49 protein-coding genes and 1 pseudogene (2 of these 50 cut by a window edge) are annotated in these 57,671 nt (G+C 64.4%); 24 read left to right on the top strand and 26 right to left on the bottom strand.

Annotated elements, in window-relative coordinates:
• From CDQ91_RS13650 to CDQ91_RS13610, 9 genes are all read right to left on the bottom strand, one after another.
• Positions 1-560, bottom strand: the start of a protein-coding gene (locus CDQ91_RS13650; RefSeq protein WP_088473279.1) for an aldose epimerase family protein. 589 nt of this gene lie to the left of the window's left edge; only the first 560 of its 1,149 coding nucleotides appear in the window; it begins with the start codon at positions 558-560; its stop codon lies off the left edge, out of view.
• On the bottom strand, positions 551-1,720 hold the full coding sequence (locus tag CDQ91_RS13645) for an alginate lyase family protein (protein ID WP_088473278.1): 1,170 nt from the start codon (positions 1,718-1,720) through the stop codon (positions 551-553). Before CDQ91_RS13645 ends, CDQ91_RS13650 begins: the two co-directional genes overlap by 10 nt.
• A gap of 27 nt (positions 1,721-1,747) precedes the next feature.
• Positions 1,748-3,598, bottom strand: coding sequence for a hypothetical protein (locus CDQ91_RS13640; protein ID WP_201791901.1), 1,851 nt, complete (start codon positions 3,596-3,598; stop codon positions 1,748-1,750).
• Positions 3,599-3,749: 151 nt separating this feature from the next.
• Positions 3,750-4,601, bottom strand: coding sequence for an HTD2 family dehydratase (locus CDQ91_RS13635; RefSeq protein ID WP_088473276.1), 852 nt, complete (start codon positions 4,599-4,601; stop codon positions 3,750-3,752).
• On the bottom strand, positions 4,601-6,196 hold the full coding sequence (locus CDQ91_RS13630) for an acyl-CoA dehydrogenase family protein (RefSeq protein ID WP_088473275.1): 1,596 nt from the start codon (positions 6,194-6,196) through the stop codon (positions 4,601-4,603). Before CDQ91_RS13630 ends, CDQ91_RS13635 begins: the two co-directional genes overlap by 1 nt.
• A 2-nt stretch (positions 6,197-6,198) precedes the next feature.
• A complete protein-coding gene (locus CDQ91_RS13625) occupies positions 6,199-7,413 on the bottom strand; it encodes an acetyl-CoA C-acetyltransferase (protein WP_088473274.1) in 1,215 nt (404 codons plus the stop codon).
• The gene (locus CDQ91_RS13620) at positions 7,414-8,625 is read right to left on the bottom strand and encodes a CoA transferase (RefSeq protein WP_088473273.1); all 1,212 of its coding nucleotides are present in this window, start codon (positions 8,623-8,625) and stop codon (positions 7,414-7,416) included. It lies immediately after the preceding gene.
• Entirely contained in the window at positions 8,626-9,801 is a 1,176-nt protein-coding gene (locus CDQ91_RS13615) for an acyl-CoA dehydrogenase family protein (protein WP_088473272.1), read from the bottom strand. It abuts the gene before it with no gap.
• Between the two features lie 10 nt (positions 9,802-9,811).
• Positions 9,812-10,729, bottom strand: coding sequence for an SDR family NAD(P)-dependent oxidoreductase (locus tag CDQ91_RS13610; protein ID WP_088473271.1), 918 nt, complete (start codon positions 10,727-10,729; stop codon positions 9,812-9,814).
• A gap of 106 nt (positions 10,730-10,835) precedes the next feature.
• On the opposite strand from CDQ91_RS13610, the gene CDQ91_RS13605 reads away from it, so the two are divergent.
• Entirely contained in the window at positions 10,836-11,573 is a 738-nt protein-coding gene (locus CDQ91_RS13605; RefSeq protein ID WP_158213677.1) for an IclR family transcriptional regulator, read from the top strand.
• 195 nt (positions 11,574-11,768) lie between these two features.
• Entirely contained in the window at positions 11,769-12,992 is a 1,224-nt protein-coding gene (locus CDQ91_RS13600) for an NAD(P)/FAD-dependent oxidoreductase (protein WP_088473376.1), read from the top strand.
• Positions 12,993-13,028: 36 nt separating this feature from the next.
• On the opposite strand, the gene CDQ91_RS13595 is transcribed toward CDQ91_RS13600, so the two are convergent.
• The 3 genes and pseudogenes from CDQ91_RS13595 to CDQ91_RS13585 all read right to left on the bottom strand — a co-directional run bounded on the left by CDQ91_RS13595 (position 13,029) and on the right by CDQ91_RS13585 (position 17,475).
• Positions 13,029-15,839, bottom strand: coding sequence for an autotransporter family protein (locus CDQ91_RS13595; RefSeq protein WP_088473269.1), 2,811 nt, complete (start codon positions 15,837-15,839; stop codon positions 13,029-13,031).
• Between the two features lie 149 nt (positions 15,840-15,988).
• Positions 15,989-16,770: pseudogene (locus tag CDQ91_RS13590) on the bottom strand (IS5 family transposase).
• A 69-nt stretch (positions 16,771-16,839) separates the two neighbouring features.
• Positions 16,840-17,475, bottom strand: coding sequence for a DUF4126 domain-containing protein (locus CDQ91_RS13585; protein ID WP_088473268.1), 636 nt, complete (start codon positions 17,473-17,475; stop codon positions 16,840-16,842).
• A gap of 103 nt (positions 17,476-17,578) precedes the next feature.
• On the opposite strand from CDQ91_RS13585, the gene CDQ91_RS13580 reads away from it, so the two are divergent.
• Together CDQ91_RS13580 and CDQ91_RS13575 are read left to right on the top strand one after the other, a co-directional pair.
• Positions 17,579-18,364: an NUDIX hydrolase gene (locus CDQ91_RS13580; RefSeq protein WP_088473267.1), complete on the top strand. Its 786-nt coding sequence runs from the start codon at positions 17,579-17,581 to the stop codon at positions 18,362-18,364.
• Between the two features lie 173 nt (positions 18,365-18,537).
• A complete protein-coding gene (locus CDQ91_RS13575; protein WP_237245983.1) occupies positions 18,538-18,765 on the top strand; it encodes a hypothetical protein in 228 nt (75 codons plus the stop codon).
• Positions 18,766-18,876: 111 nt separating this feature from the next.
• Here the strand turns inward: CDQ91_RS13575 and CDQ91_RS13570 are convergent, their stop codons facing one another.
• Positions 18,877-19,725 carry a carbon-nitrogen hydrolase family protein gene (locus tag CDQ91_RS13570; protein WP_088473265.1) on the bottom strand — a complete coding sequence of 283 codons (849 nt, stop codon included), beginning with the start codon at positions 19,723-19,725 and terminating at the stop codon, positions 18,877-18,879.
• Between the two features lie 87 nt (positions 19,726-19,812).
• Here CDQ91_RS13570 and CDQ91_RS13565 point away from each other — a divergent pair, with 87 nt between their 5' ends.
• The gene (locus CDQ91_RS13565) at positions 19,813-22,743 is read left to right on the top strand and encodes a M16 family metallopeptidase (RefSeq protein WP_088473264.1); all 2,931 of its coding nucleotides are present in this window, start codon (positions 19,813-19,815) and stop codon (positions 22,741-22,743) included.
• Here the strand turns inward: CDQ91_RS13565 and CDQ91_RS13560 are convergent.
• Positions 22,740-24,527, bottom strand: coding sequence for a cation:proton antiporter domain-containing protein (locus CDQ91_RS13560; RefSeq protein WP_088473263.1), 1,788 nt, complete (start codon positions 24,525-24,527; stop codon positions 22,740-22,742). The two genes, CDQ91_RS13565 and CDQ91_RS13560, sit on opposite strands and share 4 nt — an antisense overlap.
• Positions 24,528-24,592: 65 nt before the next feature.
• Positions 24,593-25,807, bottom strand: coding sequence for an NADP-dependent isocitrate dehydrogenase (locus CDQ91_RS13555; protein WP_088473262.1), 1,215 nt, complete (start codon positions 25,805-25,807; stop codon positions 24,593-24,595).
• Between the two features lie 135 nt (positions 25,808-25,942).
• On the opposite strand from CDQ91_RS13555, the gene CDQ91_RS13550 reads away from it, so the two are divergent.
• Positions 25,943-26,677 (top strand): phosphatidylserine decarboxylase, encoded by a 735-nt coding sequence (locus CDQ91_RS13550; RefSeq protein ID WP_088473261.1) that lies wholly within the window; start codon positions 25,943-25,945, stop codon positions 26,675-26,677.
• Positions 26,664-27,467: a CDP-alcohol phosphatidyltransferase family protein gene (locus CDQ91_RS13545; protein ID WP_419722566.1), complete on the top strand. Its 804-nt coding sequence runs from the start codon at positions 26,664-26,666 to the stop codon at positions 27,465-27,467. Before CDQ91_RS13550 ends, CDQ91_RS13545 begins: the two co-directional genes overlap by 14 nt.
• Here the strand turns inward: CDQ91_RS13545 and CDQ91_RS13540 are convergent.
• Positions 27,451-27,696 carry a hypothetical protein gene (locus tag CDQ91_RS13540; RefSeq protein WP_088473375.1) on the bottom strand — a complete coding sequence of 82 codons (246 nt, stop codon included), beginning with the start codon at positions 27,694-27,696 and terminating at the stop codon, positions 27,451-27,453. The two genes, CDQ91_RS13545 and CDQ91_RS13540, sit on opposite strands and share 17 nt — an antisense overlap.
• Before the next feature lie 324 nt (positions 27,697-28,020).
• On the opposite strand from CDQ91_RS13540, the gene rpsB reads away from it, so the two are divergent.
• From rpsB to fabZ, 11 genes are all read left to right on the top strand, one after another.
• Positions 28,021-28,860, top strand: a complete 840-nt coding sequence (gene rpsB / locus CDQ91_RS13535; protein WP_088473260.1) for a 30S ribosomal protein S2 — start codon at positions 28,021-28,023, stop codon at positions 28,858-28,860.
• 142 nt (positions 28,861-29,002) lie between these two features.
• Positions 29,003-29,929, top strand: a complete 927-nt coding sequence (tsf, locus tag CDQ91_RS13530) for a translation elongation factor Ts (RefSeq protein ID WP_088473259.1) — start codon at positions 29,003-29,005, stop codon at positions 29,927-29,929.
• A 116-nt stretch (positions 29,930-30,045) separates the two neighbouring features.
• Entirely contained in the window at positions 30,046-30,768 is a 723-nt protein-coding gene (pyrH, locus tag CDQ91_RS13525; protein WP_088473258.1) for a UMP kinase, read from the top strand.
• Between the two features lie 79 nt (positions 30,769-30,847).
• Positions 30,848-31,402, top strand: a complete 555-nt coding sequence (frr, locus tag CDQ91_RS13520; RefSeq protein ID WP_088473373.1) for a ribosome recycling factor — start codon at positions 30,848-30,850, stop codon at positions 31,400-31,402.
• Between the two features lie 161 nt (positions 31,403-31,563).
• Positions 31,564-32,250: a polyprenyl diphosphate synthase gene (uppS, locus tag CDQ91_RS13515; RefSeq protein ID WP_088473257.1), complete on the top strand. Its 687-nt coding sequence runs from the start codon at positions 31,564-31,566 to the stop codon at positions 32,248-32,250.
• Positions 32,251-32,252: 2 nt separating this feature from the next.
• On the top strand, positions 32,253-32,930 hold the full coding sequence (locus CDQ91_RS13510) for a phosphatidate cytidylyltransferase (protein ID WP_088473256.1): 678 nt from the start codon (positions 32,253-32,255) through the stop codon (positions 32,928-32,930).
• 1 nt (position 32,931) lies between these two features.
• The gene (locus CDQ91_RS13505) at positions 32,932-34,095 is read left to right on the top strand and encodes a 1-deoxy-D-xylulose-5-phosphate reductoisomerase (RefSeq protein ID WP_088473255.1); all 1,164 of its coding nucleotides are present in this window, start codon (positions 32,932-32,934) and stop codon (positions 34,093-34,095) included.
• Complete coding sequence (gene rseP / locus CDQ91_RS13500; RefSeq protein ID WP_088473372.1) at positions 34,088-35,218, top strand: RIP metalloprotease RseP; 1,131 nt, start codon at positions 34,088-34,090, stop codon at positions 35,216-35,218. The genes CDQ91_RS13505 and rseP overlap by 8 nt, the downstream gene beginning before the upstream one ends.
• 70 nt (positions 35,219-35,288) lie before the next feature.
• Entirely contained in the window at positions 35,289-37,958 is a 2,670-nt protein-coding gene (bamA, locus tag CDQ91_RS13495; RefSeq protein ID WP_088473254.1) for an outer membrane protein assembly factor BamA, read from the top strand.
• A complete protein-coding gene (locus CDQ91_RS13490; protein ID WP_088473253.1) occupies positions 37,958-38,641 on the top strand; it encodes an OmpH/Skp family outer membrane protein in 684 nt (227 codons plus the stop codon). The genes bamA and CDQ91_RS13490 overlap by 1 nt, the downstream gene beginning before the upstream one ends.
• A 5-nt stretch (positions 38,642-38,646) precedes the next feature.
• Positions 38,647-39,126, top strand: a complete 480-nt coding sequence (fabZ, locus tag CDQ91_RS13485) for a 3-hydroxyacyl-ACP dehydratase FabZ (RefSeq protein ID WP_088473252.1) — start codon at positions 38,647-38,649, stop codon at positions 39,124-39,126.
• A 20-nt stretch (positions 39,127-39,146) separates the two neighbouring features.
• Here fabZ and CDQ91_RS13480 read toward each other — a convergent pair whose 3' ends face one another.
• Entirely contained in the window at positions 39,147-40,142 is a 996-nt protein-coding gene (locus CDQ91_RS13480; protein WP_088472435.1) for an IS30 family transposase, read from the bottom strand.
• 171 nt (positions 40,143-40,313) lie between these two features.
• On the opposite strand from CDQ91_RS13480, the gene rpmE reads away from it, so the two are divergent.
• Complete coding sequence (gene rpmE / locus CDQ91_RS13475) at positions 40,314-40,541, top strand: 50S ribosomal protein L31 (protein ID WP_088439403.1); 228 nt, start codon at positions 40,314-40,316, stop codon at positions 40,539-40,541.
• Positions 40,542-40,565: 24 nt separating this feature from the next.
• Here rpmE and CDQ91_RS13470 read toward each other — a convergent pair whose 3' ends face one another.
• Positions 40,566-42,038, bottom strand: coding sequence for a glycerol kinase (locus tag CDQ91_RS13470; RefSeq protein ID WP_088473251.1), 1,473 nt, complete (start codon positions 42,036-42,038; stop codon positions 40,566-40,568).
• A 352-nt stretch (positions 42,039-42,390) separates the two neighbouring features.
• Here CDQ91_RS13470 and CDQ91_RS13465 point away from each other — a divergent pair, with 352 nt between their 5' ends.
• From CDQ91_RS13465 to CDQ91_RS13455, 3 genes are all read left to right on the top strand, one after another.
• Positions 42,391-43,785 carry a DEAD/DEAH box helicase gene (locus CDQ91_RS13465; protein WP_088473250.1) on the top strand — a complete coding sequence of 465 codons (1,395 nt, stop codon included), beginning with the start codon at positions 42,391-42,393 and terminating at the stop codon, positions 43,783-43,785.
• Positions 43,786-43,899: 114 nt separating this feature from the next.
• Complete coding sequence (locus tag CDQ91_RS13460) at positions 43,900-45,567, top strand: MFS transporter (protein WP_088473249.1); 1,668 nt, start codon at positions 43,900-43,902, stop codon at positions 45,565-45,567.
• A gap of 68 nt (positions 45,568-45,635) precedes the next feature.
• Complete coding sequence (locus CDQ91_RS13455; RefSeq protein ID WP_088473248.1) at positions 45,636-46,682, top strand: alpha/beta fold hydrolase; 1,047 nt, start codon at positions 45,636-45,638, stop codon at positions 46,680-46,682.
• Here CDQ91_RS13455 and CDQ91_RS13450 read toward each other — a convergent pair.
• From CDQ91_RS13450 to CDQ91_RS13430, 5 genes are all read right to left on the bottom strand, one after another.
• Positions 46,624-47,388 (bottom strand): alpha/beta fold hydrolase, encoded by a 765-nt coding sequence (locus CDQ91_RS13450; RefSeq protein WP_088473247.1) that lies wholly within the window; start codon positions 47,386-47,388, stop codon positions 46,624-46,626. The genes CDQ91_RS13455 and CDQ91_RS13450 overlap by 59 nt on opposite strands.
• Positions 47,389-47,445: 57 nt before the next feature.
• On the bottom strand, positions 47,446-47,697 hold the full coding sequence (locus tag CDQ91_RS13445; RefSeq protein WP_088473371.1) for a hypothetical protein: 252 nt from the start codon (positions 47,695-47,697) through the stop codon (positions 47,446-47,448).
• A 115-nt stretch (positions 47,698-47,812) separates the two neighbouring features.
• Positions 47,813-49,063 carry an N-succinylarginine dihydrolase gene (locus tag CDQ91_RS13440; protein WP_088473246.1) on the bottom strand — a complete coding sequence of 417 codons (1,251 nt, stop codon included), beginning with the start codon at positions 49,061-49,063 and terminating at the stop codon, positions 47,813-47,815.
• Positions 49,064-49,065: 2 nt separating this feature from the next.
• Entirely contained in the window at positions 49,066-50,067 is a 1,002-nt protein-coding gene (locus tag CDQ91_RS13435; protein ID WP_088473245.1) for an arginine N-succinyltransferase, read from the bottom strand.
• Entirely contained in the window at positions 50,064-51,272 is a 1,209-nt protein-coding gene (locus CDQ91_RS13430) for a hydrolase (RefSeq protein ID WP_088473244.1), read from the bottom strand. The genes CDQ91_RS13435 and CDQ91_RS13430 overlap by 4 nt, the downstream gene beginning before the upstream one ends.
• Before the next feature lie 205 nt (positions 51,273-51,477).
• On the opposite strand from CDQ91_RS13430, the gene CDQ91_RS13425 reads away from it, so the two are divergent.
• Positions 51,478-52,665: a GGDEF domain-containing protein gene (locus tag CDQ91_RS13425; RefSeq protein ID WP_088473243.1), complete on the top strand. Its 1,188-nt coding sequence runs from the start codon at positions 51,478-51,480 to the stop codon at positions 52,663-52,665.
• 95 nt (positions 52,666-52,760) lie between these two features.
• Entirely contained in the window at positions 52,761-54,857 is a 2,097-nt protein-coding gene (locus CDQ91_RS13420; protein ID WP_088473242.1) for a malate synthase G, read from the top strand.
• 90 nt (positions 54,858-54,947) lie between these two features.
• On the opposite strand, the gene rsmA is transcribed toward CDQ91_RS13420, so the two are convergent.
• The 3 genes in view from rsmA to CDQ91_RS13405 are tightly spaced (each overlapping or abutting the next) and all read right to left on the bottom strand, a layout consistent with a single transcriptional unit that may run on beyond the window.
• Positions 54,948-55,787, bottom strand: a complete 840-nt coding sequence (gene rsmA / locus CDQ91_RS13415; RefSeq protein WP_237245982.1) for a 16S rRNA (adenine(1518)-N(6)/adenine(1519)-N(6))-dimethyltransferase RsmA — start codon at positions 55,785-55,787, stop codon at positions 54,948-54,950.
• Positions 55,784-56,803 (bottom strand): 4-hydroxythreonine-4-phosphate dehydrogenase PdxA, encoded by a 1,020-nt coding sequence (gene pdxA, locus CDQ91_RS13410; protein ID WP_088473241.1) that lies wholly within the window; start codon positions 56,801-56,803, stop codon positions 55,784-55,786. The genes rsmA and pdxA overlap by 4 nt, the downstream gene beginning before the upstream one ends.
• Positions 56,803-57,671: the 3' portion of a peptidylprolyl isomerase gene (locus CDQ91_RS13405; RefSeq protein WP_088473240.1), read on the bottom strand. The gene runs 472 nt beyond the window's last position; only the last 869 of its 1,341 coding nucleotides appear in the window; its start codon lies beyond the right edge, outside the window; its stop codon occupies positions 56,803-56,805. The genes pdxA and CDQ91_RS13405 overlap by 1 nt, the downstream gene beginning before the upstream one ends.

Genomic DNA, 57,671 nt, shown 5'->3' with positions numbered 1-57,671 from the left:
TTGCGCCGGTGCGGCAGGCGATAGGTGACCTCAAGTCGCAAGTGGCCAGGAAAACCCTGATCGCCGTCGCGGCTGTCGAGCCGGAAGACGACTCCCGAAGATCGCACATCATGAAAGGGTGTCGCGGCCCAGACCCGGCGATCATAGCCGTCGGAGCCACTATGCAGCGTCACGCCGTTGCGCCCCGCCTCCAACGCATAGGTCACGCCATCCAGCGTGAAGCGCGCATCGGCGATGCGCCCCGCATAGCGCCCGATCACCGACGCCCAGCGACGCTGGGTCTGCTCATAGGCTGCGATGTCGGGAAGGCTGAGGATGACATTGGCGCGCTGGCCGGAGCGGCCCGGCACTTCGACCGTTGTGAGCGTCGCACCATAGGTGATCGCGCTCACGCGCATTCCGGCGGCGTTGGCGAAGCTATAGCGTTCGACAGGCTGCCCGGTCGCGGTCTGACCGAAAGCTTCGGTGCGGACGGCGTCGGGCGTATCCGTCACCGTTGCGCACGCGCCGAGCGCCAGCACCGCGATTGTAGAAGCCGCCCAGCGCAGTGTCACAGCCATAGGATGGGCTGGCGGACGGGATAGTTGCGGATGATCTCGCTAACCTGCGGATCGCCATTGAGCCGCTGCCACAGCGCGACATAACCGGGTTGGGAGAGCGCGAGCCCGCCAAAGAGCAGGCTGGGATGGCGCACCGGCCAGTCGTTCCAATATTCGACGTCGTGGGCGAACGGCCAGCGGCTCTTGTCGGCGATGTACGGGGCCATGAAGGCTAGCGCGGTGGCCAGCGAGCGCCCATCGGGTGTCGCGAAGCGCCAAAGATCGTCCTCGGTTGTGCTCAGCGAATGGGCGGCTGCAGCGAGGACGTCGAGATTGAACAGGCAATATCCGAACGGCTTGGTGCGCGCGAGTTCGAGCGGCTGGCTGCCGTCGGGGGCGATCTGTTCCGGGATCAGCCGGGTGCGGAAGCGTTCGCGGGCGTCGGCGCGCACCGCCTCGTCGCCGACCAGTCGCGCGAATTCGGCGGCCTGCAGCACCCAGCAGCTGCCGTGGTTGTTCCTTTCGTCGCGCTCGTCGGTGCCATTTTTCGATGTCGTGAGCCAGGTCAGATAGGCACGGAACCAGCCTTTCACTCCGGGATCGAGCGGATAGCCCGCCTCGATCAGCCGGCTGACGGCGCGCGCGACCTCGACGATCTGGAGCGTGTCGATCACGCCGATGCCGCGTCCCGTGTTGACCCCGATGATCGCCTGCGCATGGTCGAGGCTGGGGTTCATCCGCGTCGCGGGTGTCACGAACCATGCGTTGAGGTGCTGCGCTGCCGCTTCTGCATAGCGCCGGTCGCGCGTCACAATCCACGCCGCGACGAAGGCCGGCACGCGCAGCCCGAGGCGGATCAATGCCTGCCGATGATCGTCGAAGCGCGCGGGGTTCGAAAAGCCGTCGCGTCTGACATGGGGGCCGTCAGGATTGGCGGGATCGGGCCACCAATAGTCGCCTTCCGAATAATAATCATGCGCCGATCCGGGGCTGCGCGCCGCGCGAAAGGCGGTGATGGTGACCGGCGCGTCGTCGAGCCAGCGATCGGCGGCGCGCGGGATGCGAACGCGGTCGATGGTCGCGATGTCGAGGGGAGCCGCCGCGGACAGCGCAGGCCGCACAGCGCATCCCGCGAGCAGTGCCATTGCTGCGCCGCCCAAGGTTCGGCGTGTCAGTTGCATATATCCTCCCGCATGATGGAGCCGCGCCTATCGATATTCGAGGGTCCAGCTGATCCGGAGTGCCCCGCTTGCTGTGCGCACGCCCTGGCAGGACACGAGGCTGTGCATCGGGCCTTGTGGCGAGCGATAGGCTTCCTTGCCCTCGGTCGGGCTGGCGGAGCATCGAGTTAGCCCTGTGACCGTGAAGCGGCGCACGGCGCCCGATGTGAATAAGGCGCTGTTGCCCTGCATGTGGGCGCCCGTGGAGAAGCTGGCGAATTCGAGGCGCGCATCGGCGATCGTTGTGCCCTTTTGCGGGACGAAGACGTCGGTGCGGATGATCCGGCCGGGTGCGAAGCGGTAGCTGGTCGTCACCGAAACGCGCTTGTCGGGCGCGGGTGCGGCGTCGCCCATCCGGTCGAGTTCGCTCTGGTGCCAGCTGACCGATGTGCGGTCGCCTGTCGCCTCGACCTTCACGTCGCGCTGATAGGCGAGCGGCATCATGACGCTGCCGTCGTTCAGCGTCAGTTGCGGGATCAGCAGCGGTGCATCGCCATCGGCCACACCCTCGAGCATCCCGGGCGAGAAGGGGATGGGGAAATAGGGGCTGTGATTGTGCTGCGTCGCGCCGCCGTTGATTACCGGCAGGCTGACGAGCCGTTTGCCGTCCTGCAGGGTCAGCAGCATCCGGTCATAGGTGCTGCGGGCGAACCATGTGGTGGAACGGCGCGGCTTGGCGGCCTGCACCGCCGCCCAGTCGACTTTCGGCGCGCGGTCGCGGTAGCCAAGCTTGTTCCACACCGCATTGGTGTAGGAAAATTGATGCGCGAGGCTCAGGTTCTCGCCGAGGATGCGGAACTTGCCGCGATAGGCGTCGGTTCGCCGCCCGTCGTCCCACAAGTTCACCGATCCGGTACGTGGATCGATCCAGAAGTCGACATAGCGTTCGGACACGCGCGAGGCATAGGCATAGGCGATCGCCTTCTCTGCTTCGGTGAGCACGCCGGTCGCGGCAGCGGCGGTCAGCACCTCGACGATCGAGGTCTCGCCATAGGGGCCGAGGCTGCGGCCATATTCGAAACCCAGGCCGTCGCCATTGACGCGCAGCAGCATCACATCGGCGGCCTTGCGTAGCCAGTCCAGCGTTTCGGCGGGCGGGGTGTCGCCGGTCTGTACATAGCGTGCCGCGATTTCGCCAGCGAGCAGGATCGAATAACGGTCGAAGCGGCCTTCGCCGTCGGTCTCGTCGGCGAAACCAAAGTCCGAATAGGTGCGATAATGTTTCGCCGCGGCGGCATAGAGCCGCGTCGCCGCACTCTCATCTTCCCAGCCCAGCGCGCCTCGCAGCCGCGCGATAGAGAAGGCGACGACGATATAATTGTTCGGATGATCGATCAGCACATAGCGGTCGCGATCGACGAAGCTGCGCCAGTCGAGCCGCACGCGCAGCTTCGCCATCGTGAGCGGATCGACGGCCTGTTCGAGCCAGCCGCGTCGGCGGAGGATGTCGAGCGCGGTGAGATAATAATAAATGCCCCACGTATCATTCGGATCGTCGATGGTCAGCTTCGCGATCTTGCGAAAATGGCCGAGATAGGCGGGCAGGCGTGGGTCGTTGTCGGCCAAGCCGTCCAGATATTCGGCGAGGCCGATTGCGATCTTTCCGGGCAGGAATTTGTCGCTGCCGTTGAACACCGCGATGCCGTCGATCTGCAGCGCCTTGCCGTCCTTGACCAGCGCGAGCAGCAATTGTTCGGACTGCGGCTGGATATGTTTCTCGACGACGGTGTTGAAGGCCCGCGGCTGGGCGTTGTCAGCCGCGAACACGGGCGCGGCGACCATCAGGGCGGCGCCGAGGGCGAGGCGCCGGCCGAGCATGGAGGGCCTGTTTCTGATCATGCGCTGCATCTCTCCCATGGTGCCGCATTTGTCTGCGGTCGTCCGGGCCTGTTTCAGACACCGGTGTCATACATCTTTTGGAAGGAAAGGCCGTTTCAAGTCAAGGGCCGAATTTTCGGGTCGCGCTGCGGCGATGTGGTGGCGGTCGGACTCAGAGTGTCGCCGAAGCCGACATGATCGGTCGGCCATCGGCGGCGAATGCACCCAACTCGACCGACGCACCGTCACCGCGCAGCGCCAGGTGCAGCTCTTCGCCGCAGATTGCGGGGGAGAGGCCGCGAAAGGCGAAGGAGCTCAGCTTGTTGTCTCCGAACGCGCGCCGGGCGAGGTCGAGCAGCAAGGTTGCGGTGAGTGGGCCGTGGACGACGAGACCGCGATAGCCTTCTTCCTGCGTCGCATAGGGCAGGTCGTAATGGATGCGGTGACTGTTGAAGGTCAGCGCCGAGTATCGAAAGAGCAGCGCTTCGTCGGGGACCAGCAGGCGGTGAGCGTCCCACGCACCGGGATCGAAACGGCCCTCGCCGGGCGGCGGCGGGGATGGCGGAGTGCCCGCGGGAGCGGCGTCGCGGAACACGATCGATTGCGTTTCGTGCACGGAAAGCTCGCCATCAGCGTGAATTTCATGCGCGACATCAACGAAGACCAGCGGTCCCGATGCGCCCTGTTTTGCGGTGATCGAGCGGATCGCCGAGCGGCGCTCGATTGCGGCGCTGAGGGTGATGGGCGCGAGATATTCGACCTTGCTCGCCGCCCACATGCGGCGGGGTAGCGGGATCGGCGGCATCCAGCTGTCGGGGCTGTTCTGGCGCCGCGGATGCCCGTCGCTGCCGAGCGTCGCGGTCGGCGCGTCGGGCGCACACAGGCACCAGTGGAAGCCCTGCGGAACGGCGCCGCCCGCCGCTGCATCGCGGTCGAGTGTCGCGAGCCAGCGCGCAGCAAGTTCGTCGCTCACGCGATCGCGGCGGAGGTCTTCGCGGCCGATCCATGCGTTCCAATCGCTCATCAATTGCGTCCCCCGACCAAGCCGCGCGCGATCACCTGCGCCTGAATCTCGGCGGCGCCTTCGAAAATATTGAGGATGCGTGCGTCGCACAGGATGCGGCTGATTTCATATTCGAGCGCATAGCCGTTGCCGCCGTGGATCTGCAGGCTGGCGTCGGCGTTCGACCAGGCGGCGCGCGCGCCGAGCAGTTTGGCCATTCCGGCTTCGATATCGCAGCGCTTGCCCGAGTCCTTGGCGCGCGCGGCGGCGTAGCTCAATTCGCGCGCGGTGATGAAGTCGACGAGGCTCATCGCGAGCTTGTCGGCGACGCGCGGGAATTGGATGATCGCCTTGCCGAACTGTTTGCGGTTCAGCGCATAATCGAGCCCGAGTTCGAGCGCGCGGCGCGCGACCCCGACTGCGCGCGCGGCGGTCTGAATCCGCGCGCCTTCGAAGGTTCGCATCAACTGTTTGAAGCCTTGCCCTTCTTCGCCGCCAAGCAAGGCGTCGGCGGGTGCGCGCATTGCGTCGAATTGCAGCGCATATTCGCGCATCCCGCGATAGCCGAGCACCTCGATCTCGCTGCCCGTCATTCCCTCGGCGGGGAAGGGTGTGTCCTCGGTCCCGCGCGGCTTGGGGACAAGCAGCATCGACAGTCCGGCATAGCCCTTCGCATCGGGCAGGGTGCGGGTGAGCAGGGTCATCAGGTCGGACCGCGCGGCGTGGGTGATCCAGTTCTTTGCGCCGTCGATTATCCATTCGCCATTTGCATCGACGCGCGCGCGCGTTTGCAGCGATCCGAGGTCCGATCCGACATCGGGTTCGGTGAACACCGCGGTCGGCAGGACTTCGCCGCTGGCGATCCGGGGCAGCCATTGTGCTTTCTGCTCGTCGGTGCCGCCGAGGACGATCAGCTCGCCCGCGATTTCGGAGCGGGTGCCGAGCGAGCCGGTGCCGATCCAGCCGCGCGACAATTCCTCGGTGACGATGCACATCACCAGCTTGCCGAGACCCAGTCCGCCATATTCCTCGGGGATGCAGACGCCGAAGGTGCCGAGGTCGGCCATCGCCGTCACGGTCGCGTCGGGGATCAGATCATTGGCGAGGTGCCAGCGATGGGCGTTCGGAATGATCTCGGCATCGGTGAAGCGGCGATATTGGTCGCGGATCGTGTCGAGATCGGCGTCGTGGAGCGTCTCGCTCGGCCAATGCCCTGCCGCCAGCGCGGCAGCGAGTTCGGCGCGGGCTTTCGCATGGTCGGCGTCGAGTAGGTCGGCGCAAGCGTCGGCAAGCGTGCGCGCCGCTGCGCCGATGCCGAGATCGGCGGGGCGGAAAATTTCATTCTGGCCCATCGGCAGGCCGCCGACGAGCTGGCCGATGCCCTCGGCGAAAGCGAGCGCGGCGATCTGTGCGTCGAGCGGGTTGGCGCCGCCGCCGGCCTCGCACCAATTATGCGTCGCCTCCAGCGCCGCGACCGTCGTCGCCACCCACGCAAAGCCATGCGCCGCGCGCTGCTCGCTGTCGATTGCCCGCGCCGCCAGCCGTTCGGCGAGCGCCGCTTGCGCCGCCGCGCGGTAGGTTTGCGCGGCGGTCAGGGCAGGGCGCAGATCGGCCATGCTCAGGCCGCGCGCTCGAAGATGGCCGCGATGCCCTGACCGCCGCCGATGCACATCGTCTCGAGGCCGTAGCGACCGTCGCGGCGGACGAGTTCGCGGGTGAGGTTGGCGAGGATGCGGCCGCCCGTCGCGCCGATCGGGTGGCCGAGCGAAATGCCCGATCCGTTGACGTTCAAAATCTGGTTGCGGCTGTCGTCGTCCGACCAGCCCCAGCCCTTGAGCACTGCGAGCACCTGCGGCGCGAAGGCCTCGTTGAGTTCGACAAGATCGATGTCGTTCCAGCCGAGGCCGTTGCGCGCGAACAGCCGTTCGACCGCCGGCACCGGGCCGATGCCCATGCGGCTGGGGTCGCAGCCCGCGGCGGCCCAGCTGTGGAACCAGGCGATGGGTTCGAGGCCGAGTTCGTCGAGCTTGTCTTCGGCGACGACGAGGCACGCTGCCGCGGCGTCATTCTGCTGGCTCGCATTACCCGCGGTAACGACGCCGCCCTCGAGCGGGCGGAGCTTGCCGAGCGATTCCAGGGTCGCGTCGGCGCGATAGCCCTCGTCCTGCGCGAAAATGACCGGATCGCCTTTGCGTTGCGGCACCGACACCGGCACCAGTTCGTCGGCGAACAGGCCCTTGTCCCATGCGGCGGCGGCGCGCTGGTGGCTGCGCACCGCATAGGCGTCGCACGCCTCGCGGCTGATGCCATAATCCTTGGCGAGATTTTCGGCGGTCTCGATCATCCCGGTGATGACGCCGAAGCGCTCGACCGGCTGCGACATCACGCGGCCGCGCGTCAGCCGGTCGTGGAGGGTCAGGTTTCCGGCGCGCACGCCCTTCCGAATGTCGGTGCTGTAATGCTCGACGTTCGACATCGATTCAACGCCGCCCGCGACGACGACGTCGGACATGCCGGTCTGGACCATCATCGCGGCGTTGGCGATCGCCTGCAGTCCCGATCCGCAGCGGCGGTCGAGCTGATAGCCGGGAACTTCGAGCGGCAGGCCGGCGGCGAGCCACGACCAATGGCCGATGCACGGTGCCTCGCCATTGCCGTAACCTTGCGAAAAGACGACATCGTCGACCCGGCCCGGATCGACTTTGGTGCGTTCGATCAGCGCCTTCAGGATCACGGCGCCGAGGTCGCCGGCGGTCAGCGAGGACAGGCTGCCGCCGAATTTGCCGACGGCGGTGCGGATGGGGGCGACGATGGCGGCGCGGCGCAGGGTCATTTACTCAGTCTCCGGTTGGGTGATGCCGACGATGCCGGCATCGATCAAGCGGGCGATCTCGCCCGAGGAAAGCGAAAGGCGGGTGGCGAGGATTTCCTCGCTATGTTGGCCGTTGCGCGGGGCGGGGCGGGGCGCCTGTCGCTCCATCTGCGGCACGGTCGCGAAAGACCCCGCTGCGGGGTAGGCGAAGCCGCTGGGGTTTTCGGCGGCGCCGAAGACCGGATTGTCGGCGACCAGCGCGGGGTCGTGCACCGCGTCGAGCATGGTGCGATAGGCCGAATGGACGATCCCGCCGGCATCGAAGGCGGCGGCGAGATCGGCATGGGTACGCGCCGCGATGGCTTGCTCGAACAGCGGATAGAGCGCGTCGCGGTGGGTGAAGCGCAGGCCATCGTCCTTCGCAAAAGACACGCCGCGTGCCGCCTCGACCGCGGCGATGGCGTCGCCGAGGTTCAACGCTGCGATGAGGTTCGCCCATTGGCGCGGCGTCACCACAACGATCATCGTGCGCTGTCCGTCGCCGGTCACGAAATCGCGACCGAACAGGCCGTAAACCGCATTGCCGAGGCGGGGGCGGTTTTCGCCCGAATAGAGGGTTTCGGCGATGCCGCCGAGATTGGCGACCGTCCCGATCGCGACGTCGGACAGCGGGATGCGGACCTCGCCGCCTTCGCCGGTCGCGCCGCGCCGCTGGATCGCCGCGAGCAGCGCGAAAGCGGCGTAAGCGCCGGAGAGCAAATCCCACGCGGGCAGGACATGGTTGACCGGCTCGGGGCCCGTGCCGGTGAGCATCGGGTAACCGACCATATTGTTGACGGTGTAATCAAGCGCCGGCGAGCCATCGGCCCAGCCCATCACGCGGACGGTGATCAGGTCGGGGCGACCCTCGGCCAGCGTTTCGTGCGACAGGAATCCGCCGACCGGGAAATTGGTGATGAACTGCCCGGTCGCCCGCACCAGTTCCTGCAACAGCTCGCGCCCCTCGGGTCGCCCAAGGTCGAGCGCGACCGACTTTTTCGCGCGGTTGAGATTTTCCCAATAGAGCGAGTCATTGTTATCGGTCACCGGCCAGCGGCGGAAATCGGGACCGCCGCCGATCTGGTCGACGCGGATCACCTCCGCCCCCATTTGTGCGCAATAGAGCCCGGCGGTGGGGGAGGCGACGAAGGACGACGCCTCGATCACCGACAGACCGGAGAGGAGGTTATACATTCAGGCGCCCGCGTGGAATTCGCGCAGCATATGCTTGGCGATCTGAAGCTGGAGGATCTGGGTCGTGCCTTCGTAAATGCGATAGATGCGCGCATCGCGGAAGAAGCGCTCGGCGTCATATTCGGCGAGATAACCGGCGCCGCCATAGACCTGAACGCAGGCGTCGACGACGCGGCCGCACATCTCCGATGCGAACACCTTGAACGCCGCGGCCTTGCGCAGGACATTCTCGCCCGCATCGGCGCGGCGCGTGACATCGGCCATCATACATTCGGCGGCGTAGATATCGATCTCGCTCTGCGCGAGCATCTGCTGGATCAGCTGAAAATTGGCGATCGGCTCGCCGAACGCCTTGCGCTCGGTCGCATAGCGGACCGCGCTGTCGAGTGCGCGGCGGGCGTAGGCGGTTGCAGCAGCGCCAACCGACATGCGGCCATTGTCGAGGCTCATCATCGCAAAGGCGAAGCCCTTGCCGACCTCGCCGCCGAGCAGCGCTTCGCCGCCGACGCGCACATCCTCCAGCACGATGTCGGAGATGTGACTGCCCGACTGGCCCATCTTCTTGTCCGATTTGCCCGTCGAGACGCCGGGGCTGTCCATGGGGACAATGAAGGCCGAGACATGGGCGTTCTTGGGCAGGTTCTCCTTCGACGTCCGCGCCATGATCAGTGCGACCTTCGCGAAGGGCGCGTTGGTGATGTAGCGCTTGGTGCCATTGAGCACCCAGCCATTGTCGGTCTGGACTGCGCTGGTTTGCAATCCGGCCGAATCCGATCCCGACCCCGGTTCGGTCAGGCCAAAGGCTGCGATTTCGCCCGCAGCAACGCGCGGCAACCATTCGGCCTTTTGCGCGTCGGTACCGCCATTTTTCAGTGCCGAGCAGAACATGCCGATGTTGATCGAGATGATCGACCGGAACGCCGGCATTGCATAGCTGAGCGTGTGGATGGTGCGGACATATTGGCTGACGTTCATCCCCGCGCCGCCAAACTCCTCGGGCATCGTCAGGCCGAACAGCCCCATGTCGCGCATCTCGGACAGGATCTCGGCGGGGATTTCATCGTTTTCGATGATGCCCTTTTCGGCGGGGATCAGCCGGTCGCGGACATAGCGTTCGAGCTGTTCGATGAACTGTTCAAAGACATCGGCGTCCATGCCGGGGTTCGCATTGCTCATGCTGGGCTCCTCAGATCGGATCATAGGGAAAGACGTGCGCCGAAACCTCGTCGGCGCGCGCGAAGCTGGGGCGGAAAGCCGGGATCAGCTCGTCGGCGATCGAATCGGCGGTCCAACCCTCAACCTTGGTCATCGAGCGGATCGGACGCGGCTTCGAAAACAGCATGATCTCATTCTTGCGGACGCTGAAAATCTGGTTCGTCACGTCCTTCGACAGGTCGGAGGCGAGATAGGCGACGAGCGGCGCAATCTTGTCGGCCGACATTTCCTGCATTCGCGCGACGCGTTGTTGCTGTTCGGGCGTCTCGGCGGGGATCGACGAGGTCATGCGGCTCCACGCGAAGGGGGCGATGCAGTTCGACCGCACTCCGACGCGCGCCATGTCGAGCGCGATCGATTGCGACAGCGCTACGACGCCGAGCTTGGCCGCCGAATAATTCGCCTGGCCGATATTGCCGATCAACCCGCTGGTTGAGGTGAAGTGGACGAAGCTGCCCGATTGTTGTTCGCGGAAATAGGGCGTCGCGGCCTTCGACACGTTGAACACGCCGGTCAGATTGACCTCGATGACGCTCTTCCAGTCCTCGTAACTCATCTTGTGCCAGATGGTGTCGCGCAGGATGCCGGCGTTGTTGACCACCGCGTCGATGCGGCCGAAGCGGGCGACCGCATCCTCAATGATGCTCGCGGCTTCCTTGGGATCGGCGACATTGGCGAAGTTGGCGATCGCCTTGCCGCCCGCGGCGACGATGTCGTTGGCGGTGGTTTGCGCGGGCGCTGCGTCGCCGCCATCGCCGGCCTGTGCGACGCCCGGATCATTGACCACGACCGCCGCGCCTTCGCTGGCACAGTGCAGCGCCAGTTCGCGCCCGATGCCGCGGCCGGCGCCGGTGATCGCCACGACCTTGCCTTCCAGGCTTTTGCCCATGTCGTCTTCTCCCGTTCGAGTCCTTTGCATAGCGCGTTAGACGGGGCGTGGCATGATTTCAACATTGGGAATTGAATTTCATCATGATGAAAACTAATGAATGCGCATGTCCGGTCCGGTCCGCTCGGTTTCGCAAGCCTTTGCCATCATGCGGCTGCTCGCGGAATCGCGCCCGCTGTCGCTGTCGGACGTGGGTCGATCGGTGGGGCTGAGCCCGTCGAGCTGCCTCAATCTGTTAAAGACGCTGGTCGATGAAGGCGCGGCCGAGCGCGACGTGCGGACGAAGCTTTATCGGCTCAGCCCCGTCTGGGCGTCAGCAGAGGCGCTGCGCGACGGTGGGGCGCAAGCGCTCGTCGATCGCGCGCAGCCGCTGATGGTGCAATTGGCCGAGGCATCGGACGCCGCCGTCGGATTATGGAAGGTCGCTTCGCGCGACCGCTTGCAACTCGTCGCGCACGCCGAGAGCAACGCCGGAATGCGGCTCCGGCTCGCCGATGCGCAGCGTCAACCGCTGGGTGGTGGCGCGGTGGGCCGCGCCCTTGCTGCGGCGCAGAAGGTCGACGAAGCCGAACTGGCTCGCCGCTACGCCGCGGTGCGCTGGCAGGCTGCTTTGTCCTTTGCCGACTATGCCGATCAGGTGCGGCGCGCCGGGCAGACTGGCTATGCGCTCGATCAGGGCTTTGCGCATCGCGGCATTTCGACGGTTGCGGTCGCACTTCCTGAAATCCGGCCGGGCTTTGGCCTTTCGGCCTCGATCTTCACCGAATCGCGGAATGCTGAGGAGGTCGATGCGCTGGGCGCCGACCTGCTCCGGGTTCGCGCGGCGCTCAGTCAGCTTTCATGACGAGGGTGGGTCCGCCGTCGTCGCAGCGTGACCAGAGGATCGTCCGGCATGTACCGCAGCGGTGGTTGCTAAGGCCGATGATTAGCCCTCCTAAGGGGTGACTTGCCTCCATCGCCCGCGCGTGCAAGGGACGCAGCGCGCAACTGACCGTACGGCAATGCCGGGAACGGAGCGCGGGGCAGGAGGATGAGGACGATGCAGTTCGACGTGGTGATCGTGGGTGCCGGACATGGCGGTGCGCAGGTGGCGGTGATGCTGCGCACGCAGAAATTCGAAGGCAGCATCGCGATTATCGGCGACGAACCCGAACTTCCCTATGAACGCCCGCCGCTGTCGAAGGAATATTTCGCCGGCGAGAAGGAATTTGAACGCATCCAGCTGCGCCCCGCCAAATATTGGGACGAGCGCGAAGTGACGATGTTGCTCAACACGCGCGTCGTCGCGGTCGATTCGGTTGGCCATCATGTGACCACCGAAGCGGGCGAGACGATCGGCTATGGCAAGCTTGTCTGGGCAACCGGTGGAGCGCCGCGCATGCTGCCGATCCCCGGCGGCGACCTTCCCGGCGTGCAGGGCGTGCGCACCCGCGCCGATGCCGATGCGATGAAGGCGGCGTCCGAAACTGCGGGCCAGATCGTCGTTATCGGTGGCGGTTATATCGGGCTCGAGGCGGCAGCCGTGCTCACCAAGGCGGGAAAGAAGGTCGTGCTTTTGGAAGCGCTCGACCGCGTTCTTGCGCGCGTCGCGGGTGAAGAACTGTCGCGCTTCTATGAAAAGGAGCATCGCGACCATGGCGTCGATTTGCGGCTCGGCGTATGCGTCGAGGCGATCGAGGGCGAAACCCATGTCACCGGCGTCCGCTTGAACAATGACGAAGTGATTCCCGCCGATCTGGTCATCGTCGGTATCGGGATCATTCCCGCGGTCGAACCGCTGATCGCGGCGGGCGCCGAGGGCGGCAATGGCGTGCGCGTCGATCGTCTCTGCAAGACCAGCCTTCCCGATATTTACGCGATCGGCGACTGCGCCGCGCACGAAAATGACTATGCCGAGGGTGCGGTTATCCGGCTGGAATCGGTGCAAAATGCCAATGATCAGGCGAATGTCGTCGCCAAGGGCATCGTCGGCGCCGAAGCGCATTATCACGCCATCCCCTGGTTCTGGTCGAACCAATATGATCTGAAGCTCCAGACCGCCGGCCTGTCGACCGGGCACGACCAGGCGGTGTTGCGCGGCGATCCGGCGACGCGCAGCTTCTCGGTCGTCTATTTGAAAGGCGGCAAGGTCATTGCGATCGACTGCGTCAATGCGACCAAGGATTATGTCCAGGGCCGCATGGTTGTCACTGCGGGGATTCAGGCAACCGCCGAACAGGTCGCCGATGCCGAAACGCCCCTGAAAACGCTGCTCCCCGCCTAAACGCTACTCCCCGCCTCAGGCGGGGAGCGCGCATCTTTACCAGTTGATCGTTATGCCGGCCGTTCCGGCGAGCCGTCGGCTGCGCGGACCGTCGGCGTTCATGCCATAATCGCCCTTCACATGCAGGCCGATATTCTTGCCGAGCCATGCGACCAGTCCCGCCCCGGCCTCGAATTCGGTGCGGCCGAGGTCGGTGCGGATCGGATTGTCGCCAAAGCGCGTCGTCTGCGTGCCCGAGAATCCGTGGCGCAAACTGGCGTGGACATAGGGCTGGAACCGGCTGCTCTCGCCTGGATAATCACCGTGCAGGCGGAAGCCGAAACGGCCCGTGAACGCATCGCCCGAGGCGAAGGAGATGGTCGAGAATATATCGGCCTGATTATCGAGCGACACGCGCTGCCACACAATCTGCGCCTGCGGTTCGAGCGTCCAGCGTCCCGATAGCGCGATCGGATAGCCCGCTTCGAGCGAGGCCGCGATGCCCTTTCCGTCGATGTCGATGGCCAGCCCGCTGTCGGCGACCGTTTCGCCGTCGAACCAGCTATATTGGACCACCGTGTCGACATACCAGCCGTTCGCGCCGACCAGCGTCGCATAGCCCGCCAGATTGGTACTCTTGGTGTCGATACGGCCGACGGTCAGATCGTTCCAGCCGAGCGAGCGGCCGCGCGTCGTGCCGTTCATTTCGGCGCGGCCGATGAAGATGCCGGCGCGGATGCGCGTACCATCCTCATCGCCCATCCCGATCAAATCCTGACCGATCTGGAAACCCTGAAGGTCGCCGTCGAACGATGGCGCGACATCGCCATCCCATTTGATCTCGGCATCTTCGCCCAGCACACGGCCCCAGCTTGCCGGCAGAATGTCGCCATCGCGGCGGAGCAGCGATTGGTCGCCCCGCCGGGCGTGGAAGGTGCTGAGCGTCGCGGCCGCCAGATGGTGCGCGACCGGCACCGCGACGACATAGGCCGGAACCTCGGGGCGATAGAGCGGAATGGGCTCGCCCACTTCGCCGATCTGGGGCGTAGCGCCCTCGGTCGGAGGTTCGATGGCCGACGGTCCGGTGGGAATTGGCGCGGGCTCAGTCGGGGGTTCGGGCGTCGGAGCCGGGGGATCGGGTTCTAGCGCCGGTGGCGGTGCGGGTGGTGTCGGCGGGGCCGGGTCGATAACCTCGACCGGCGGGGCGGGGTCGACCGGGTCGGGGTTTCCGGGTGTCGGTTCGGGCGGCAGCTGCGCGGGTGGGGGAACGGGTGGTGGTGGCGGTGGTGCGGGCTCAGGCGCTTCGGGTTCGGGCGGCGGGGGTGCAGGCGTCAGCGGCGCCGGCGCCGGGGCGACTTCGGGCGGCGTGACTGCCGGGGGCGGGGTGACGATCGTCGAGCGCAGATACCAATTGTCGCCGGTGCCTGCGGTCACGCCGCCCTTGAACAGATAATATTCGAACGCGCCGACCGCGACGCGGTGGTTGGGGGCAAAGGCGCCACTGGCGGTCGTTGCGCCGTTCAGCGTTTCGACGACCATGATCCCGTTCTGCAACGACGCAGCGCCGGTGCCGCCGGCGTTGAGGATGGTGACCCCCGTCGTGCCTGATGCTGCGCCGCCGTCGATGACGAGCCGGTCGGACGCTGAGCTATCGTCGCCCAGCACCGTGTCGAGGAGGAGCAGGCCGCCGTTGCCCACATAATTGCCCCTGACCGTAAAGCGGTCGCCGGTGGTGTTGCCGCCATTGGTCAGGTCGATGCGTCCGGCGTTGATGAGCGTCGCGCGCTGGCCGGCGGTGAAGCCCGCGATCCCGCTTTGCGCGCCGCCGCCAAAGATCGTGCTCGACGCGTCGAGAGCGAAGGTGCCGGTGCCTGTCCCACCATCGCCAAGGACCAGCATGGTGTCGAACAGTAGCTCGGTGTCATCGGTCGCGTCGATCCGTTCCCAGCCGTCGAAGCGCGCGACATTGCCGGTCGACACATTGTCGAAGACCAGCGCGTCGGTGCCGGAGCCGCCGCTGACCTGCGGGGTGGCGCCGAGATGCGCGTTGGTCAGACCGGCAAGCCGGGCGGTGTCATTGTCGTCGCCCATGTCGATGATGCCATGGACGACGCCGCCGCGGTCCCAGACGAAACTGTCGGTTCCGGCGCTCATCCGAACCTCGCCGCCGACCGAGCCGCCGGTGATGGTGACGCTGTCGGTGCCGCCCGAAACGCTGATATTACCGCCGATCGTACCGCCCGAGATGATGATCATATCATTGCCGAAACCGGTGACGAGGTTGCGGTCGATCGTCCCGCCCGACATGTCGAACAGATTGTCGGCGAGCTTCATATTGACGCGGCCGATGCGGCCCCCCGTCATCCGCGCAATGTCGCCATCGTCAAAAGCATCGACGATCCGGCCGCCTGACATGAAGAATGTGTCGAGATCGCCGCCCTGGTTGAGCGCGCCGATCTCGCCGCCGGTCATGTTGAAATCGTCGAGGCCAAGGCCCTGCTGCACGGTGCCGGTGACCTTGCCGGCGGAAATGTCGAAGACATCGTCGCCATTGCCCTGATCGACCGCACCGGTGATCTGCCCCGATCCGATCGAAATGCGGTCAACCCCGGCGCCGAAGGTCACATTGCCGGTGATCGTGCCGGTTCCACCGGTGGGGAGGGTGAGCCGATTGTTGCCGCCGGGATCGTTCAGACCGGCGGGCGCGGTGCCGCTGTCGCACAGATGATTGTCGTCGCCCGCGGTCGGCACGAGATTGCAGTCCGCCAATGCTGGCGTGGCATAGCCGAAGGCGAGCAGAATAACGGCGGTGATGAGCGGCCGGCCGGAAGCAGGCCGGGGGAGACGGGTTCCGATCATAACAGACATTGGCTTTCCCTCTGTTCTTGAAGGCGCGGCCTGGTCCCTTTCTTCCGCCAAGTTGCCGGAAGAAGATGCGCGGTTTCCAAGGCATAACTTATGCCGGGGATTAGGCAATTGCTAATGAGACGAGGCGTTTACCCTATTGTCCCGCGGAACTAGGCCGTGTTGACAAAAGACTTCAGCCATAGGCGCGTAGCGGCGAGGTTGAGGAAGCTCTCGAACGAGAGCAGGGTTTTGTCATAGCGGGTTGCGATGCGTCGTTGCTGTTTGAGTTTGCCGAACATGCGCTCGACGCGGTTTCGGTCCTTGTAGCGGCGATAGTCGGGATGCTCTGGCACCTTGCGGTTCGAGCGAGGCGGGATGATCGGCAGGATGCCCCGGGTCAGCAGGCTTTCCCGGAAGTGATCACCATCATAACCCTTGTCCGCGAGCAGCGCCTTGGGCGTGGCGGCGGGGATCGCCATCAGCGGTTCGGCAGCGGTGTAATCGGAAGCCTCGCCGCCGGTGAGGATGAAGCCGACAGGCAGTCCTTGATTGTCGCAGCGGGCGTGGATTTTGCTCGTAAAGCCGCCGCGTGATCGACCAAGAGCGTTCGCACAAGCCCCCCTTTTCCGCCCGCTGCCGAGACATGGCCGCGAACGCTGGTGCTGTCGATCATGTGTTGCCAGTCGTCGGTCAGACCCAGATCGACCAGTGTTTGCAGCAGGGCATCCCAGACACCCTGTTCGGCCCAGCGACGGAAGCGCACATAGACCGAGTTCCACTTGCCGTAGCGCTCGTGCATGTCGCGCCAGGGGCAGCCGACCCGCAGCACGTGAAGCATTCCATTGAGGAAGCGCCGGTTATCGCCCGCCGGCCGCGCCCAGCGACCGCGCTCAGGCGGCAGTAGCGGCCCGATCAGATCCCACTCCGCGTCCGACAAATCCCCGCGACCCATGACTGCCCCTCAAAAAGCAGTCTTGAATCAGAACAAGGCGGGTTTGGGAATCCCTTTTGTCAACACGGCCTAGGCAGGTGGTAACTCACCTTGCGTTGGCGGGCCGTCGCCCAATGCGCTTTTCAGCGTCGCCTTGATGTTGCGGAGCAGGCGGCGCAGTGCGATGATCACCACGACCGCGGCGGCGCCCAACAGGATCGCGATGATGATCGCGATCGAAGGATAGGCGATCGCAAGCGCGAGCAAACCCGTCGTCGCGATATCCTCGCTGGTTGAAACCACCGCATTGCTGAAGGGCTCGGGGCTGATGTTGACGACCGCGCGTGTCGTCGCCTTGGCGCCATGGCTGAGCAACGCGCCACCACCACCGAGCAGGAAGGCGATGACCTGCCAGGCCGGGTCGGACGAATCGACGAGCGCGAGCGCCAGTAGCGCGCCGCCGAGCGGGCGGATGAAGCTGTGGACCGCATCCCACGCCGAATCGACCCACGCGACCTTGTCGGCCAGAAATTCCGCTGCGGTGCCGATGGTCGCAACGCCGAGGACCCAGGGATTGGCAAGTATCTGAAGGGCTTGCAAATGTTCGGGTAGCGGAAGCCAGCCGAAATGCATCGCGATGCCGGTCGCCAATATCGTCAGATAGAGCCGCCATCCGGCGAGCAAGCTGAGGCTGCCCGCGACGCCCAAAATCTCCACGATCCCCATGGCCCGTTCCCCCTGCGCCGTGTCGGACCCCATCTTGCACCCGAGTCGCTTCCCCCGCAATGGTCAGATGACAAGCCGTCGAAGCACGGTTATCGCTTTGTCCATGAACGAAATCACGCCGCCGTCCACGCTGCCCGATGGGGCCATTCCCGCCGCGACTTTGGTGATCATGCGGCCCGCCGACGACGGCGGCCCCGACGAGATTTTGATGGTCAAGCGCTCGGTGAAAATGGCCTTTGCCGCTGGCGCGGTTGTCTTTCCGGGCGGGCGCATCGATCCCGACGATTATGTCGTCGCGCACCGGCATGGCTATACCGAGGGCGACGTCGAGGGCGCAGCGCGGGTTGCCGCGATCCGCGAGACGCTGGAGGAGACGGGGCTGGCGGTCGGCTGGCCGGGGCTCGCCGAAAAGGACATCGCCGGGGTGCGGAAGGCGCTGCTCGCCGAAATATTGCTGTCGACGATGTTGGAAGAGCGCGGCGACCGACTCGCGCTAGACTCATTGGTTCCCTTTGCGCGCTGGTGTCCCAATTTCAAGGAAGCCCGGACTTTCGATACGCGATTCTTTGCGGTCGCCGCACCGCCGCACAGCCAAGAGCTGACGGTCGAGGAGGCGGAGCATAGCCATATTTTCTGGGCGAGTGCGCGGGACACGCTGGCGATGGCCGATCGCGGGGAAGCGTCGGTGATCTTTCCGACCCGCCGCAACCTCGAGCGTCTCGCTCAGACCCCCGATTTTTCCAGCTTTTCCGACCATGCTGGGCAATTTTCCATCGATTTGATCACCCCCTGGATCGAGGATCGCGACGGCGGATCGCACCTGTGTATCCCGGGCCATCTTGGCTATCCTGTGACGAGCGAGCCCCTCGACCGCATCCGCAGGGGGTGAAAAGCCGATCGCGCGAGGAGTTTTTCCTGCTTTAGCAATTTCATAAGAATTCCGGGCTAGTTCAAATCGTCGTTGCATTTGCCGACGGCCTTGCCTAGACGGGCAGTGCAGAAGCAGACTGGGGACCATTTCTCTGGGCTGATTCGAAGAAACCATACCAGTGGACGGAGAATATGATGAACCTGCTTAAGAAAGCTGCGATCTCTCTCGCAGCAACCTCGATGATCGCAGCTCCCGTTGTCGCATCGGCTGCTCCCGCAGCTCGTGCCGCTTCGACGGTTGACGGTGAAAGCGAACTGGGCGGCTCGAGCTGGATCATCGCCCTCGTCGCGCTGGTCGCCATTGTCGGTGGCATCATCATCGCAACCGACAACAACGACGACGCACCGACCAGCCCGTAATTTCGGCGGTCGATATAGTTTCCGCAAGGGGCTCCAGACTATGTCTGGGGCCCTTTGTTCGTTTGGCGATATGTTGAAGGTCACGAGTCCCGACGGTTGCCGTGCCCGAGCCTAAAGTGTGATGCCGCGGATCGTGCGGGACCGGGACAGCGGAATAGCCTGGCGTGCGCGACGAACTGCATCGCTGGCAACGGGAGCAAGGGTCAGGCTGTAACCGGCGGCACCGTCCGATTCCGCTTCGGCCAGTACGGCTCCCCAAGGGTCAATGGTCAGGCTGTGGCCAAAGGTCGCGCGTCCGTCGGCATGGGCGCCGCCCTGCGCTGCCGCCAGGACGTGACAACCGGTCTCGATCGCTCGTGCGCGCAGCAGGATGTGCCAATGGGCCTCGCCGGTCGATACGGTGAAAGCAGCGGGAACGGCGATGACGTCGGCGCCGCGATCGACCAGTGCGCGATAGAGTTCGGGGAAACGCAGATCGTAACAGATGCTGAGGCCGAGGCGGCCGACGGGCGTATCGACCACGACCAGTTCGCTACCACCGGCATAGGCGGCCGATTCGGTCCAATTCTCACCGCTGGGCAGCGTGACGTCGAACATGTGGATCTTGTCATAACGGGCGCGGATGCTGCCGTCGGCGGCGATCACATGGCTGCGGTTCACGCGCCGTTCGCCCTCGTCGGCGAGCAAGGGCATCGATCCCGAATGGAGCCACAGGCCGTGCTGCCGCGCCATATCCTGCAGCGCGGCAGGCCATGGGCTTTCACCCTCGCGCACGATATGCGCGGCCGACCGCTGCCGGTCGCGGTCGAGCAACAGCGACATCTCGGGAAGAAATGCCATCACGGCACCCTGTGCCGCCGCGTCAGCCAGCGCGCGGTCGATCACCGCCAGATTGACGTCGGGGTCGATGCCACTCGTCATCTGGACGAGCGCGGCGAGCGGGGCAGGGGGCGTTTCCATCGGACCGGGCTAGGACGATGCCTGGCGCAGGACAAGTGTCGCGACAGTTCAGTGGCCAGCAAGCTTTGATAGCGATAAGGTGGGCCAATGTTGATCTCTCCCGCGCCGACGCGCCGTTTCCTCCACACTCTCCTGCCAGCCTGCGCGGTCGCCGCCGCGTTACTGCTGTCGCCAGCCGGCGCCATCGCGCAGGATTCCGCGACTGCGGCGAGCCAGGGCAAGAATGACAGCTGGCTCTATGTCGGCAGCGACATTCCCCGCGATACCGCGTGGCAGTTCGGCGAACTGCCCAACGGGGTACGCTATGCTGTGCGCAACAATGGTGTCCCGCCGGGGCAGGTGTCGATCCGGGTGCGGATGGACGTCGGCTCGATGTTCGAAACCGAGGAGGAGCGCGGCTATGCCCATCTTCTCGAACATCTGACTTTCCGCGGGTCGGAACATATTCCCGATGGCGAGGCGAAGCGCATCTGGCAGCGGTTCGGGGTGACCTTCGGTAGCGATTCGAACGCGCAGACGACACCGACCCAGACGGTATACCAGCTCGACCTGCCCAGCGTGACCGCCGTCAATCTGGACGAAAGCATGAAATTGCTGTCGGGGATGGTCCGCGAACCGCGGATTTCGGAACTCGCTGTCGCTGCCGAGCGCGGGGTCGTCCAGTCCGAACTGCGCGAATCGGATGGTCCGCAAAAACGCATCGCTGACGCGAGCAGCGCGCATCTGTTCGCCGGCCTGCTGCTGGGCGACCGGTCGCCGATCGGTACCGTCGCATCGTTGGGCAAGGCGAGCGCGACCTCGGTCGCGGCCTTTCACCAGCGCTGGTATCGTCCCGAACGCGCGCTGGTGGTGATCGTCGGCGACGGCAGTACCGACGATTTTGCACGGCTGGTCGAAAAATATTATGGCGACTGGCGCGGAAATGGCGCCAATCCGCCGCAGCCCGATTTCGGCAAGCCCGATCCCAAAGCGCCCGAGGCGAGGGTAATTGTCGAGCCGAACCAGCCGCCTGCGCTGACGCTGGCGATGGTGCGGCCGTGGAAAAAGCGGATCGACACGGTAGAAAACACGCGGCGGCTTTATCTGGAGTTTATTGCACAGGCTTTGGTCAACCGACGGCTGGAAAATCGCGCACGCAGCGGCGGCAGCTATCTGGTTGCAGAGGTCGGGCAGGAATATGTCAGCCGCAGCGTCGATGTGACGACCGCGCAGATCGTCCCGCTCAGCGACTGGAAGGTCGCGCTGGCCGATGTCCGCGGAGTGATCGCCGATGCGATCAAAACGCCGCCGTCGCAGGCCGACATCGACCGCGAAGCGAATGAGATTGAAGCGTTTTTGCGCAAGGATCTGGAAAATGCGCGCAACGAACCCGGCGCCCGGCTGGCCGACGATATGGTACGCGCGGTCGATATTCAGGAAGTCGTGACCAGTCCGCAGGGACAGGTCGATATGTTCGCCGCGATCCGTGCCTCGGCGACGCCGCAGGTGATGCTCGACACCAGCCGTGCGGTGTTCAGCGCCCCGATCACGCGCGTCGTGCTGACGTCGCCAACGCCCATCGGCGGCGGCGACGGCGCGCTGCTCGCCGCGCTGAAGGCGCCAGCGACGCTTCGCGACGACCGGCTGACCGCCGGCAGCACGGATTTCAAAAAATTCCCCGCGATCGGCACTCCCGGCACGATCGCATCGACGACGCTGGTTCCGGGCCTGCGTGCCGAGCGGATCGAATTCGCCAATGGCGTGACCGCGCTGGTGTCGAACAACAAGGTCGAACCCGGCAAGGTGCGCGTCAATGTCCGCTTTGGTACCGGCAACCGTAGCGTTGCGGCCGATGCCCCCAATCTTTTGTGGACCGGTGATTATGCGCTCACCGCGAGCGGGGTAGGGCCATGGGGACAGAATGAGATTGATCAGGTAACTAACGGGCGCCAGATTCAGCTTAACTTCGCGATCGACGATGACGCATTCGAACTGTCGGCCGAAAGCAATCCCGCCGATATCGCCGACCAGTTGCGGCTGATCGCGGGCAAGCTCGCCTTTCCGCGCTGGGACGCCGCACCCGTCGATCGCATCCGCGTCGGCTATCTGACCGGATATGACCTCAACGACGCGACGCCCAATGCGGTACTCGACCGCAATTTGCGTGGCTGGCTGACTGGCAATGACCGCCGCTGGGCGGCGCCCGACCGGGCTGCGATCGAAGCGCTGACCCCTGCGACCTTCCGCGCCTTTTGGGAGCCGCGCCTCGCGAGCGGGCCGATCGAGGTGCAGATATTCGGCGATCTGGCGTCGGTCGATTATCGCCGTATCCTCGCCGAAACGCTCGGCGCGCTGGCGCCGCGCAAGGAAATCGCGCCTGCGGGCGGCAAGCGCGTTGCCTTCGCCAAGCCTGCGGCCACCCCGCAACTGGCCTATCATCGCGGCGAACGCGGGCAGGCAGCGGCGATGACGGCGTGGCCAACCAGCGGCGGCATTGCGACGCCGCGCGATGCCCGCGGGCTGGAGGTGTTGGCTGCTGTCTTTAACGACCGCTTATTTGACCGTCTCCGTGCCGAGCAGGGGGCGAGCTATGGTCCCGTTGTCGACAGCCATTGGCCGACGGGTTTTGACAGCGGCGGTTATCTGCTTGTCGGCAGCCTGCTCGCGCCCAAGGATGTGAATCGTTTCTATGGGATTGCGCGGGATATCGCCGCCGATCTCGTGGCCAATCCGGTGACGGCCGACGAACTGGCACGCAATGCGGGGCCGATCCGCGAACAGGTCGCGCGCGCATCGACGGGCAATGTCTATTGGATGTTCCTGCTCGAAGGCGCGACGCGGGACCCACGGGTCGCCGCCAACGCGCTGTCTATCGAACAGGATATTGCCTCGGTCACCGCCGCCGATGTCCAGCGGCTGGCGAAGCAATATCTGACCCCGCGGCGTCAATGGTCACTGGCGATCCTGCCCAAGGGGATGACGCTGACGGAGGCCGCAGCGCTGGACGTCGCAGTGACTCCGGCGGCGGGCGCGCGCTAGGCGCTTTCGCTGCCGGTTGGAGGCGTCCGCAGTTTCTGGATGCGCGGTTCGCGTTCCAGCTGGCCCTTGGTCATGATGTCGTGGCGCATCTTGGCGCGGACGTCGTGGATCGATGCAATCACCGGGCCCATCGCGACACCGAGGTCGATCAGCACCGCCTCGGCGAGTTGAAGCGAGCTTTCGAGCGTTTCGGGCACCGCGTCGCTCGCACCCGCTTGATAGAGGGCGGCGGCATGGTCGGCGCCGCGCGCGCGGCTGATGATCGGCAGGTCGGGATATTTCTGACGCAACTGACGCGTCATGCGCAGTTGCTGGACGGGGTCGTCCATGGTCAGCACGACCGCGTCGGCATGTTCGATCCCCAGCTTGTCGAGGCTTCCCGGCCGCGCGACGTCGGCGAAGCGGACGAGAAAGCCATCGCGCCGCGCCGCCGCGACGGTGTCGATATCGGCATCGACCGCAACATAGGGACGATTATGCTCGCGCAGTAATTCGGCGACGATGCGGCCGACGCGGCCGAAACCGACAATTACGGTGCGCCCTTCGGGGGTTTCAGGAATGGGGGCGCTATCGCTGCTGCGCATCTCGATCCGTCGCGAGATGTCGTGGCCGACGCGCGCGAGCAGCGGGGTGATCGTCAGGCCGATCGCGGTCACGAGCTGCCAGAATTCGGCGGTGCTGCGGCCGATGATCTGCGCCTGGAGCGCGGTCGCGAGGACGATCAGCGTCGTTTCCGACGGGCTGGACATGAGCAGGCCGACCTCGGCCGCGGTGCCACGCCGCGCGGTGCCGGAAAAGCGCAGCAAGGCGGCGGTGACGATCGCCTTGATCAATATGACCCCGGCCACCGCTGCGACGAGCTGGGGCCATTGTTCGGCGATCGTCTTGAGGTTCAGGCCCATGCCGACACTGATGAGGAACACCCCGAGCGCGAGGCCCTTGAACGGCGCGGTGATCGCCTCGACCTCGCCATGATATTCGGTTTCGGCGATCATCAACCCGGCAAGCAGCGCCCCGACGATCGGTGACAAACCGACCGCGGCGGTCGCCAGCGCCGCGACGATGACGACAAGCAGGCTGGCGGCGAGGAAGAGTTCGGGATTCTTGGCGCGCGCCGCCTGCGCGAAGATACGCGGCAGCAGAAACCAGCCCGCGATCGCGAGCGCTGCGACGACGACCACACCCTGCCACAGCGTGGTCAGCAGCAGTTCGGTGCTGTTGGCGGCCGCATTGGGCGCGAGCGCGCCGAGAATGAAGATGATCGGGACGATGGCCAGATCCTCGAACAACAGCATCGAGAAGGAGGCACGACCAACTGCCGATTTGGTCCCTGCGATCGGTAATACCAGCGCGGTGGAGGAGAGGGCGAGAGCGATGCCCAGCCCGAAGGCGGCAGGGGTCGAATAATCTGTGAGCAGCATCAGCGCGCCGCCAAGGATCATCCCGCCGAGCAGCAATTCGGCCGCGCCGATCCCGAACACCAGTTTGCGAAGCTGCCACAGGCGGCGGAACGAGAGTTCGAGCCCGATCGAGAAGAGCAGCAGGATGATGCCAAATTCGGCGAAGAGCGCGATATCTTCGGTCGAGGCGATGGTGACATGTTTCAGCCACGGATAATCGCCGGTGAGCGCGCCGAGCCCCGATGGCCCGACGAGCAGGCCGACGAGGATGAAGCCGATGACGGGGGTGATGCGAAAGCGCGCGAACGCCGGAATGACGATGCCTGCGGCACCGAGGACCACCAGCGCGTTGCCGAGGGCCGATGTTTCTGTTTCTGATACCATTGGGGCCGACCTTATGCAGGCCGGCCCCGGTTGGCTAGTCGTCTATGTCAACCTATTCGGTTGTTTCAGGCCTTCATTGCCACTTCGAGATTTTCGACGATCGCCTCGAAGAAGCCTTCGGTGGTCAGCCAGTTCTGGTCGGGGCCGATCAACAGCGCCAGATCCTTGGTCATCTTGCCGCTTTCGACGGTGTCGACGCAGACGCGCTCGAGGGTTTCGGCGAACTTCGTCACCTCGGGGGTGTTGTCGAGCTTGCCGCGATGCTTGAGGCCGCCGGTCCAGGCAAAGATCGACGCGATCGGGTTGGTCGAGGTCGCCTTGCCCTGCTGGTGCATGCGATAGTGGCGCGTGACGGTGCCGTGCGCGGCTTCGGATTCGACGGTCTGGCCATCGGGGGTCATCAGCACGCTGGTCATCAGGCCGAGCGAGCCAAAGCCCTGCGCGACGGTATCCGACTGAACGTCGCCGTCGTAATTCTTGCAGGCCCAGACGAACTTGCCGCTCCATTTGAGCGCCGATGCGACCATGTCGTCGATCAGGCGATGCTCATAGGTGATGCCGGCTGCGGCGAACTTGTCCTTGAATTCGGCGTCGAACACTTCCTCGAACAGATCCTTGAAACGGCCGTCATAGGCTTTCAGGATCGTGTTCTTGGTCGACAGATACACTGGCCACTGGCGCGCGAGGCCATAGTTCAGGCTGGCGCGCGCGAAGTCGCGGATCGAATCGTCGAGATTGTACATCGCCATCGCGACGCCCGACGACGGGAACAGGAACACTTCTTCATCGATCAGCGTACCGTCTTCGCCTTCGAACACCAGGCGCAGCTTGCCGGGACCGGGGACGCGGAAATCGGTCGCCTTATACTGGTCGCCAAATGCGTGGCGGCCGACGACGATCGGGTCGGTCCAGCCGGGAACGAGGCGGGGGACATTCTTCATCACGATCGGTTCGCGGAAAACGACGCCGCCCAATATGTTGCGGATCGTGCCGTTCGGCGACTTCCACATTTTCTTGAGGCCGAATTCCTCGACGCGCTGTTCGTCAGGGGTGATCGTCGCGCACTTCACGCCGACGCCATGCTTCTTGATCGCATTGGCGGCATCGACGGTGATCTTGTCGTCGGTCTCGTCGCGCTTTTCGATGCTGAGATCGTAATAATGCAGGTCGATATCGAGATAGGGCAAGATCAACCGTTCGCGGATCCATTGCCAGATGATCCGGGTCATTTCGTCGCCGTCGAGTTCGACGACCGGGTTGGCTACCTTGATCTTGCCCATAATAGTGCCTTTTTCCTTGGGGAGTCGGATTTGCACGCGCCTTAGGCAATGCGGCGCAATTGTTCAACTGTCGTTGCCGGTCGATGTTACCCATATCCCATTGTCAGTGCGGGACGGCGGCCCTAGAAGAACGCCATGTCCACAACCATCTCTTCCAACCGCCCCGGTGGCGGTATCAAGTGGCGCTGGCCGTCGATCCATCCCGAAGGCCGCAAGTTCCTTCTGATCGCCGCGATCGTGACCTTATGCTTCTGGCTGCTCGGCTGGGAAATCCTCGGCTGGCTGATGGCCGGCGTGACCGCTTGGGTCGGCGCCTTTTTTCGCGACCCGGTACGGATCACCCCGACCGGAAACGATCTGGTGATCGCCCCCGCCGACGGGCTGGTGACGCAAATCGCCGAGGTCCTGCCGCCGCCCGAAATCGCCGGGCTCGACGGGCTGGGCGACGCGCCGATGCTGCGCGTGTCGATTTTCATGAGCGTCTTCGACGTCCATATCAACCGCACCGCGGTCGCAGGGACGTTGCGCAAGCTCGTCTATATCCCCGGCAAGTTCCTGAACGCCGACCTCGACAAGGCGAGCGAGGAAAATGAGCGCCAGCATTTCGTCGTCGAGCGCGCCGACGGGGTCCGCATCGGCTTTACCCAGATTGCCGGCCTCGTCGCGCGGCGCATCATGCCCTTTGTCAGCATGGGCGCCGAGCTTTCGACCGGCCAGCGCGTCGGCCTGATCCGTTTTGGCAGCCGCGTCGACGTCTATCTGCCTGCGGGTACGACGTCGCAGGTCTTGCTCGGCCAGCGCACGCTCGCCGGAGAAACCATCGTCGCGCGGATCGGCAAGGCCGAAACGATCGACGGTGTCGGGCAATAATGTGCCGGATGCCAAGCTGACCGAAGACGGGCAGACGGTGCCCGATAGCGAGCGTCGCCGGATCGGCGGTATCCCGCTGCGCGCCTTTGCCCCCAATGCGATCACGATCCTGGCGCTTTGCTCTGGCCTGACCGGGGTTCGTTTCGCGATCGACGGCGAATGGGCCGCCGCGATCACGATGATCATCGTCGCCGGCGTGCTCGACGGAATGGACGGGCGTATTGCCCGGCTGCTTCGCGCGCAAAGCAAATTTGGCGCCGAACTCGATTCGCTGTCCGACGTGATCGCCTTTGGCGTGGCGCCGGCGATGATCCTGTTCTTCTGGTCGCTCGATGAGGCACCCAAATTCGGCTGGACCGCCGCGCTCGCGCTTGCGGTCTGCTGCGCACTCCGCCTCGCGCGCTTCAATTCGCGCATGGATGCCGATTTTCAGCCGCACAAGTCGGCCGGTTTCATGACCGGTATTCCGGCACCTGCCGGGGCGGGGCTGTCGTTCGTTCCCGTCTATCTGTGGCTGGTGACCGACAATGACCTGTTTCGCCAATGGTATGTCGTCATGCCCTGGGCGCTTGGCATCGCGATGCTGATGATCTCTGCCATCCCCACCTATAGCTGGTCGTCGATCCGCCTGCGTCGTTCGTGGCGCATCTTTGCACTGGCGGGTGTCGGCTTGTTTGGTGCGGCGATGGTGACGGCGCCCTGGTGGACCCTGCTCGCAGTGTGCGCGCTCTATATGATTGCGCTGCCCTTTGGCCTCGCCAGCTATGCGAAGGTCAGGCGGCGCGGCTGAACTGCGGCTGAGGGCGGGCGGCATTGCGAATCGGGCGTGCGCCGGTCCGGCGCAGCGGCAGGACGCGCGGTGCGGGGCCTGATTTCGGTGCGACCGCGATAGGGAAGGCGCCTTCGCCGAGCAGTGCCGACAGGATCGCATCTTCATTGGATTTCAGCATCGCGACGATCACGGTGATGCCGAGCCCGGCGGCGACGGCGAAAAGGAGAGCGGCTGCGACCTGAACCATGATCTTGTCCTTCCGGTTTTTTCGTGCGAAAACCCTGGTGTCGATGGGACGGCCTCGCTGATGCTTTTGTTCCATGTTCCCTTTTTGTTCTCAAGCGTTTTGCGACGAACCGAGTGCGATTGTCGTCGTGCCGCAATTTCGCGCGCATCGATATTGAGGGCTTCAGCCGAGCAAAAGGCCTGCTTCCCCCTTGCTTTTCACGGTAAGGGCGTTTAACGGCCCGGCCATTCCACATGGAAGGCGCACATAAACCGGTGCCGGGACCATCCCTCGCGGATGCCTCGGTTCTTGCTTTCCAGAGGACCAACCGGAAGGAGAAAGACTATGGCGGCCCCTGTCGTCACGATGCAGAATCTTATCGAAGCTGGCGCCCACTTCGGCCACCAGACCCACCGTTGGAACCCGCGTATGAAGCCGTATATCTTCGGCGCGCGCAACGGCATCCACATTCTTGACCTGTCGCAGACCGTTCCGCTTTTCGCGCGCGCTCTCGAATTCGTCGCCTCGTCGGCGGCTTCGGGCGGCAAGGTCCTGTTCGTCGGCACCAAGCGCCAGGCACAGGGCCCGATCGCCGATGCGGCTCGCGCTTCGGGTCAGCACTTCGTCAACCATCGCTGGCTGGGCGGCATGCTCACCAACTGGAAGACGATCTCGGGTTCGATCAAGCGCCTCAAGATGCTCGAAGAGCAGCTGTCGGGTGACACCTCGGGTCTGACCAAGAAGGAAGTCCTCAACAAGACGCGCGAGCGCGACAAGCTCGAAATGTCGCTCGGCGGCATTCGCGACATGGGCGGCATTCCCGACGTGATGTTCGTGATCGACGCGAACAAGGAAGAGCTGGCGATCAAGGAAGCCAACGTCCTTGGTATTCCTGTCGTTGCGATCCTCGATTCGAACGTTTCGCCTGACGGCATCGCATTCCCGGTTCCGGCGAATGATGACGCCGCCCGTGCGATTCGCATGTATTGCGACGCGATCGCCCAGGCTGCGACCCGTGGCGGCCAGCAGGCCCGCGCCGATCGCGGCGAAGACCTTGGCGCCGCCGTGAACCCGGTTGCCGAAGCTGTGCTGGTCGAAGAAGCTGCACCCGCTCCGGTCGTGACCGAAGACGAACAGGTTCCGGCCGCAGCGGCCGCTGAAACCGAGCGCCAGAGCGACGCATAAGTGCGCCTGACGTGACCCCGGCGGCGGCGGCATTCGTGCGGCCGCCGCCCCGGTCATCGCATTGACTTATCGCGCCGCCATCTGCGCGGCGCAGCGGCAGGCCGGATTGGACCGCCTGTCCCCCACTTGGAAAGGATCAACCATGGCTGAAATTACGGCCGCTCTCGTCAAGGAACTGCGCGACCGCACCGGCGCCGGCATGATGGATTGCAAGAAAGCGCTCGCCGAAAACAACGGCGACGTCGAAGCATCGATCGACTGGCTGCGCACCAAGGGTCTCGCCGCCGCCGCCAAAAAGGCTGGCCGCGTTGCTGCTGAAGGCCTGGTTGGCGTCGCCACCGACGGCAATCGCGGCGCGATGGTCGAGGTCAACAGCGAAACCGACTTCGTTGCGAAGAACGAACAGTTCCAGGGCTTTGTCCGTGACGTGACCCAGGTCGCGCTTGCCGGCAACATCACCGACATCGACGCGCTGGGCGCGTCGGCTTACCCGACCGGCGGCACCGTCGCCGAAGCGCTGACGCAGAATGTCGCGACGATCGGTGAAAACCAGTCGCTGCGCCGCTCGGCGATCATGTCGGTGAACTCGGGCGTCGTTACCGCCTATGTTCACAACGCCGCCGCCCCCGGCATGGGCAAGATCGGCGTGCTGATCGCGCTCGAATCGACTGCTGGCGCCGACGTTCTGGAGCCGCTGGGCAAGCAGCTGGCGATGCACGTCGCCGCCGCGAACCCGCTGGCGCTGAACGGCGACGATCTCGACGCCGACCTCGTTGCTCGCGAACGCGCGATCGCCGAGGAAAAGGCCGCTCAGTCGGGCAAGCCCGCCGAGATCGTCTCGAAGATGGTTGATGGCTCGATCGCGAAGTTCCGCAAGGAAAATGCGCTGCTGTCGCAGCTGTTCGTGATGGACGGCAAGACCCCGGTCGCTGAAGTCGTTGCCGCAGCCGGCAAGGATGTCGGCGCGACGATCACTCTCAAGGGCTTCACGCGCTTCCAGCTCGGCGAAGGCATTGAGAAGGAAGAAAGCGACTTTGCGGCGGAAGTCGCGGCGGTCGCCGGCGTCTAACAAATAGTGTGGGATTGCTGCGCTGCGGCGCGGCAGCCCGCTTGGCAATGGCGCGTACTCTGACTAGGGTGCGCGCCATTCGCATATTCTCCCCCTGCTAAAGGTATTATCGCAATATGGCATTGCCCGGCCTGAAACGTATTTTGTTGAAACTGTCGGGCGAGGCGTTGATGGGCTCGAGCGCCTTTGGCATCGACCCCGAAACTGTCGCCAGCATGGCCGCCGAGGTCAAGGCGGCAAAGGAACGCGGGCTCGAAATCTGCCTGGTGATCGGCGGCGGTAATATTTTTCGCGGCATGGCGGGCGCCGCGAAGGGCATGGACCGCGCGCAGGCCGATTATATGGGCATGCTCGCGACAGTGATGAACGCGCTCGCAATGCAGAATGCGCTTGAGCAGCTGGGCGTCGAAACGCGCGTCCAGTCGGCGATCGAAATGGACAAGGTGTGCGAACCCGTCATCCGCCGCCGCGCCGAGCGCCATATGGAAAAAGGCCGGGTGGTGATCTTTGCCGCTGGCGTTGGCGCCCCCTATTTCACCACCGACAGCGGCGCCGCTCTGCGCGCTGCCGAAATGAAGTGCGATGCGCTGCTCAAGGGCACCAGCGTCGATGGCGTCTATAACGCCGATCCCAAGAAGGACCCGAATGCGGTCCGCTATGACCGGCTCAGCTATGACCGTGTTCTTGCCGACAATCTGAAGGTCATGGACGCCAGTGCGGTCGCGCTGTGCCGCGACAACCATATTCCGATTGTCGTGTTCAACATTCGCGAACCCGGCAACCTGGCGCGCGTTCTGACGGGTGAGGGTGTGTCCACCATCGTTGGCGACGCTGACTGACGATATGACGTCGGCGACGCCGACTGACGAAATCACGCTCGGCAACGCAGCCGAAGCGCTTAGAATAGAGGAAAAGACGATGGCGAAATATGACAAGGCCGACCTGGAACGCCGGATGCACGGCGCGGTCGAATCGCTGAAAAGCGACCTCGCGGGTCTCCGTACCGGTCGCGCGCATACCGCGCTGCTCGATCCGGTGACGGTCGAGGTCTATGGCGCCCAAATGCCGCTCAACCAGGTTGCGTCGGTCAGCGCGCCCGAAGCGCGCATGCTGACGGTGCAGGTCTGGGACAAGTCGAACGTCGGTCCGGTCGACAAGGCGATCCGTTCGGCGGGCCTTGGCCTCAACCCGATCGTCGACGGCCAGATGCTGCGTCTGCCGATCCCCGAAATGACGCAGGAGCGCCGCAAGGAACTGTCGAAGCTTGCCGGAAAATATGCAGAGGCGGCGCGCGTCGCGGTGCGCAACGTCCGCCGCGACGGCATGGACAATCTGAAGGCTGATGAGAATAAAAAGGAAATCAGCGAGGACGATCGCAAGCGCCACGAAACCGAGGTGCAGAAGCTGACCGACGCGACGATTGCCGAACTCGACGCTGCCGCGACGGCGAAGGAAAAGGAAATCCTGGGCTAGTGCTTTTTGGCACCGTTCTTTCAGCCGTTCGGGCTGAGCCTGTCGAAGCCCCGTCCTTCTCTTCGAAAAGAAAGAACGGCCCCCTTCGGCTGCCTGTCTGCGGCAGCCGCTCAGGACATGCTTCGACAAGCTCAGGGCGAGCGGAGTTTTAGGTTCGAGTTGTGACCACTCCCAACCACGGCGCGCGCCATGTCGCCATCATCATGGACGGCAATGGCCGCTGGGCGAAAAAGCGTTTCCTGCCGCGCGTCGCGGGCCACCGTGCGGGGGTCGAGGCGGTGCGCAATATCGTCCGCTCCGCCGCCGATCTGGGCATCGAGGCGCTGACGCTTTACGCCTTTTCGTCCGAAAACTGGAAACGGCCTGAGGAAGAAGTCAGCGACCTGATGGGGCTGATGAAGCGCTTCATCCTCAGCGACCTTGATGAGTTCGCCGCCAATGACGTCAAGCTGAAGGTGATCGGCGACTGGCGCGGGCTGGCCCCCGATGTTGTCGCGCTGATCGAAAATGCGCTCGAACGCACTGCAGGGAACAAGCGCACGACGCTGGCGGTCGCGCTCAACTATGGGTCGCAGGACGAACTGGTGCGCGCGGCCAGGGCCGCCGCGGCGACGGGCGAGATTACGGCGGAGGCGATCGAGGCGAATCTCGATACCGCCGATCTGCCGCCGCTCGACTTGCTCATCCGTACCTCGGGCGAAGTGCGCCTGTCGAACTTCCTTTTGTGGCAATCGGCCTATGCCGAGCTGTATTTTACCGACCGGTTGTGGCCGGACTTCAAGCCCGCCGACCTGGCGGCGGCGCTCGACCATTTTGCGCGGCGCGAACGCCGTTACGGGGGACTATAGGAATGGCGACAGCTGCGAAGTCGGATCTGTTGGTGCGGTTCGGATCGGCGGTCGTCTTGCTGGCGATCGCGGGCACCGCGCTGTGGTTCGGTGGTCTGGCTTTCGGCCTGTTGCTGCTGATCGGCGGCGCGCTCGTTATCGTCGAATGGTTCGGACTGGTCCGCGCGATGACGGTGGGCCTGGGCACAAGGGCCGCACTGACCGCACTCGGGCCGCTCATCGTCCTCGGTGCGACGGCGGGGCTGTGGTTCATTCGCGACAATCTGGGCGTCACCGCAGCGCTGTGGGTGTTTGCGATGGTCTGGGCCACGGATATTGGCGCCTATTTCGCCGGTCGCGCCTTCGGCGGCGCGCGGCTCGCGCCGAAAATCAGCCCGTCCAAGACCTGGTCGGGGCTGATTGGCGGGATGATCGCGGCGCTGATCGTCGGGGCGACGCTCGGTGACCGCGGCGAGATTGTCGGGGTTCCGCTGTGGATCGGGCTCGTCATGGGTCTGATGGCGCAGCTCGGCGATCTGGCTCAAAGCTGGATGAAGCGCCGCGCCGGGGTCAAGGATTCGGGCAAGATGATCCCCGGCCATGGCGGCGTCTTCGACCGCGTTGACGGGCTGCTGCCGGTTGCGGTCATCCTCGGTGGACTGGCCGTTGCCGGGCAGATCGCCGTGCAGGCGGGCGGCTGATATGACGCGCCGCCTTTCGCTGTTCGGCGCCACGGGGTCGGTGGGACAGTCGACCCTCGATCTCGTTCGCCGCGATGGCGAGGGCTGGCAAATTGCGGTGCTGACCGCGCACAGTGACGTTGCCGAACTGGCCCGGCTCGCGCGCGAATTTCGTCCCGATATCGCGGTGATCGCCGACGAAGCGCATCATGCTGCGTTGCGCGAGGCGCTGGCTGGAACCGGCATCGAAGCCGCGGCGGGCGCCGACGCGCTGGTCGAAGCGGCCGAACGACCCACCGACCTTGTCATGGCCGCGATCGTCGGCACCGCCGGCCTTGCGCCGACGATGGCGGCGCTCGCGGCGGGGCATGACGTCGCGCTCGCCAACAAAGAATCCCTGGTATCGGCGGGCGCGCTGATGACCGCTGCCGCGCGCGCGTCGGGATCGACGATCCTGCCCGTCGACAGCGAGCATAATGCAATTTTCCAGTGCCTCGCCGGGGGAAAGATCGATCAGGTGCGGCGGATCATCCTGACCGCGAGCGGCGGGCCGTTCCGCACGATGAGCGCCGCGGACATGGCGCGGGTCACTCCGGCGCAGGCGGTGGCGCATCCGAACTGGTCGATGGGCGCGAAAATCAGCGTCGATTCGGCGACGATGATGAACAAGGGCCTCGAACTGATCGAGGCGCATCACCTGTTCCCGGTCGGGCTCGACCGCATCGAAATCCTCGTCCACCCGCAATCGGTGATCCACAGTCTGGTCGAATATATCGACTGCTCGACCCTCGCCCAACTCGGGTCGCCCGATATGCGAATCCCGATCGCGTCGGCGCTCGCCTGGCCGGAGCGGATGGCGACGCCCTGCGCGCCGCTTGACCTGCCCACCATCGCGCGGCTCGATTTCGAGGCGCCCGACGAGACACGCTTTCCCGCAACTGCGCTCTGCCGCGCCGCGATTGCCGAGGGCGGCGCGCGCCCCGCGCAGCTCAACGCCGCCAATGAGGTTGCGGTCGCGGCCTTCCTCGCGGGCCGCATATCCTTTCCGGCGATCGTCGATACGGTGAGCCGCGTGATTGACGGCTATGCGCCTGCAGTGCCGACATCGCTTCACGACATATTCAGCGTCGATGTCGCATCCCGCGCGGCTGCGCAGCATTTTGTGGATCAGTTTGAACATGTCTAACGTCCCACTTTGGCTCTATTTTGTCGCATTTCTGGCGGTCCTCGGCCCGCTCGTCTTCGTCCATGAATATGGCCATTATATCGTCGGTCGCTGGTGCGGGGTGAAGGCCGACGCCTTTTCGATCGGCTTTGGCCGCAAGATTTTCGGGTGGACCGACAAGCGCGGTACCGAATGGCGGATCTGCTGGTTGCCGCTCGGCGGCTATGTCCAGTTTGCGGGCGATCGCGATGCGGTCAGTCAGCCGGATGCCAATTGGCAGGCGATGCCCGCTGCCGAGCGCTCGCACAGCTTTCCCGCCCAGCCGGTGTGGAAGCGCGCGCTGATCGTGCTTGCAGGTCCCGTAACCAATTTCCTGTTCGCCATTGCGATCCTGGCCGCCTTTGCCATGGCTTATGGTCAGTCGCAGACGCCGGCGGTGGTGGGACAGGTTGATCCCGGGCGGCCTGCGGCGACGGCCGGGTTGCAGGCAGGTGACCGCATCCTCGAAATCGGCGGTCGCTCGATGCGGGTGTTCGACGATATTCAGATGGCCATCGCCTTCGACCTTGGGCAGCCCGTCAATCTGCTCGTCGAGCGCGGAAATGAGCGTTTTGGGCTGACTGTAACGCCCGACATCATCAAGGAAACCGACCGGTTCGGCAACAAATCGGAACGGGCGATCCTGGGGATCAGGTCGGGGAAGCTCGTCTATACCCCGGTGGGGCCGATCGCGGCGATCGGGCACGGCGTCGACCAGACGGTCGGGATCGTGCGGATGACGGCGTCAGTGCTCGTCCAGTTCGTCACGGGCGATCGATCGATCAAGGATATGAGCGGTCCGGTGAAAATCGCCAAGACGTCGGGCGAGGTGGCATCGCTCGGGATCGAGCAGCTGATCTTCTTCGCTGCCTTCATCTCTATCAATCTCGGGTTCATAAACCTGTTGCCATTGCCGATGCTGGATGGTGGCCATTTGCTCTTTTACGGCTATGAAGCGGTGCGGCGGCGCCCGGCACCGCCGCAGGCTCAGGAATGGGCCTTTCGTTTTGGCTTTGCGGCGATCGTCACGCTGATGCTGGTCGTGACTTTCAACGATTTGGGCTCAATCGGGGTCTGGGACGGGATCGCCCGCTTGATTGGCTAGCGAGTCTGGGGCAGGGAGAGCGCGCACTTGGCCGGAGCGGGGCCTTGCGCAGGGATTTTGTTTTTTCGGGATGAACAGCGTGGCATCACACAAATATTCGGCGCGGACGCAGCTGTCGGCAGTTCTTATGGCGGGAACGATGCTGGCATGGCCCGCCGCACCGCTGTTCGCACAACAGGTCGCGCCGCCGGCAGTCCCGGCGCCCGCGTCGGAAGCTGCTCCGTCGGCAACGACGGTTCAGTCGATCACGGTCACCGGCAACCAGAGGCTCGAGGCGCAGACGATCCTGTCGTACCTGCGCCTGCGCGTTGGCCAGCCCTATGATCGCTCGGTCCTCGATCAGGCGCTGAAGGATCTCGCGGCGACCGAATTGTTCAAGGATTATCAGATCAGCGACGACAAGGGCGCGCTGACGATCCAGGTGGTCGAAAACCCCGTGATCAACCGCGTGATCCTCGAGGGCAACAAGCGCCTGAAGGAAGAAAAGATCCGGCCGGAGATCAAACTCTCGCCGCGCCAGATCTTCACCCGGTCGAAAGTTCGCGCCGACGTCGCGCGCATCATCGAGCTTTATAAGCGTCAGGGCCGCTTTGCCGCGACCGTTGAGCCCAAAATGGTCTCGCTCGACCAGAACCGCGTCGATGTCGTGTTCGAAATCAACGAAGGGCCGAAGTCCAAGGTCCGCCAGATCAATATCATCGGCAACGAGAAGTTCAGCGACGGCGAGCTTAAGGGCGAGATGGCGACAAAGCAGTCGAGCCTGATGACGATCCTGTCGTCGAACACCAGCTATGACCCCGATCGCCTTGCCTATGACCAGCAGAAGATCCGCCTTTTCTACCTGAAGAACGGCTATGCGGATTTCCGCGTCATTTCGGCGGTTGCCGAACTGACGAGCAACAAGCAGGACTTCATCATCACCTATGTCGTCGAGGAAGGCGAGCGTTATAAGTTCGGCGACGTCAATGTAGAGAGCGAGCTTCGCGATTTCCGGCCGGAAACGCTGAAAGCGATGCTGCCGATGAAGAAAGACGACTGGTATGATGCCAAGCTGGTCGAGGATACTGTCGAAAGCCTGAGCGAAACCGCCGGCCTGTTCGGCTATGCCTTTGCCGACATCAATCCCGAATTCCGTCGCGATGCCGAAACCCGGACGATGGCGATCACCTTCAACGTCGCCGAAAGCCCGCGTACTTATGTCGAGCGGATCGACGTCAACGGCAACACGCTGACCCACGACAAGGTCGTGCGCCGCGAATTTCGCCTGAACGAAGGCGATGCCTTCAACAGCTTCGGCATCAAGCGCACCGAAAACCGCCTCAACAGCCTGGGCTATTTCCAGGAAAATCTGGCGATCGAGCGCAAGGAGGGCAGTGCACCCGATCGCATCATCCTCGAAACCAATGTCGAGGAAAAGCCGACCGGCGAATTGTCGCTGTCGGCAGGCTTCTCGTCGATCGAGAATTTCCTGCTCCAGGGCTCGATTCGTCAGCGCAACTTCCGCGGCCTCGGCCAGCAGCTTCAGGCGTCGGTCAACTATTCGAGCTATTCGAAGTCGATCGAACTCGGCTTTACCGAACCCTATTTGTTCGATCGTAACATCTCGGTCGGCGGTAGCGTCTATCGTCGCGATTTGAACTCGTTCAACTTCATCAACAATGATCGCCGCACGACCTTCGAACAGGTCACGACGGGCTTCCAGCTCAACGCCGGCGTTCCGTTGACCGAATTCATGTCATTCTTCGGTCGCTACAGCCTGAACTTCGACGATGTGTCGCTCGACAAGTCGCTTTATTATTTCGGCGACAATTGCGATCCGTTGATCGCCGGCCGCTATTTGTGCGACGCGATCGGCAAGCGCACGACGTCGCTCGTCGGCTTTACGCTCGCCTATGACGACCGCGACAACCGGGCGCGCCCGACGCGCGGCCAGTCGCTGTCGCTCAGCCAGGATTTCGCCGGCCTCGGTGGTAGTGTGAAATATGTCCGCACCCGCCTCTCGGGCAGCAAGCATTTCAATCTCGGCAGCCGCTTCATCCTCAATGTCTCGGCGGAGGGCGGTTATATCTATCCCTTTGGTAACGCGCCGAGCCCGGGTAGCGACAAGGTCCGCCTGACCGACCGCTTCTTCCTTGGCGAGCCGCAGATGCGCGGCTTCGACATTCGTGGTGTCGGTCCGCGCGTCATCCGCTATTCGGTCAACAATACCGACCCCGCCAATCCCATTGTCATCACGGACGAAAAAAATCGCGGACAGATCGACGATGCGCTCGGCGGCCGCGCCTATTATCAGGGTCGGATCGAGATGGATATTCCGCTCGGAACCGGCGCGAAGGAACTGGGGCTGCGGCCGTCGATCTTCCTCGACATCGGTTCGGTGTTCAGCGTGAAGCGTCCGGAGCTGACGACGCTGGCGGATTTCATGGATCCGTCGGACGGCGGCAAGGTCAAATCGCTGTGTCGCAACCCTACGACGGGAGACGTCAAGTTCGCGTCTCTCGAGACTGGCAGCACGACGCAGTATACGAACTGCGCAACTGCCGGCACCGGCTATTCCGCGATGGCGCCGTTCGAAGAACGCTTCTTCGGCGACACCTGGATGCCGCGCGTTGCGATCGGCGCCGGGGTTAACTGGAACTCTCCCTTCGGTCCTTTCCGGATCGATTTTGCATACGCCCTTCGCAAAGAAGAGGGTGATGATGTCAAACGCTTCTCATTCAACGTAGGAACCCAATTCTGATGAAGAAAATTCTTGCCGCTTCGGCACTCGCCGTCGCCACCCTGTCGGTTTCGCCGATCCTGTCGGCTCCGGCCATCGCGCAGGCGAAAGCCGTGGCGGTCGCCGACGTCCGCATGGCGGCCGCGCGCTCCAACGCCTTCACCGTCGCTTCGCAGCAGATCGAAACCACCTACAAGGCGCAGATCGATCAGCAGCAGTCGCGCGGCCAGACGCTGCAAGCCGAAATCAACGTGCTGATTGCTAAATTTAACGAAGAATCGAAAAAGACTCCGCAGAACCAGACTACGCTGCAGGCCGCCGCCAAGGCGGTGCAGGACAAGCGTCAGGCTGCCCAGGCCGAACTCGGCCGTATTGGAGCGCCCGTCGAGCTCGCTGTCGCCTATGTCGAAGACCAGATCAGCGTTCGCATGAATGAAGCGATCAAGTCGGCGATGACTGCCAAGAAGGTCGATCTGCTGATCAACCCCGAAGCGGTGCTGGCGCGCGAAAACAACGTCGACATCACCGATGCGGTGATCGCCGAGCTCAACAAGATCCTGCCCAACGTCTCGATCGCGGTGCCCGCCGGTTATCAGCCGGGCCAACTGGTCCAGCAGCGCAACCAGCAGTTGATGGACGCCGCCCGTGCGTCGCAGCCTGCCGCAGCTGCAGCACCCGCCGGCACCCCGCCGACGACGCGCTAACAGCCATGGCCGACGGGGAAAATGCAGCAGGGGCCTTGGGTCCGGTCGATACGCGCCGGATCCTGAGCCTGCTTCCGCATCGTTATCCGATGCTGCTCGTCGACCGGGTGGTTTCGATGGTGAAGGACACCTCGATCCACGCGGTCAAGGCGGTGACGATCAACGAGCCCTTTTTTCAGGGGCATTTCCCCGGCCGGCCGATCATGCCCGGCGTCCTCATCGTCGAGGCGCTGGCGCAGGCCGGCGGCGTGCTGGCGATCGAATCAATGGGCCTCGCCGGGACCGGCAAGCTCGTCTATTTTATGAGCATCGACGGGATCAAATTCCGCAAGCCGGTCGAACCGGGCTGCCTGCTCGACCTCCACGTCACGATCCTTCAGGCGAAGCGGAATATCTGCAAGTTCGAAGGCCGGGCGATGCTGGACGGCCAGCTGGCTACCGAATGCCAGTTCACCGCGATGATCGCCGATCCGCCGACGGATTGAGCGAAAGTTCTTGAGCTTCGTCACCCCGGACTTGATCCGGGTGTGGATTCACATTTGAAGTGCAACGTGCGGAAGGTTTCGGCTGGGGTTTTGAATCCGAGGCATTTTCTGGGTGTGTTGTTGTAGTTTGCGATGATGGCGTCGATGGCTTTGGCTGACAAGTCGTCGAGGTTGGTTTTTCGGGGCAGGTTGCGGCGCAGCCTGCCGATGGCGTTTTCGACACCGCCTTTCTGCCATGGAGCGTGCGGATCGCAGAAGTAGGCGTTGAGGCCGAGCTGCTGTTCGATGCGGTGATGGCGGGTAAATTCGGTGCCATTGTCGAAGGTGATCGAGCGTCGCAGCGCGGCTGGCAGGGGTCTCAGCATCCCGACGAGCGCGTCGGCGACGGGATCGGCCTTGAGGCTGGCCTGACGCAGGGCGATGGCGATCCGCGAGTGGCGTTCATGGGCGATCAGGATCGCCTGTCCCGAAGTGGAGAAGAGCATGGCATCGGCCTCCCAATGGCCTGCCTGCTTGCGGGTGGCGATGCTGTCGGGGCGGTCGTGGACCGAGAGACGGTCGGTATAGCGCGGCCAGCCGCCCTTGGTGCGCCAGCCGCGCTTGTACTTGGCGCGCGGGAGGTAGAAGCGCCAGCGCCGGTCGTTGGTGCGTTTGAGCTGGGCATAGACGAAGCGGTAGATGGTCTCATGGCTGATGACCTGATGGCCTTGTTCATGGGCCAGACGCCCCGCCACCTGCTCAGGCGACCAGCCCTGCGCGAGCCGGTCGAGCACTTGTTCACGCAAGGCATCGTCACGCTCGAGCCGCGTCCCGGTCCAGCGCCGAGCATCGGCCTGCGCCTGCGCATAGGCAGGCTGGTAACCGACCTTGGCTCCACAGTTGCGCTTCAACTCGCGCGCGATGGTCGACGGCTGGCGATCCAGAGCTGTAGCGATCTGCCGGATCGATTGCCCGTCTTCATAAAGACGGGCAATCGAACAGCGCTCCTCAATCGATAACTGACGGTATCTCGACATGGCAACACCTGTGTGAGGTGTTGCACTTCGTTTGTGAACTCAGGGGGGGCTATTGCTGCGGGGAGAGATGTTGCATTTTCTCCCATTGGCCACTAAAGGCCGCCACTTCGCGTCCCCGGACGCCCCGACTCAACGCGGCTGGTCGGTAACCAGCGGCACAGGAGCCCAGATATGAAACAAGACATTCACCCCGCCTATCACATGATCACGGTCAAGATGACCGATGGCACCGAATATCAGACGCGCTCGACCTGGGGCAAAGAGGGCGACACCATGACGCTCGAAATCGACCCGACGGCGCACCCGGCATGGACCGGCGGCAACGGCCGTATGCTCGACGCAGCGGGCCAGGTTGCCAAGTTCAACAAGCGTTTCGGTGGTCTCACCCTCAAGCGCTAAGCGTTGTCCCCGCGAAAGCGGGGATCAGCTCAAAACCTTTGCAAGCGCGCTTTGCCACCCGGCAAGGCGCGTTTTGCGTTTCTGGGCGCCTAATGCAGGCGTGAAGCGCGTGGCGCGGCCGCGCATCGCCTTGGCCGCGCTCGCAAGATCGGGATAGAGACCCGCGCCGGTCGCGGCGAGCATAGCCGCGCCCAGCGCCGTGCTTTCGACGAATTCGGGACGCTCGACGGTCAGGTTCAGTATGTCGGCCAGATCCTGCGCCATCCAGTCGTTCGCCGCCATGCCGCCGTCGATCCGCAAATCGGCCCAATCGACCCCATCGGCGGCAAAGGCCGACTTCAGATCGTGCGCCTGATAGGCCTGCGCCTCGAGCGCCGCGCGCGCGACATGCGCCTTGCCGCTCGCAAAGCTGAGGCCGGAGATCGCGGCGAGGGCATCCGGCCGCCAGTGCGGCGCGCCCAGACCGGTGAGGGCCGGGACCAGATAGACCCCGCCATTGTCGGCGACCGATCGCGCCAGCCCTTCACTCTCGCCCGCATTGGCGAGCAGGCCGAATCCGTCGCGCAGCCATTTGATCAGGCTCCCCGCGACGAACACCGATCCCTCGAGGGCATAACTGCGCGTGTCGCCTTCCTGCACGAGAATGGTGGCAAGCAGGCGGTTCGCCGAATGCGGGCGCGTGGTGCCGCTCGCCGACAGGATGAAGGCGCCCGTGCCAAAGGTCGCCTTGGTCTGCCCCGGCGACAGGCACGCCTGGCCGATCGTCGCCGCCTGCTGGTCGCCCGCCATGCCGCAGATGGGGATCGCGCCGCCGAACAGCGCGGGGTCGGTGGTGCCGACCGGTTCGGTGCAGCCGACAATCTCCGGCAGCAGCGCTATCGGTACGCCAAGCAGCTCGCACAACTCCGCGTCCCAGCCGCCCGCTCCATTGATGTCCATCAACTGCGTGCGCGACGCATTGGTCGCGTCGCTGACATGCGCGCCGCCGGTCAGGCGAAAGACGAGATAGGATTCGATCGTCCCGACCGCGAGGCGGTCGCCGGCCTCGCGTAGTTGCGGCCAATTCTTCAGCGCCCAGCCGATCTTGCTCCCCGAGAAATAGGGGTCGAGCAGCAGCCCGCTCTTTTCCTGCACTATTGCCTCATGCCCGGCGTCCTTCAGCGCGGCGCAATCGGCGGCGGTGCGCCGGTCCTGCCAGACGATCGCGCGCGCCAGCGGTTCGCCCGTGACGCGGTCCCAGAACACGACCGTCTCGCGCTGGTTGGTGATGCCGATCGCGGCGATTTTATCCGCACCGCCCGCCTTGTCGATCATCGCGCGGGTGCAGGCGAGGGTGGCGGTCCAGATTTCGGCCGCGTCATGCTCGACGAGGCCTGCAGCGGGATAATATTGCTTGAACTCGCGCTGCGCGCTGCCGAGCGGTGTGCCGTCGGCGGAAAAGAGCATTGTGCGGGTCGAGGTCGTGCCTTCATCGATAACGATGATTTTCTTGGTCACCTACGCTCTCCCCGTTTGTGCTGAGCTTGTCGAAGCATCGTTTTATCTGTCTACCTTGATGAAGAAAATACGGCCCTTCGACAAGCTCAGGGCGAGCGGGGATAGAGTGGAACGCAATTATCTTGCAAATCGGCGCAACCCGTGCCATATATGGTGCAGCGCAGCATGGCGGACCGATCCGCCGCAACCACCGGCAGCGTGATTTTCCCGACCGATTTCAGGCGCGGGCGAGCCGGAAATGCGCTTTGTCCCCAGAGGCACCCTTTCACGCGGGTCGTTTCGAACCCGCGGCCGTGCGCCGTCCGTTCGATCCGAACGGATGCGCCTGCGCGTCGCCCTATGTGAGTATTTTATGACGACTTTTAACGACTTTGGCCTGCACGCCGACATTAATCGCGCGCTTGCCGCCAAGGATTATACGACGCCGACCCCGATCCAGATGCAGGCGATTCCCGAGCTGATGAAGGGCCGCGATCTGTGCGGCATCGCGCAGACCGGCACCGGCAAGACCGCGGCCTTCTCGCTGCCCTCAATCCATCACCTCCTGACCTATCCGCATGCGCGCCCACCGCGCGGTTGCCGCATGCTGGTGCTGTCGCCGACGCGCGAACTCGCGGCGCAGATCGCGCAGAGCTGCCGCGACTATGGCCGCTTTACGAAGCTGACCGTTTCGACCGTGTTCGGCGGCGTGCCGATCAACAAGCAGATCCGCGACCTGTCGGGCGGCGTCGATATCCTCGTCGCGACCCCGGGCCGTCTGCTCGACCTGATCGATCAGCGCGCGCTGCGCCTCGACGATGTCGAAATCTTCGTTCTCGACGAAGCCGACCAGATGATGGACATGGGCTTCATCCACTCGCTGCGCCGCGTTGCCAAGCTGCTGCCGTCGCGCCGCCAGAATCTGTTCTTCTCGGCGACGATGCCCAAGGAAATTGCCGGCCTTGCCGACCAGTTTTTGAACGATCCCGTTACCGTGTCGGTCACGCCGCAGGCGACGACGGTCGAAAAGATCCGTCAGTATTCGACCTTCGTCGAACAGAAGGAAAAGCAGGCGCTGCTTCATTCGGTCGTCGCCAGCGAAGACATTGACCGCGCGTTGATCTTCACCCGCACCAAGCACGGCGCCGACCGCGTCGTGCGTCACCTCGCGGGCGCGGGGATCAAGGCGATGGCGATCCATGGCAACAAGAGCCAGTCGCAGCGCACCAATGCGTTGCAGCAGTTCCGCTCGGGCGACATCAAGCTGCTCGTCGCGACCGACATTGCCGCGCGCGGCATCGACGTGTCGGGCGTCAGCCACGTCATCAACTTCGAAATCCCGAACGTTCCCGAACAATATGTCCACCGCATCGGCCGTACCGCGCGTGCTGGCGCCGAGGGCAAGGCGATCAGCTTTATCGCGCCCGATGAGCGTCCGTATATGAAGGATATCGAGCGCGTCACACGGAGCAAGTCCGAGCCGATGCCGCTGCCCGAGAATTTCAACGAGTTGGTGCGCAACCTGCCCAAGCCCGTCGCGGGTCCTAAGGACACCGGCAGCCAGGGCCGCGATCCGAATCGTCAGCGCCAGGATGCGAATCGTGGACGCAACGGCGGCAAGCCGGGCGGCGACCGTGGCCCGCGCCGCGAAGGTGCAGCCGGTGCGGCAGGCGAGGGCGCAGAAGGCCAGCGCAAGCGCTTCTTCCGCCCGCGCAACAAGAGCGTCGGCGCGCACAAGGGTGCAGTGACCCGCGTCGGCGGGCGCTAAACACCTGCCTCTCTTTCCGTTCGTGCTGAGCTTGTCGAAGCACCGTTCTTTCCTCTAGCATCGCGCTAGAAGAAGAACGGCCTTTGGACGGGCTCAGGGCGAACGGGGAAGAGGATGAGCGAACATATCGCGGTGGCAACCACCGAAACCCGCCAGAGCGAGCGCAAGGTAATCCTTGCGTCCTCGCTCGGCACGGTTTTCGAATGGTATGATTTCTACCTCTACGGCCTGCTTGCGACGATCATCTCGGCGCAATTCTTCTCGGGCGTCAACGAAACCACCGGCTTCATCTTCGCGCTCGCCGCCTTTGCCGCAGGCTTCGCCGTCAGGCCTTTCGGGGCGCTCGTGTTCGGGCGCATCGGCGATCTGGTCGGGCGCAAGAACACTTTCCTCGTCACCATGGGCCTGATGGGCGCCTCGACCTTCCTCGTCGGTGTGTTGCCCAGCTATGCCTCGATCGGGGTCGCGGCGCCGGTGTTGCTCGTCGTGCTCCGCCTGCTTCAGGGGCTCGCGCTCGGCGGCGAATATGGCGGCGCTGCCACTTATGTCGCCGAACATGCACCCGAGGGTAAACGCGGCCTCTTCACCAGCTTCATTCAGACCACAGCGACGCTTGGGCTGTTCGCGGCGCTGCTCGTCGTCATCGCCACCCGCTATCTGATCGGCGAGGAGGCCTTTATCAGCTGGGGCTGGCGGATTCCCTTCCTGATCTCGGTGATCCTGCTCGGCGTGTCGCTGTGGATACGCCTCCAACTTGAGGAAAGCCCGGTCTTCCAGAAGATGAAGGACGAGGGCACGACGTCGAAGGCGCCGCTGACCGAAGCCTTTGGCCGCTGGGCGAACCTGAAACTTGTGCTGATCGTGCTGATGGGCGCGGTCGCGGGGCAGGCGGTGGTCTGGTACACCGGCCAATTCTATGCGCTCTTCTTTCTCGAAAAGACGCTGAAGGTCGACGGCGCGACCGCCAACATTCTGATCGCCGTCGCGCTTGCGCTCGGTACGCCCTTTTTCATTCTCTTCGGCTGGCTCAGTGACAAGATCGGGCGCAAGCCGATCATCCTTGCCGGCTGCGCGCTCGCGGCACTGACCTATTTTCCCGCCTTCCATTTGCTCACCGCCGCCGCCAATCCTGCGATGGCGAAGGCGCAGGAGAGCGCGGCGGTGATCGTCACCGCCAACCCCGGCGCCTGCTCCTTCCAGTTCGATCCCGTCGGCAAGAACAAGTTCGAAAACAGCGGCTGCGACATTGCCAAGGCCGCGCTGGCCAAGGCGGGGGTCAGCTATACCAATGTCGCGCGGGGCACCGTCACCATTCTGCCCGCAGAGGTTCGTATCGGCGATCGCGTGCTGACCGCGCCCGAACCCTGGCGGATCGCCGAGAATGAGCGCGCCGGTGCGGCCGAGGCGTTTCGCAAGGAACTGGCGGAGGCGACTGCGGCGGCGGGCTATCCGGCGAAGGCCGATCCTGCGGCGATCAACAAGCCGCTGGTCGTCGCGATCCTCTTCTACCTCGTGTTGCTTGTCACGATGGTATACGGCCCGATCGCGGCGCTTCTGGTCGAGCTTTTCCCCAGCCGCATCCGTTATTCTGCGATGTCGCTGCCTTATCATATCGGCAATGGCTGGTTCGGCGGCTTTCTGCCCACGACGGCGTTCGCGATGGTCGCGGCGACGGGCAATATTTATTACGGCCTTTGGTATCCGGTGGTTGTCGCGGTGATCACGCTTGTTGTTGGGCTGTTGTTTTTGCCTGAAACTTTTCGTAGACGGATCGACGAATAGTTTTTCCATGCATTGACGTCATGCCCCGACACGCTAGGGTCTCGCCGGCTCTGAGGGGGGCATGATCGATGTTCGACGACGACGAATTTGAACCCGAACCGCCAAGGCGGTCCCTGATCCGCCGCAAGCGGGTGATGATCCCGCTCGGCCTGGTCGTCGCGATCCTCGCTATCTTCCTGCTCTTGCGCACTTCGGATACCGACCGTGACGAGATGATCGCCAAATATGGCGGGCCGAATGCGGCGTTCGTCGATGGCCCGGCGGGGCAGCGCATCCATTATCGCGATCAGGGTAAGAAGGATGGTCCGGCGATCGTTCTGCTCCACGGATCGAACGCCAGCCTTCACACTTGGGAGCCGCTCGTGAAGCGGCTCGGCGATCGCTATCGCATCGTTACGCTCGATCTGCCGGGTCATGGGCTGACCGGCGGCACCCCTGACAAGGATTATAGCGCCGACGGCATGATCGCTGCGATTGATGTCGTCGCGGCGAAGCTCGGGCTCGACCATTTCGTCCTTGGGGGCAATTCGATGGGCGGCTGGGTCGCATGGCGTTATGCGCTGATGGAGCCGGCGCGCGTCGACGCGCTGCTGCTGCTCGACGCCGCCGGCATGCCGCTGCGCCAGGGAGAGAAGCGCCCCGAATCGAACATTGGCTTTCGCGTTCTCGAATATCCGTTCGGTCGCTGGCTCGCGACGCAGATCACCCCGCGCATGCTGGTCGAACAATCGCTGCGCGGATCGGTCGCCCAACAGGCGATTGTCGATGATGCGATGATCGACCGCTATTGGGAACTGCTGCGCTTTCCGGGCAATCGCGAGGCGACGGTGCTGCGCGCGCGGATGGACCGCGAACCCGCGATGGCGGAGCAGATCGGGGCGATCACGGCGCCGACGCTGATCCTGTTTGGCAAGGAGGACCGGCTGATCAACGCGACCGCAGCGGAGACTTTCCACGAACGTATCACAGGGTCGGAAGTCGTGTTGCTCGATGGCATTGGCCATTTGCCGATGGAGGAAGCGCCCGATGCGACCGCGGCGGCGATCGCCGACTTCCTTACGCGGCGACTTGCTGCTGCTGCGCCGCCTGTGGCTGCTGATCCAGAAACGCGCTGATCCGCAGCGAAATATCGGCGGCGTGGGTGAAGGGGAAGAGGTGCGATCCGGGCACCACCTCCAGCACTGAGTTATCGATCAGATTGGCGATCATCTGGCCGTGGCTTGCGGGAACAATCCCGTCATTCCGGCCCATCAGGATCAGGACCGGCATCGTCTTCAGCTGCGGCAGCATTGCGGCGCTCGTCCATCCCGCCATTGCGAGGCCCTGATAGGCAAGGCCGAGCGGAGTTGCGGTCGGCAGCTTCATCCCGCTCGCCAACATATCCGAGTCGAGCAACGCCGCCCAGCCGATCCCCGGCGCGGTCACGGCAGGCGTCGTCGCCATGAGGATCAGGCGGCGGATACGCTCCGGAAACTGCACCGCAATCTGCTGCGCCAGCGCGCCGCCCCAGCTGAAACCGGCGACATCAATCTGCACATGGCCCAGACGGTCGGCAATCTCCATCACCACCGACGCCATCGTAGGCGCATTATAGGGGAGCAGCGTATCGGGTGACCCGCCGACGCCGGGCATGTCGAGCGTCCACACCTCGCGCCCGTCGATCCGGGCGAGCAAAGGGGCCGCGGCGGCGATGTCGGCGCCAATGCCGTTGAGGAACAGCAAAGGCACGCCGCCTGCACCCTGACGCCAGCGCGCAACGCGGAGCGTCAGGCCATAGGCATGTTCGGTGCTGATAGCGGGATTGCCGCCGATCCGTGTCATGCGGCCACCCTTGGCAGGTTTCGGTGACGCGCGAAAGTCCGGCGGTGCAACTCGGCGCTATTGGGTGGGATATTGACTGGCCTTGGCCGCCGTCTCGGCCTGCTCATAGCGCAAGCAGTCGAAAATCTTGGCCCCCGCCAGAAATACCGAGCCGGTACACGCGGCGAGCAGCAGCTTGCCGCCGACACCGGGATATTGATCGAGATAGGCCATGCCGCGGGCGATTGCCCCCACACCCAAGGCATAAATGATCAGGCACGCCTCAAAGCGCGTCTTGATGATGAACAGCCGTCCGATTTTCTTCAGCATCACCATCATTCCAGCAAGAGCCGTGCCAGTGGCGCAAATCGGGGATTTGGCGCGCCGGGCTTATGGTAAACTGTAAGTTAATCCGACAGGCGAGGGAAGGGGCGACAATGAAGGCTCAGCCAAGCTCACTCAGCCCCAACGCATCAAGCAGCGTTGCACGCGCGCGTCGCACGTCGGCCAGCAGCGCGGTGGAGGCGAGGTCGCCGGGGGCAATTGCCTCGGGCCAGTGGCTGGTCACCACTTCGGCGATGCGGTCGAGCTTGGCATGATCGGCCATGAAGCGCGGATCGACCGTGGCGGGATCGGCGACGACGCGCAGCCGCAGGCAGGCGGGGCCGCCGCCGTTCGCCATCGACTGGCGGACATTGACGGGCAGCAGGCGGCGGATCGGGCCATTGCCGGCGACATGCGCTTCCAGCCATCGCCATACCGATGGCGTCTCGCGCGCCTCGCTCGGCAGCACCAGTCCCATGCCGCCGCCATCGGGCAGACTGACAAGCTGGGCGTTGAACAAATAGGATTTGATCGCGTCGGGCAGGCTGACCGCACTCGCGGCCACTTCGACGATTTCGACCGCGGGGAAGGCGGCGCGGATTTCCGCATGCGCGGCCTCGCGATCCTCGAACGCGGTTTCGTGGGTGAACAATACATGTTCGTTCGCGACCGCGACGACGTCATTGTGGAAGGCGCCGCCTTGGATTGCGGTGTCCGACTGGCGAATGAAGAGCGTACGGGCGGGATCGAGTCGGTGATGACGCGCGATCGCCTTCGACGCGTCGAGATGCTGGCGCGCCGGGAAGCGGCCGCCGCCGATACCATAAACGAAAATCTCGACGCCTGCCCCGTCATGACCGTTGCACAGCCGCATATGGTTCGCCGCGCCTTCGTCGCCGAAGGGTGCCGGAACGGGGGCATGGACCGCAAAGGCGGGGTCGGCAAAGGCGAGGCGAAGCTGCGCGAGCGTTCCGGGCCATTCGTGGCTGCGGTGCGGCATGGTGACGAGATTGGCGACGGTCAGATGGCATTTGCCATCGGCGCTATCGGGGGCGGGGGAGACGGTCGCGGCATTGGCCGCCCACATCGACGACGCCGACCATGCCTGCGCGCGCAGATGCGGTTCGGCGCTGTCGGGCGTCGTGCCCAGCGTTTCGAGCCACGGCGCATCGGGGCGATCGAGCGGCATGAAAAAGCCCTGCGGTAGTCCGAGTGCCAGATTGTGGCGCATCTTGTCGATGCCCTGCAGCGCCGCGGCGCGCGGCTGCGAGGCGTCGCCTTTGTGGGTGGCCGAAGCGATATTGCCCTGGCTGAGGCCAGCATAATTATGGGTCGGGCCGATGATGCCGTCGAAGTTGATTTCGGTAAGCATGTTCAGCGCCCGATCCAGCTGATCTCGTCGCCCGCAGCGATCTTCAGCAGCTTCGCGGCATGGTTGTCGAGCGTTCCGCCGTCGCTGACTTGCCCGAAGCAGCATCGGAAATCGGCGAGTTGGCCGGTGGCGACCAGCGCGTCATCACTGCCATCCGCAATCGCCGACACCGCGACATGCCGGGCGTTGCGAATGCTGGCTACCTGATCGGTGCGTGCGGTCATTGTCGGGCCACCGTCGAAGATGTCGACATAATTTTCGTAAGCGAAGCCTTCATTTTCCAGCATCCGCATCGCGGCGCGGCCGCTGGGGTGCGGGACGCCGATCACGCTGCGCGCATGATCGCCCAGCATCGCGATATAGACCGGATGCTTGGGCATCAGGTCGGCGATGAACTGGTTGCCGTGGACCGCGTTGAACTGGTCGGCTTCCTGAAAGCTCATCCCGAAAAACTTGCCCGCGACGCCGTCCCAAAAGGGCGATCCGCCCGCTTCGTCGATCACGCCGCGCAACTCGGCGAGGATGCGGTCGCCAAAGCGCGCGCGGTGGCGGGCGATGAACAAATAACGTGAACGTGCAAGCAGCAGGCCGAGGCCTCCGGCGCGTGCTGCGGGGTGAAGGAACAGCCCGCCGACCTCGCTCGCGCCGTTGAGATCGTTGCTGAGCATCAGTACCTGTGCGTGAAAGGTTCGGTCGAGCTGCTCGCTATGCTTGCTGTCGGTCCCGATGCGATAACTATAGAAGGGCCAGCGCTGGCCGACCTGCCCGAAAATCTGGCAGGTGCCGCGCACCTCGCCGCTGTCGAGGTCCTCGAGCACGAGCAGATAGAGCTCGTCCGACGGATATTCCCTGTCGCTGGCAAAGCTCGCCTCGGTGCGATCGAGCTTGGTGCGCAGCGCCTTCTTGTCGGGGGGCAGGTTGGTGAAGCCGCCGCCCGTCAGTTTCGCCATTTCGTAAATGCTCTGCAAATCGCCCGGCTTGGCCGCCCGGATCACATAGTTCACACAGTCCCCCGTTCTGCTATTCTCAATATGGTCAGCGCCGACAGCTGCGCGCGCTCGGGCAGGCTGTCGGTGATCAGAAATTCGTCGGCCGAATGGATGGCGCCGCCGCGCGGGCCCATCGTATCGACCACGGGAATGCCACAGGCGGCGATATTATTGCCGTCGCACACGCCCCCGGTCGCGTTCCAGCCGATCGTCAGGCCGAGCGCGGCGCCGCAATCGCGGACCAGCTCGAACAGGCGCGTCGCCGCGGCATCGAGCGGCTTGGGCGGGCGGTTGAAGCCGCCGTGAAGGTGACAATGCACATCATGATCACGCGAGACGGCGGCGATCGCATCGCGCAGCGCCGCTTCGGCCGCGATCATCGCCTCCGGCGTCGACGGGCGCATGTTCACGCGCAGAATTGCCTGATCGGGCACGACATTGTTGGGGCCGCCGCCGTCGATCTTTGCGGGATTGACCTTGAGGGCGGTCGATTTCAACGCATTGAGCCGCAGCGCCAGATCGGCAGCCGCAATGAGCGCATTGCGCCCCTCTTCGGGATTGCGCCCCGCGTGGGCCGAGCGGCCATGGATCAGTATCGAGAAATTTCCGCTCCCCGGCCGCGCGCCCGCCAGCGTCCCGTCGGGCAACGCGGGTTCATAGGTCAACGCGGCGGTTTTGCCCTTCGCCAGTTCGGCGATCAGCGCGGCGGAGGCGTGGCTTCCCGTCTCCTCGTCGCTGTTGATCATCACGTCATAGCCGACACGGCCCGCGAGCGGCGATGCTTCGAGCGCGGTGAGGGCGGCGAGGATCACCGCGATCCCGCCCTTCATATCGGCGGTGCCGGGGCCGTTGAGCACCCCTGGCTCGCGCCATTGCAACGTCTGGAAAGGATGATCGACGGCGAACACCGTGTCCATATGACCGGTCAGCAGCAATTGCACCGGCGCATCGGGACGAACGCGCAGGTGGAGATGATCGCCGCGCTGGGTCGTTCGCAGCGCACCGGACGCATCGACGCTTTCGACTGGGTCGGGCGCGACGAGACGGATCGTACCTGGCAGCACCGCAAAGGCGTCGGTGAGAAGTCCCGCGACGGCTTTCAGTCCGGCCAGATTGCCGGTCCCGCTGTTGATCGCGGCCCATTGTTCGACATGATGCAGCATCGGAGCATCGGCCGCCCGCTCGATCATCGCACTTTCGGTTGCCGTGACGCTGGTCATCGGCACCGTATAGCGAGCGGAAAGGGGCTTTGGCACCCCCGCGCGATATTATTGTCGATACATTATTATCGTGGTTGTGCCGCAAATCACTGTAAGGGCCGCGCGCCTGGGGCAGGAGGCGATCAAATGCTTCCGAATCGCAATGGATTAACGAAAATTTCGGATACGGCTCCCTAGAGGAGCGGAACACCTCTCGAGTGGATCGATGACAGCAGCTTTCGTCCTTGGCATCAACATGTTCATCGCCGGTATTTTTGCCGTCGCGTTCGGCGTGGTGGCGGCGACGAACCGCACGGCGCGCGGCGCAAAATGGGTCGCGTTGGGCTATAGTCTGGCGATCGGCAACGTCGCGTTAGAGTTTCTGCTCAGCCAGACGTCGGACCCGACCGTCGTCGGTATCGGCATTTTTCTGATCGTTCTGCTTGCCATGACTTTTTGCCTCGTCGGCGTCGCGCATCACTATCGCGTGGAGCCGCCATGGTTCGCGGTCGCAGCGATCTGGGGTTTCACCATCCTTGCGACGCCGGTGATCTTCACGCTCCCCTATGCGTCGCCACTGCGCGCCATCCTGTACCAGTTTCCCTATTTCGCGGCGCAATCCTTGTTCGCGTTCGTCATTCTGCGCTCGGGGCGTCGCCAGGCGCTCGATCTGCTGCTGCTCGTTCTGCAAGTGGTCGCCGCGCTCATTTATCTCTCCAAGCCGCTGATCGGCTTTCTGGCGGGGACGGCAACTGCGCCGCAGGGCTATATGGCGACAACCTATGCCGCGATTTCGCAAAGCCTGGCGGCGGTGACGCTCGTCATGCTCGGGCTCGTGCTGTTGCTCGTGATGATGCGCGACACAGCGGCCGAAATGATGGCGCGATCGGAAACCGATGCTCTGTCGGGGCTGCTCAATCGTCGCGGTTTCGAGGATCGTGCCGACCGCGCGCTCGCGCAGACTTTGCGGTCGGGCGGACCGGCGGTGCTCGTCACCGCCGACCTCGACCGTTTCAAGGCGATCAACGACAGCTATGGCCATGCTGCGGGCGACAGCGTGATCGCCGAATTCGCCCGCGTGCTGGGCGAAACGGCGCCTGATAAAGCCATGGTCGGCAGGTTGGGGGGCGAAGAGTTCGCGGTGTTCATCGTCGGCGCCAATCTCGCCGACGGGCGCGCCTATGCCGAAACCGTGCGCGCCGCCTTCGCCGCCATTTCGGTGGATGGTATCGACCATGCGGTGTCGGCGTCGTTCGGGGCGGCGCAACTGATGCCCGGCGACACATTGTTCGAACTGGCGCGCCGCGCCGACACCGCGCTGTACCGGGCCAAGGCGGGCGGCCGCAATCAGGTCCGCGTCGCGCTCAACGAAATGCCGCCGGCGCCGCCGCCCGCGATCGAGATTTCGCGTTAGCCCCCGGTTGCCAAGCTCGATCAATCGCGGCATAGGGCAGCGGCCCTTTCCTCCCCGGGTCCACTGGCGCAGCCGCGCCGACCAAAGGGTGCAACATGACTGATTTCCTGGGCCGCCACGGCCTGTCGATCGATTCGCGTCTTGTCGATTTCGTTGAAGCGAAGGCGCTCGCCGGAACGGGGCTCGACGCCGATAAATTCTGGGCCGATTTCGCCGCGCTGCTCGGCAAGTTCGCCCCCGAAAATGCGGCGCTGCTGGCCAAGCGTGAGGATTTGCAGGCCAAGATCGACGCCTGGCATCAGGGTCGCGAAGGGCAGGCGCACGACGCCGCCGCCTATCAGGCCTTCCTCCGCGAAATCGGCTATCTCGTCCCCGAACCTGCAGCGTTTCAGGTCGGCACGCAAAATGTCGACCCCGAAATTGCGACGATGGCGGGGCCGCAGCTCGTCGTCCCCGCGCTCAACGCGCGCTTCGCGCTGAACGCCGCCAACGCGCGCTGGGGCAGTCTGTACGATGCCTTTTACGGCACCGACGCGCTCGATGCGCCGCCCGCCAAGCCCGGCGGTTATGACGCGACGCGCGGTGCGGCGGTGATCGCGCGCGCCAAGGCTTTCCTCGACGAAGCCGTGCCGCTGGCGTCGGGAAGCTGGGCCGACTGGCAGGGCGGTCAGCCCGCGCTCGCCGACCCCGCGCAACTCGTGGGCACCAAGCCCGGCGGCATCCTTCTCAAGCACAACGGCTTGCATATCGAGCTGGTGATCGACCCCGCGAGCGCGATCGGCCAGACCGACCCCGCCGGCATCGCCGATGTGCTGCTCGAGGCTGCGCTCACGACGATCATCGACCTTGAGGACAGCGTTGCCGCTGTCGATGGCGAAGACAAGACCCTCGGCTACACCAACTGGCTCGGCCTGATGCGCGGCGACTTGACCGAAAGCTTTGCCAAGGGCGGCGCCACCGTCACCCGCGCAATGGAGCCCGACCGCGCTTGGACCGCACCCGATGGCGCCGCCTTCACCCTGCCGGGGCGCAGCGTGATGTTCGTGCGCAACGTCGGCCATCTGATGACGACCCCGATGGTCAAGCTCGCCGATGGTAGCGAAGCGCCCGAGGGCCTGTGCGACGCGGTGTTCACCAGCCTTTGCTCGCTCCATGATCTGAAAAGCCTCGGGACGCTCAACAACAGCCGCGCGGGCAGCATCTATATCGTCAAGCCCAAGCAGCACGGGCCCGAGGAGTGCGGCTTCACCGACCGTCTGTTCGACGCGGTCGAAGATATGCTCGGCCTTCCGCGCCACACGATGAAGGTCGGCGTGATGGACGAGGAACGCCGTACCAGCGCCAATCTTGCCGCGTGCATCCACGCAGTGAAGGACCGTATCGTCTTCATCAACACCGGCTTCCTCGACCGCACCGGCGACGAAATCCACACCTCGATGCGCGCAGGGCCGATGATTCCCAAGGGCGAGATGAAGGCGAGCGACTGGATCGCGTCGTACGAGGACCGCAATGTCCGCATCGGCCTCGCCTGCGGGCTCAGCGGCAAGGCACAGATCGGCAAGGGCATGTGGGCGATGCCCGACCTGATGAAGGGCATGCTCGAAGCCAAGATCGGCCATCCGAAATCGGGCGCGAACACCGCATGGGTGCCGTCGCCGACCGCTGCGACCTTGCACGCGCTGCATTATCATCAGGTCGATGTGTTCGCGCGCCAGAAGGAAATTGCGGGCGAAGCGGTCCCGTCACTCGACCGTTTGCTCAACATTCCGGTCGCAACCGGCCGCAACTGGAGCGAAGCTGAAATCACCCGCGAACTCGATAATAATTGCCAGGGCATCCTCGGCTATGTCGTGCGCTGGATCGATCAGGGCGTCGGTTGTTCGAAGGTTCCCGACATCGACGATATCGGCCTGATGGAAGACCGGGCGACGCTGCGCATCGCCAGTCAGGCGCTCGCCAACTGGCTGCTCCACGGCGTCTGCACCGAGGCGCAGGTCGACGCTGCGCTGGCGCGCATGGCGACCAAGGTCGACGCCCAAAATGCCGGCGACGCGCTCTATGAGAAGCTGACCCCGGAGGGCATCGCGTATCAGGCGGCGCGCGCACTGATCTTCGAGGGTGTGACGCAGCCGTCGGGCTATACCGAACCGCTGCTGCACAAATATCGCCAGGCGAAGAAGGCAGCGGCATAACTCTGAGAGCGTCGGCCAAAGAAGCGGTTTCCCGGCGAAAGCCGGGGCCGCTATCTGCCTAGCTCAGGGTTTGAGGGGTGTGCGCTTTTGTCAGGCGCTCAGCGTGCGCGCCAGTGCCACCCATTCGGCGACGGTCACCGTTTCGGCGCGGCGGGTCGGGTCGATTCCCAATGTTTCCAGCGCGGCGACCGCGCCCTCGACGCCCTTCAGGCTCTGGCGCAGCATTTTGCGGCGCTGGCCGAAACCCTTTTCGGTGAGCTTGGACAGGAGTGCGGGTTTAACGCCCTCGGGCTGTTCGCCGGGTGTGACATGGATGATCGCCGACATCACCTTGGGCGGCGGAGTGAAGGCCGATCGGTGGACGCGCATCGGGATTTTGGCGGTCGTGCGCCATTGTGAGAGGACGCTCAGCCGACCGTAGGCGGAGGTGTCGGGCTTGGCGATGATCCGCTCGGCGACTTCGGCCTGGAACATCAGGGTCAGTGACAGCCAGCGCGGCGGCCAGGCTTTGGGCTCGAGCCAGCGGGTGAACAGCGCGGTGCCGACATTATAGGGCAGGTTGGCGACGATATGATAGGGCTCGCCGCCGGTCAGCGCGTCGACATCGACCGCCATCGCATCGTCGGCGATCACCATGAGCTGGCCCGGAAACACCTCACCCAGTTCGGCGAGCAGCGGCAGGCAGCGATCGTCGCGTTCGACCGCAATCACCCGCGCTCCGGCACGCAGCAAAGCGCGCGTGAGGCCTCCGGGGCCCGGGCCGACCTCGAACACTGTGGCGCCCTTAAGGTCGCCGGGCAGCGCCGCGATCCGGTCGAGCAATTGTTCGTCGAACAGGAAATTCTGTCCCAGCGCCTTGCTCGCCGACAGACCGTGCGCACGCACGGTCTCGCGCAGCGGCGGCAGGTTGCGCGTCGGTTCGGTGGTCACGCGGCGGGAACGGCGTTGCGCTCGCGGCTCGCGGCGAGGGTTGCGGCGAGCGCGATGGCGGCGATCGTCGGCCGCGGATCGGCCAGACCCTTGCCCGCGATGTTGAACGCGGTGCCATGGTCGGGCGAGGTGCGGATGATCGGCAGGCCGAGGGTCAGATTGACCCCGTCGTGGAAATGCAGCGCCTTGAAGGGCGCCAGCGCCTGATCGTGATAGCAGCACAGCAGCGCGTCATAGCGGGTGCGGACGTGCGGCGCGAACAGACTGTCCGATGCCAGCGGGCCATCGATCGCAATGCCTTCGCTTTGCAACTGCTCGATCGCGGGCTGGATAATCTGTGCTTCCTCGCTGCCCAGATCGCCGCTTTCGCCCGCATGCGGGTTGAGGCCCGCGATCGCGAGTTGCGGCTCGGCGATGCCGAAATCGCGGCGCAGCGCGCGCGCGGTAACGCGCGCCTTCGCGACGATGAGGTCGGTGGTCAGCCGCTCGGGCACTTCCGACAGCGGAATATGGACGGTGAGCGGCACAACGCGCAGGCCGGGCCCGGCCAGCATCATCACCGCATTGGTGGCGGTGACGCCGCAGCGTTCGGCGATGAATTCGGTTTGCCCGGGGTGGGTATAGCCGATGCCGTGCAGCGCAAATTTGGACACCGGCCCCGTGACGAGCGCGCAGCTTGCCTGCGTCCGTGTCATCCCGATCCCGGTTTCGAGTGCGTGGAGCGCGCAGGTCGCGCCCGCCGCGGTCGGCGTGCCGGGGGTCAGCGGGCCGCTGTCCTCCAGATGCCAGACCGGCAGCGCGTCGTCGAAGGTCCGCAGCGCCTCTTCCATGTCGCTGACGCGCGCAATCGGGCCGTCCCAGACCGCGGAGATTGCGGCGATGTCGCCGATGGCGACGAATGGGGGCAGGTCAAATTCGTGGCGCGCGGTCCACGCGCCGCCGGTCACTTCGGAGCCGACGCCCGCCGGGTCACCGATGGTGACCGCGATCGGACGTCGAGGATTGGTAGCGGGCATCAGCTATATTCGATCACGGCGTCCCGGCGCAGGTCGCGCAGATAGCGTTGGGCGCGCTTGTTGACCTTTTCTTCCAACAGGCGATTTTCGATTTCCTGCAAATTGGGTGCCGTTGCAGTCTGCGGCATGTCGCGCCCGCACAGGACGAGGACGCTGATGCCTTCGTTCGCCGCGCCAAAGGGCTGCGTCGTCTGGCCGATCTGCAGATTGATCAGCGTCTGCTGCAGCGGTGCAGGCAGCGCGCGCATCGCCATATTGTCGCGCGATACCACGCTCGCGCCCAGTTTCTGCGCGACGGCGTCGGCCGCACCGCAACCGGCGATGCTGCGCGTGGCTTCGGCGAACTGGCTTGCCAGTTCGGACGCGCGGGCGGGGGTTGTCCCTGCCGGGAATGCCAGCGAAAGCTGTTTCAGGCTGAGCACCGCGTCGCGCGGATCGGCGGTCAGCACCTGGCGCCGGTCGATGAGCAACATGATCGACATGCCGCCTGGAACCTCGATCGGGCCAACCATCTGGCCGGGTTGCATCTGCGTCGCTGCTTCGGCCATCGAGGCCGGGAGCTGGCCGGCCTTCACCCAGCCGAGATCGCCGCCGACAACGGCCGTCGAGGCTTCGGAAAACTGGCGGGCATAGGCGGCGAAGCTGCCGCCACCTTGCAAAGCCTGAATGATTTTCTGCGCGTTTTCGTTCACCGCTGCGGCATTGTCGGGGGTCGCCGACAAATAGATTTCGCCGAGGTGGAATTCATCCTGTCCCTTGGCGTCGTTCATCCGTTGAACGACCGATTCTACCTCTTCGGTCGATACGTTGGTCGTCGACTGGATGTTGCGCGACAGCAGGCGGTCCCATGCGAATTCGCCGCGAATCT

Source organism: Sphingopyxis witflariensis, from assembly GCF_002205635.1.
Taxonomy (GTDB): Bacteria; Pseudomonadota; Alphaproteobacteria; order Sphingomonadales; family Sphingomonadaceae; genus Sphingopyxis; species Sphingopyxis witflariensis.
This window is presented reverse-complemented; position numbering and strand designations above follow the sequence as displayed.

Excerpts from the sequence above, each read along its gene's own strand:
- CDQ91_RS13480 (WP_088472435.1), bottom strand. The coding sequence starts at position 40,142 with ATGTCGAGATACCGTCAGTTATCGATTGAGGAGCGCTGTTCGATTGCC.
- CDQ91_RS13460 (WP_088473249.1), top strand. The coding sequence starts at position 43,900 with ATGAGCGAACATATCGCGGTGGCAACCACCGAAACCCGCCAGAGCGAG.
- CDQ91_RS13575 (WP_237245983.1), top strand. The coding sequence starts at position 18,538 with ATGATGAACCTGCTTAAGAAAGCTGCGATCTCTCTCGCAGCAACCTCG.
- CDQ91_RS13450 (WP_088473247.1), bottom strand. The coding sequence starts at position 47,388 with ATGACACGGATCGGCGGCAATCCCGCTATCAGCACCGAACATGCCTAT.
- bamA (WP_088473254.1), top strand. The coding sequence starts at position 35,289 with ATGAACAGCGTGGCATCACACAAATATTCGGCGCGGACGCAGCTGTCG.
- CDQ91_RS13555 (WP_088473262.1), bottom strand. The coding sequence starts at position 25,807 with ATGGGCAAGATCAAGGTAGCCAACCCGGTCGTCGAACTCGACGGCGAC.
- CDQ91_RS13465 (WP_088473250.1), top strand. The coding sequence starts at position 42,391 with ATGACGACTTTTAACGACTTTGGCCTGCACGCCGACATTAATCGCGCG.
- CDQ91_RS13490 (WP_088473253.1), top strand. The coding sequence starts at position 37,958 with ATGAAGAAAATTCTTGCCGCTTCGGCACTCGCCGTCGCCACCCTGTCG.
- CDQ91_RS13425 (WP_088473243.1), top strand. The coding sequence starts at position 51,478 with ATGACAGCAGCTTTCGTCCTTGGCATCAACATGTTCATCGCCGGTATT.
- CDQ91_RS13560 (WP_088473263.1), bottom strand. The coding sequence starts at position 24,527 with ATGGTATCAGAAACAGAAACATCGGCCCTCGGCAACGCGCTGGTGGTC.
- CDQ91_RS13505 (WP_088473255.1), top strand. The coding sequence starts at position 32,932 with ATGACGCGCCGCCTTTCGCTGTTCGGCGCCACGGGGTCGGTGGGACAG.
- CDQ91_RS13620 (WP_088473273.1), bottom strand. The coding sequence starts at position 8,625 with ATGTATAACCTCCTCTCCGGTCTGTCGGTGATCGAGGCGTCGTCCTTC.
- CDQ91_RS13610 (WP_088473271.1), bottom strand. The coding sequence starts at position 10,729 with ATGGGCAAAAGCCTGGAAGGCAAGGTCGTGGCGATCACCGGCGCCGGC.
- CDQ91_RS13615 (WP_088473272.1), bottom strand. The coding sequence starts at position 9,801 with ATGAGCAATGCGAACCCCGGCATGGACGCCGATGTCTTTGAACAGTTC.
- CDQ91_RS13430 (WP_088473244.1), bottom strand. The coding sequence starts at position 51,272 with ATGACCAGCGTCACGGCAACCGAAAGTGCGATGATCGAGCGGGCGGCC.
- CDQ91_RS13445 (WP_088473371.1), bottom strand. The coding sequence starts at position 47,697 with ATGCTGAAGAAAATCGGACGGCTGTTCATCATCAAGACGCGCTTTGAG.
- CDQ91_RS13420 (WP_088473242.1), top strand. The coding sequence starts at position 52,761 with ATGACTGATTTCCTGGGCCGCCACGGCCTGTCGATCGATTCGCGTCTT.
- pdxA (WP_088473241.1), bottom strand. The coding sequence starts at position 56,803 with ATGCCCGCTACCAATCCTCGACGTCCGATCGCGGTCACCATCGGTGAC.
- rseP (WP_088473372.1), top strand. The coding sequence starts at position 34,088 with ATGTCTAACGTCCCACTTTGGCTCTATTTTGTCGCATTTCTGGCGGTC.
- CDQ91_RS13570 (WP_088473265.1), bottom strand. The coding sequence starts at position 19,725 with ATGGAAACGCCCCCTGCCCCGCTCGCCGCGCTCGTCCAGATGACGAGT.
- CDQ91_RS13510 (WP_088473256.1), top strand. The coding sequence starts at position 32,253 with ATGGCGACAGCTGCGAAGTCGGATCTGTTGGTGCGGTTCGGATCGGCG.
- CDQ91_RS13550 (WP_088473261.1), top strand. The coding sequence starts at position 25,943 with ATGTCCACAACCATCTCTTCCAACCGCCCCGGTGGCGGTATCAAGTGG.
- rpmE (WP_088439403.1), top strand. The coding sequence starts at position 40,314 with ATGAAACAAGACATTCACCCCGCCTATCACATGATCACGGTCAAGATG.
- CDQ91_RS13440 (WP_088473246.1), bottom strand. The coding sequence starts at position 49,063 with ATGCTTACCGAAATCAACTTCGACGGCATCATCGGCCCGACCCATAAT.
- CDQ91_RS13640 (WP_201791901.1), bottom strand. The coding sequence starts at position 3,598 with ATGATCAGAAACAGGCCCTCCATGCTCGGCCGGCGCCTCGCCCTCGGC.
- CDQ91_RS13580 (WP_088473267.1), top strand. The coding sequence starts at position 17,579 with ATGAACGAAATCACGCCGCCGTCCACGCTGCCCGATGGGGCCATTCCC.
- CDQ91_RS13585 (WP_088473268.1), bottom strand. The coding sequence starts at position 17,475 with ATGGGGATCGTGGAGATTTTGGGCGTCGCGGGCAGCCTCAGCTTGCTC.
- frr (WP_088473373.1), top strand. The coding sequence starts at position 30,848 with ATGGCGAAATATGACAAGGCCGACCTGGAACGCCGGATGCACGGCGCG.
- CDQ91_RS13595 (WP_088473269.1), bottom strand. The coding sequence starts at position 15,839 with ATGTCTGTTATGATCGGAACCCGTCTCCCCCGGCCTGCTTCCGGCCGG.
- CDQ91_RS13565 (WP_088473264.1), top strand. The coding sequence starts at position 19,813 with ATGTTGATCTCTCCCGCGCCGACGCGCCGTTTCCTCCACACTCTCCTG.
- CDQ91_RS13600 (WP_088473376.1), top strand. The coding sequence starts at position 11,769 with ATGCAGTTCGACGTGGTGATCGTGGGTGCCGGACATGGCGGTGCGCAG.
- CDQ91_RS13540 (WP_088473375.1), bottom strand. The coding sequence starts at position 27,696 with ATGGTTCAGGTCGCAGCCGCTCTCCTTTTCGCCGTCGCCGCCGGGCTC.
- rpsB (WP_088473260.1), top strand. The coding sequence starts at position 28,021 with ATGGCGGCCCCTGTCGTCACGATGCAGAATCTTATCGAAGCTGGCGCC.
- fabZ (WP_088473252.1), top strand. The coding sequence starts at position 38,647 with ATGGCCGACGGGGAAAATGCAGCAGGGGCCTTGGGTCCGGTCGATACG.
- CDQ91_RS13625 (WP_088473274.1), bottom strand. The coding sequence starts at position 7,413 with ATGACCCTGCGCCGCGCCGCCATCGTCGCCCCCATCCGCACCGCCGTC.
- tsf (WP_088473259.1), top strand. The coding sequence starts at position 29,003 with ATGGCTGAAATTACGGCCGCTCTCGTCAAGGAACTGCGCGACCGCACC.
- CDQ91_RS13455 (WP_088473248.1), top strand. The coding sequence starts at position 45,636 with ATGTTCGACGACGACGAATTTGAACCCGAACCGCCAAGGCGGTCCCTG.
- pyrH (WP_088473258.1), top strand. The coding sequence starts at position 30,046 with ATGGCATTGCCCGGCCTGAAACGTATTTTGTTGAAACTGTCGGGCGAG.
- CDQ91_RS13630 (WP_088473275.1), bottom strand. The coding sequence starts at position 6,196 with ATGGCCGATCTGCGCCCTGCCCTGACCGCCGCGCAAACCTACCGCGCG.
- CDQ91_RS13635 (WP_088473276.1), bottom strand. The coding sequence starts at position 4,601 with ATGAGCGATTGGAACGCATGGATCGGCCGCGAAGACCTCCGCCGCGAT.
- CDQ91_RS13645 (WP_088473278.1), bottom strand. The coding sequence starts at position 1,720 with ATGCAACTGACACGCCGAACCTTGGGCGGCGCAGCAATGGCACTGCTC.
- CDQ91_RS13605 (WP_158213677.1), top strand. The coding sequence starts at position 10,836 with ATGTCCGGTCCGGTCCGCTCGGTTTCGCAAGCCTTTGCCATCATGCGG.